At 71.4% G+C, this 57,671-nt stretch carries 51 protein-coding genes (1 of these 51 only partly in view); 30 read left to right on the top strand and 21 right to left on the bottom strand.

Annotation, left to right across the window (positions count from 1 at the left end):
* Positions 1–261: 261 nt before the first annotated feature.
* Both CXQ97_RS02210 and CXQ97_RS02215 read right to left on the bottom strand, forming a co-directional pair.
* Positions 262–1,248: an N-acetylglucosamine kinase gene (locus CXQ97_RS02210; protein WP_104179184.1), complete on the bottom strand. Its 987-nt coding sequence runs from the start codon at positions 1,246–1,248 to the stop codon at positions 262–264.
* A gap of 67 nt (positions 1,249–1,315) precedes the next feature.
* Positions 1,316–2,557, bottom strand: coding sequence for an MFS transporter (locus tag CXQ97_RS02215; protein ID WP_104179185.1), 1,242 nt, complete (start codon positions 2,555–2,557; stop codon positions 1,316–1,318).
* Between the two features lie 164 nt (positions 2,558–2,721).
* Between CXQ97_RS02215 and CXQ97_RS02220 the strand changes: the two genes are divergently transcribed.
* Both CXQ97_RS02220 and CXQ97_RS02225 read left to right on the top strand, forming a co-directional pair.
* A complete protein-coding gene (locus tag CXQ97_RS02220) occupies positions 2,722–3,204 on the top strand; it encodes an Lrp/AsnC family transcriptional regulator (RefSeq protein WP_181034945.1) in 483 nt (160 codons plus the stop codon).
* An 83-nt stretch (positions 3,205–3,287) separates the two neighbouring features.
* Positions 3,288–4,163 carry a metal-dependent hydrolase gene (locus tag CXQ97_RS02225; protein ID WP_104179187.1) on the top strand — a complete coding sequence of 292 codons (876 nt, stop codon included), beginning with the start codon at positions 3,288–3,290 and terminating at the stop codon, positions 4,161–4,163.
* Here CXQ97_RS02225 and CXQ97_RS02230 read toward each other — a convergent pair.
* From CXQ97_RS02230 to galU, 4 genes are all read right to left on the bottom strand, one after another.
* Positions 4,160–5,431 (bottom strand): phosphotransferase, encoded by a 1,272-nt coding sequence (locus CXQ97_RS02230; RefSeq protein WP_181034946.1) that lies wholly within the window; start codon positions 5,429–5,431, stop codon positions 4,160–4,162. The two genes, CXQ97_RS02225 and CXQ97_RS02230, sit on opposite strands and share 4 nt — an antisense overlap.
* A gap of 58 nt (positions 5,432–5,489) precedes the next feature.
* On the bottom strand, positions 5,490–6,368 hold the full coding sequence (locus tag CXQ97_RS19735; protein WP_181034947.1) for a hypothetical protein: 879 nt from the start codon (positions 6,366–6,368) through the stop codon (positions 5,490–5,492).
* Positions 6,369–6,626: 258 nt separating this feature from the next.
* Complete coding sequence (locus CXQ97_RS02235) at positions 6,627–7,256, bottom strand: GNAT family N-acetyltransferase (protein ID WP_104179189.1); 630 nt, start codon at positions 7,254–7,256, stop codon at positions 6,627–6,629.
* Positions 7,257–7,271: 15 nt separating this feature from the next.
* Positions 7,272–8,174, bottom strand: a complete 903-nt coding sequence (gene galU / locus CXQ97_RS02240) for a UTP--glucose-1-phosphate uridylyltransferase GalU (RefSeq protein WP_104179372.1) — start codon at positions 8,172–8,174, stop codon at positions 7,272–7,274.
* Positions 8,175–8,231: 57 nt separating this feature from the next.
* Between galU and CXQ97_RS02245 the strand changes: the two genes are divergently transcribed.
* The 3 genes from CXQ97_RS02245 to CXQ97_RS02255 all read left to right on the top strand — a co-directional run bounded on the left by CXQ97_RS02245 (position 8,232) and on the right by CXQ97_RS02255 (position 10,047).
* Positions 8,232–8,879: a 5-formyltetrahydrofolate cyclo-ligase gene (locus tag CXQ97_RS02245; RefSeq protein ID WP_104179190.1), complete on the top strand. Its 648-nt coding sequence runs from the start codon at positions 8,232–8,234 to the stop codon at positions 8,877–8,879.
* Positions 8,880–8,963: 84 nt separating this feature from the next.
* On the top strand, positions 8,964–9,272 hold the full coding sequence (locus CXQ97_RS02250) for an FmdB family zinc ribbon protein (protein WP_104179191.1): 309 nt from the start codon (positions 8,964–8,966) through the stop codon (positions 9,270–9,272).
* Between the two features lie 106 nt (positions 9,273–9,378).
* A complete protein-coding gene (locus CXQ97_RS02255) occupies positions 9,379–10,047 on the top strand; it encodes an RcpC/CpaB family pilus assembly protein (RefSeq protein WP_104179192.1) in 669 nt (222 codons plus the stop codon).
* A 38-nt stretch (positions 10,048–10,085) separates the two neighbouring features.
* Here the strand turns inward: CXQ97_RS02255 and CXQ97_RS02260 are convergent, their stop codons facing one another.
* From CXQ97_RS02260 to CXQ97_RS02275, 4 genes are all read right to left on the bottom strand, one after another.
* Positions 10,086–14,105 (bottom strand): DUF4011 domain-containing protein, encoded by a 4,020-nt coding sequence (locus CXQ97_RS02260; RefSeq protein WP_258062142.1) that lies wholly within the window; start codon positions 14,103–14,105, stop codon positions 10,086–10,088.
* A 144-nt stretch (positions 14,106–14,249) separates the two neighbouring features.
* Positions 14,250–15,836, bottom strand: coding sequence for a glutamine-hydrolyzing GMP synthase (guaA, locus tag CXQ97_RS02265; protein ID WP_104179193.1), 1,587 nt, complete (start codon positions 15,834–15,836; stop codon positions 14,250–14,252).
* An 81-nt stretch (positions 15,837–15,917) separates the two neighbouring features.
* Positions 15,918–16,403, bottom strand: coding sequence for a DUF3817 domain-containing protein (locus tag CXQ97_RS02270; RefSeq protein ID WP_104179194.1), 486 nt, complete (start codon positions 16,401–16,403; stop codon positions 15,918–15,920).
* Entirely contained in the window at positions 16,396–17,313 is a 918-nt protein-coding gene (locus CXQ97_RS02275) for an SURF1 family protein (protein WP_258062143.1), read from the bottom strand. The genes CXQ97_RS02270 and CXQ97_RS02275 overlap by 8 nt, the downstream gene beginning before the upstream one ends.
* Before the next feature lie 131 nt (positions 17,314–17,444).
* On the opposite strand from CXQ97_RS02275, the gene CXQ97_RS02280 reads away from it, so the two are divergent.
* Complete coding sequence (locus tag CXQ97_RS02280) at positions 17,445–19,166, top strand: ABC transporter ATP-binding protein (RefSeq protein ID WP_104179196.1); 1,722 nt, start codon at positions 17,445–17,447, stop codon at positions 19,164–19,166.
* The gene (locus CXQ97_RS02285; RefSeq protein ID WP_104179197.1) at positions 19,159–20,904 is read left to right on the top strand and encodes an ABC transporter ATP-binding protein; all 1,746 of its coding nucleotides are present in this window, start codon (positions 19,159–19,161) and stop codon (positions 20,902–20,904) included. The genes CXQ97_RS02280 and CXQ97_RS02285 overlap by 8 nt, the downstream gene beginning before the upstream one ends.
* Before the next feature lie 16 nt (positions 20,905–20,920).
* On the opposite strand, the gene CXQ97_RS02290 is transcribed toward CXQ97_RS02285, so the two are convergent.
* Positions 20,921–21,412 (bottom strand): PTS sugar transporter subunit IIA, encoded by a 492-nt coding sequence (locus CXQ97_RS02290; protein ID WP_104179198.1) that lies wholly within the window; start codon positions 21,410–21,412, stop codon positions 20,921–20,923.
* Between the two features lie 206 nt (positions 21,413–21,618).
* Positions 21,619–22,758 carry a GuaB3 family IMP dehydrogenase-related protein gene (locus tag CXQ97_RS02295; RefSeq protein WP_104179199.1) on the bottom strand — a complete coding sequence of 380 codons (1,140 nt, stop codon included), beginning with the start codon at positions 22,756–22,758 and terminating at the stop codon, positions 21,619–21,621.
* A 258-nt stretch (positions 22,759–23,016) separates the two neighbouring features.
* Here CXQ97_RS02295 and CXQ97_RS02300 point away from each other — a divergent pair, with 258 nt between their 5' ends.
* The 3 genes from CXQ97_RS02300 to CXQ97_RS02310 all read left to right on the top strand — a co-directional run bounded on the left by CXQ97_RS02300 (position 23,017) and on the right by CXQ97_RS02310 (position 24,158).
* Entirely contained in the window at positions 23,017–23,379 is a 363-nt protein-coding gene (locus tag CXQ97_RS02300) for a hypothetical protein (protein WP_104179200.1), read from the top strand.
* A 112-nt stretch (positions 23,380–23,491) separates the two neighbouring features.
* Complete coding sequence (locus tag CXQ97_RS02305; RefSeq protein WP_104179201.1) at positions 23,492–23,779, top strand: helix-turn-helix transcriptional regulator; 288 nt, start codon at positions 23,492–23,494, stop codon at positions 23,777–23,779.
* Positions 23,769–24,158, top strand: a complete 390-nt coding sequence (locus tag CXQ97_RS02310; RefSeq protein WP_104179202.1) for a VOC family protein — start codon at positions 23,769–23,771, stop codon at positions 24,156–24,158. Before CXQ97_RS02305 ends, CXQ97_RS02310 begins: the two co-directional genes overlap by 11 nt.
* A 266-nt stretch (positions 24,159–24,424) precedes the next feature.
* On the opposite strand, the gene CXQ97_RS02315 is transcribed toward CXQ97_RS02310, so the two are convergent.
* The 3 genes from CXQ97_RS02315 to CXQ97_RS02325 form a co-directional block, all read right to left on the bottom strand.
* Positions 24,425–26,254 (bottom strand): ABC transporter ATP-binding protein, encoded by a 1,830-nt coding sequence (locus tag CXQ97_RS02315; protein ID WP_104179203.1) that lies wholly within the window; start codon positions 26,252–26,254, stop codon positions 24,425–24,427.
* A gap of 60 nt (positions 26,255–26,314) precedes the next feature.
* Positions 26,315–27,841, bottom strand: a complete 1,527-nt coding sequence (gene guaB / locus CXQ97_RS02320; protein WP_104179204.1) for an IMP dehydrogenase — start codon at positions 27,839–27,841, stop codon at positions 26,315–26,317.
* 125 nt (positions 27,842–27,966) lie between these two features.
* The gene (locus tag CXQ97_RS02325; protein WP_104179205.1) at positions 27,967–30,033 is read right to left on the bottom strand and encodes an acyltransferase family protein; all 2,067 of its coding nucleotides are present in this window, start codon (positions 30,031–30,033) and stop codon (positions 27,967–27,969) included.
* A gap of 312 nt (positions 30,034–30,345) precedes the next feature.
* Here CXQ97_RS02325 and CXQ97_RS02330 point away from each other — a divergent pair, with 312 nt between their 5' ends.
* On the top strand, positions 30,346–31,980 hold the full coding sequence (locus CXQ97_RS02330; protein WP_104179206.1) for a ribonuclease J: 1,635 nt from the start codon (positions 30,346–30,348) through the stop codon (positions 31,978–31,980).
* 282 nt (positions 31,981–32,262) lie between these two features.
* Here CXQ97_RS02330 and groL read toward each other — a convergent pair whose 3' ends face one another.
* Both groL and groES read right to left on the bottom strand, forming a co-directional pair.
* The gene (groL, locus tag CXQ97_RS02335; protein WP_104179207.1) at positions 32,263–33,879 is read right to left on the bottom strand and encodes a chaperonin GroEL; all 1,617 of its coding nucleotides are present in this window, start codon (positions 33,877–33,879) and stop codon (positions 32,263–32,265) included.
* Positions 33,880–33,950: 71 nt separating this feature from the next.
* Positions 33,951–34,247, bottom strand: a complete 297-nt coding sequence (gene groES, locus CXQ97_RS02340) for a co-chaperone GroES (RefSeq protein WP_055768411.1) — start codon at positions 34,245–34,247, stop codon at positions 33,951–33,953.
* 331 nt (positions 34,248–34,578) lie between these two features.
* Between groES and CXQ97_RS02345 the strand changes: the two genes are divergently transcribed.
* The 9 genes from CXQ97_RS02345 to CXQ97_RS02385 all read left to right on the top strand — a co-directional run bounded on the left by CXQ97_RS02345 (position 34,579) and on the right by CXQ97_RS02385 (position 44,670).
* A complete protein-coding gene (locus CXQ97_RS02345; protein WP_104179208.1) occupies positions 34,579–35,523 on the top strand; it encodes a siderophore ABC transporter substrate-binding protein in 945 nt (314 codons plus the stop codon).
* A gap of 33 nt (positions 35,524–35,556) precedes the next feature.
* Complete coding sequence (locus CXQ97_RS02350) at positions 35,557–36,570, top strand: ABC transporter permease (protein ID WP_104179209.1); 1,014 nt, start codon at positions 35,557–35,559, stop codon at positions 36,568–36,570.
* Positions 36,560–37,573, top strand: coding sequence for an iron chelate uptake ABC transporter family permease subunit (locus CXQ97_RS02355; RefSeq protein ID WP_104179210.1), 1,014 nt, complete (start codon positions 36,560–36,562; stop codon positions 37,571–37,573). Before CXQ97_RS02350 ends, CXQ97_RS02355 begins: the two co-directional genes overlap by 11 nt.
* Positions 37,570–38,325 carry an ABC transporter ATP-binding protein gene (locus tag CXQ97_RS02360; protein ID WP_104179211.1) on the top strand — a complete coding sequence of 252 codons (756 nt, stop codon included), beginning with the start codon at positions 37,570–37,572 and terminating at the stop codon, positions 38,323–38,325. Before CXQ97_RS02355 ends, CXQ97_RS02360 begins: the two co-directional genes overlap by 4 nt.
* A gap of 9 nt (positions 38,326–38,334) precedes the next feature.
* Positions 38,335–39,549 (top strand): class I SAM-dependent methyltransferase, encoded by a 1,215-nt coding sequence (locus CXQ97_RS02365; protein ID WP_104179212.1) that lies wholly within the window; start codon positions 38,335–38,337, stop codon positions 39,547–39,549.
* 113 nt (positions 39,550–39,662) lie between these two features.
* Positions 39,663–40,385, top strand: a complete 723-nt coding sequence (locus tag CXQ97_RS02370; protein ID WP_104179213.1) for an HAD family hydrolase — start codon at positions 39,663–39,665, stop codon at positions 40,383–40,385.
* 132 nt (positions 40,386–40,517) lie between these two features.
* Positions 40,518–42,266: a sensor histidine kinase gene (locus CXQ97_RS02375; RefSeq protein ID WP_104179214.1), complete on the top strand. Its 1,749-nt coding sequence runs from the start codon at positions 40,518–40,520 to the stop codon at positions 42,264–42,266.
* Entirely contained in the window at positions 42,254–42,898 is a 645-nt protein-coding gene (locus tag CXQ97_RS02380) for a response regulator transcription factor (RefSeq protein ID WP_104179215.1), read from the top strand. Before CXQ97_RS02375 ends, CXQ97_RS02380 begins: the two co-directional genes overlap by 13 nt.
* Positions 42,899–43,038: 140 nt before the next feature.
* Complete coding sequence (locus CXQ97_RS02385) at positions 43,039–44,670, top strand: serine hydrolase (RefSeq protein WP_104179216.1); 1,632 nt, start codon at positions 43,039–43,041, stop codon at positions 44,668–44,670.
* 33 nt (positions 44,671–44,703) lie between these two features.
* Here CXQ97_RS02385 and CXQ97_RS02390 read toward each other — a convergent pair whose 3' ends face one another.
* Together CXQ97_RS02390 and CXQ97_RS02395 are read right to left on the bottom strand one after the other, a co-directional pair.
* Positions 44,704–44,997: a DUF503 domain-containing protein gene (locus CXQ97_RS02390; RefSeq protein ID WP_104179217.1), complete on the bottom strand. Its 294-nt coding sequence runs from the start codon at positions 44,995–44,997 to the stop codon at positions 44,704–44,706.
* Between the two features lie 41 nt (positions 44,998–45,038).
* A complete protein-coding gene (locus CXQ97_RS02395) occupies positions 45,039–46,055 on the bottom strand; it encodes a LacI family DNA-binding transcriptional regulator (RefSeq protein WP_104179218.1) in 1,017 nt (338 codons plus the stop codon).
* 418 nt (positions 46,056–46,473) lie between these two features.
* On the opposite strand from CXQ97_RS02395, the gene CXQ97_RS02400 reads away from it, so the two are divergent.
* From CXQ97_RS02400 to CXQ97_RS02410, 3 genes are all read left to right on the top strand, one after another.
* Complete coding sequence (locus CXQ97_RS02400; RefSeq protein ID WP_104179219.1) at positions 46,474–46,902, top strand: hypothetical protein; 429 nt, start codon at positions 46,474–46,476, stop codon at positions 46,900–46,902.
* 65 nt (positions 46,903–46,967) lie between these two features.
* On the top strand, positions 46,968–47,462 hold the full coding sequence (ybaK, locus tag CXQ97_RS02405) for a Cys-tRNA(Pro) deacylase (protein WP_104179220.1): 495 nt from the start codon (positions 46,968–46,970) through the stop codon (positions 47,460–47,462).
* Positions 47,463–47,482: 20 nt separating this feature from the next.
* A complete protein-coding gene (locus tag CXQ97_RS02410) occupies positions 47,483–47,905 on the top strand; it encodes a GNAT family N-acetyltransferase (RefSeq protein ID WP_104179221.1) in 423 nt (140 codons plus the stop codon).
* A 92-nt stretch (positions 47,906–47,997) separates the two neighbouring features.
* Here the strand turns inward: CXQ97_RS02410 and CXQ97_RS02415 are convergent, their stop codons facing one another.
* Together CXQ97_RS02415 and CXQ97_RS02420 are read right to left on the bottom strand one after the other, a co-directional pair.
* Complete coding sequence (locus tag CXQ97_RS02415; protein WP_104179222.1) at positions 47,998–48,834, bottom strand: PhzF family phenazine biosynthesis protein; 837 nt, start codon at positions 48,832–48,834, stop codon at positions 47,998–48,000.
* A gap of 34 nt (positions 48,835–48,868) precedes the next feature.
* Positions 48,869–50,323, bottom strand: a complete 1,455-nt coding sequence (locus CXQ97_RS02420) for an APC family permease (protein WP_104179223.1) — start codon at positions 50,321–50,323, stop codon at positions 48,869–48,871.
* Between the two features lie 177 nt (positions 50,324–50,500).
* Between CXQ97_RS02420 and CXQ97_RS02425 the strand changes: the two genes are divergently transcribed.
* The 7 genes from CXQ97_RS02425 to CXQ97_RS02455 all read left to right on the top strand — a co-directional run.
* A complete protein-coding gene (locus tag CXQ97_RS02425; RefSeq protein ID WP_104179224.1) occupies positions 50,501–50,947 on the top strand; it encodes a VOC family protein in 447 nt (148 codons plus the stop codon).
* A gap of 51 nt (positions 50,948–50,998) precedes the next feature.
* The gene (locus CXQ97_RS02430) at positions 50,999–51,643 is read left to right on the top strand and encodes a maleylpyruvate isomerase family mycothiol-dependent enzyme (protein ID WP_104179225.1); all 645 of its coding nucleotides are present in this window, start codon (positions 50,999–51,001) and stop codon (positions 51,641–51,643) included.
* A gap of 240 nt (positions 51,644–51,883) precedes the next feature.
* Positions 51,884–53,950: a beta-galactosidase gene (locus CXQ97_RS02435; RefSeq protein ID WP_104179226.1), complete on the top strand. Its 2,067-nt coding sequence runs from the start codon at positions 51,884–51,886 to the stop codon at positions 53,948–53,950.
* Entirely contained in the window at positions 53,928–54,866 is a 939-nt protein-coding gene (locus tag CXQ97_RS02440; RefSeq protein ID WP_104179227.1) for a carbohydrate ABC transporter permease, read from the top strand. Before CXQ97_RS02435 ends, CXQ97_RS02440 begins: the two co-directional genes overlap by 23 nt.
* Positions 54,867–54,961: 95 nt before the next feature.
* Positions 54,962–55,795, top strand: a complete 834-nt coding sequence (locus CXQ97_RS02445) for a carbohydrate ABC transporter permease (protein ID WP_104179228.1) — start codon at positions 54,962–54,964, stop codon at positions 55,793–55,795.
* A gap of 79 nt (positions 55,796–55,874) precedes the next feature.
* Entirely contained in the window at positions 55,875–57,209 is a 1,335-nt protein-coding gene (locus CXQ97_RS02450; RefSeq protein ID WP_104179229.1) for an ABC transporter substrate-binding protein, read from the top strand.
* Positions 57,210–57,416: 207 nt separating this feature from the next.
* Positions 57,417–57,671 carry the 5' end (the start) of an alpha-amylase family protein gene (locus CXQ97_RS02455; protein WP_104179230.1) on the top strand. It continues 1,656 nt past the right edge of the window, so the window shows 255 of its 1,911 coding nt (coding positions 1–255); its start codon is at positions 57,417–57,419; the stop codon falls past the right edge of the window.

Below are 57,671 nucleotides of genomic sequence, written 5' to 3' on the forward strand. Positions count from 1 at the left end.
TGGCAGCTGTGCCTTTCCTGGCAGGAGCTTCTCGGCCGGGCTGCGCCCGCGGGCCGCACGAATGCGGGTCCGGCTTGCCGTCTGTGGGTCGCTGTGCGGGGGCGCAGCGGTCAGTTCAAGCTGTCGGAGGTTCTGAGTCTAACCATGAGTTCGGAGCAGACAAGACCGCATATGGGTCCCGGCCGGGACCCGCTCGCATTTCCCGGTGCCCGGCGAGACTGCCGGCCCGACCCGCCGCGGATCCTCCGGGCCCGCGCGGACCTACCCTTCGGTGAGGAAGCGGACCCCCATGACGGGGTCCTCGTCGAGGAACACCACCCGCGTGATGTCCGCGGCGGCGAGGCGCTTCCGGAGGCGTTCCTGCAGGGCCGGCTGGTGCATCGCGAGTCCGCCCCCCAGGACCACGGGGCCCGGGACGCCGATCACGGAGGCGACGTCGAGGACGAGGCGCGTCAGGTCCGTGGCGGCGCGGTCGAGGATGTCCGCGGCGTCGTCGTTGCCGTCCCGCGCCGCGTCGAACACGGCTCTGGACTGCGCGGCCCAGTACGTCCGGCCGGCCCCGGAGTGGAAGAGGCCGATCAGTTCCGTGGGCGTGGTGACCCCGTTGAGCGCCAGCACTGCCGCGTCGAGGGCGTCGGGCTCCAGCCCGACGTCGTGCCGGTGCAGGGCGCGCCGCACCGCCTCGCGCGCCACCCAGTAGCCGCTGCCCTCGTCGCCGAGGAGGTAGCCCCAGCCTCCCGAGCGTGCCTGGCGGCCGTCCTCCGTGACGCCCCAGGCCACCGAGCCGGTGCCGGCGATGACGCCGATCCCCGCCCGCGCTCCCCCGGCGGCGAGGATGAGGCGCGTGTCGTGGACGACCTCGATCGACGCCCCGGGCGCGTGGGGCGAGATCAGGGTGCGCAGGCGGTCGGCATCGGCGTCGGTGTCCACCCCGCCGGATCCGGCGACGACGCGCCCGACGTGGGCGGCGGGCTCCGCGGACAGGAGGTCGCGGAAGAGGTCGCCGAGGCTTCGGGCCGCGGCCTCCCGGGTCACGTTCTGGACGTTGGCGCTCCCGGCCCTGGCCTCGGCGACGAGGGCGCCGTCGCGCCAGAGCACGCCGTGCGTCTTCGAACCGCCGATGTCGAGGCCGACCACGAGGGCCGCGGCCGGCCCGGGCGCGTCGTGTGGAGCTGCGCCGGCGTCGGCCGAGGGAACGGGCGGACGCGGAGGCTGACCGGAGGGCTGGGGCGACGGGATGTTCGGCATGCCTACAGGGTACAAACAGCGGCGGGTCGCACGGCACTGCGGCGGGAAGAACCCCCGGGGCACCGGGCTATCGTGCGGCGCGGAACCGCACGGCGAACGAGCCGGTCGCGAGGACGGCGCACACACCGGCGACCACGAGCGCGAACACCGTCACGGACGCGTTCAGGCCCCAGATGCCGGCGGCCGCGCCGAGGCCCAGCACGGGCACGGCGCTGCCGAGGTAGGTGATGACGTACACGGCACTCACCGTCTGCGCATGCAGCGCCGGTGCGACCTTCACGGACACGTCGTTGAACACCACCCGGAAGGCCATGCCCTGCCCGAACCCCGCCATGACGCACGCTGCGACGAGCAGCGGCAGGCTGCCCGTGGCCTCCGCCACGGGCAGGAGGCCGACACCCAGCGCCATGCCCGCGAGTCCCACCGGCACGACGAACCGTCCCCGCGGCGACAGCAGCTGGCTGACGGTGGAGGACCCGAGCACGAGGGCCGCGAGGAGGCCGATCACCGGCCGCGAGGTCGTGCCCGCGATCCCCGCGAACCACGTGGGGGCGAGGCTCAGCGTGAAACCGAAGACCGCGAAGCTCAGGAAGCCCACCGAGGACGCCGTCCAGAAGGACCGGCGCGCCTCCCGGGACACCGCAGGCCGGCGGGGGCGCAGGGCCGTCAGCGGGTTGTGCCCGTCCGCGGGCTTGATCGCGGGCCGTGCACGGAGCAGGACGAGCGGCACGAGGAGGCTCGCGAGCACCACGAGGTAGGCGAGGAAGGGAGTCCTCGTGGGGGCGGGCAGGAGGGAGAGGAGCCCGCCGATCACGGGCCCCGCCGCGACTCCCCCGGCGGAGGCCATCAGGGTGAAGCGGGACGCCCAGTCGGGACGCGAGGGCAGGAGGTCGCGGAGCGCTGCCGCGCTCGCACCGGTGGCCAGGGCCACGGCACCGCCCTGCAGGACGCGGCCGGCCGCGAGCACGGGCAGCGAGGTGGCGACGGCGAACAGCGCGGCCCCGAGCAGGCCGAGGACGACGGCGACCACGAGTGCCGCTCGCCGGCCGATGTGGTCGGACCAGTGCCCCGCCAGGACGAGCCCGCCGATCAGTGCGACCACGTACGACGCGAAGGCGACGGTGACGGCGAAGGGGGTGAGCCCGAGCTCCGCCTGGATGAGCGGGTAGAGGGGCGTGGCGAGGTTGGCGCCGACCAGGAGGGTGGAGATCACCGTCACGGCCAGTGCGAGGCGGACGGCGAGCGATGCGTCCCAGCTGCGGCGCTCGGCGGACGCCGGTCGCATCCGCAGCTCGTTGATGACGCTCATTCCGCTTCTCCTCGCTCGCACGCGCCCACAGTAGGCGCTTCCGGACAGGTGTGGGCCCGGACTTCTATAGGATGGGACCGATTGCACGCCCTGCTGCAGGACCGGCCCCGATTTTGAGCGGGATGCGCAAGACAGGGGCGGCCGACTGACGGGAAGTGAGCTTCGTGAGCAAGCTGGACAGACTCGACCTGCGCCTGCTGCTCGAGTTGGTGAGGGACCCGCGGGCGCAGGTGAGCGAGCTGGGCGAACTGCTCGGCGTGGCCCGCAACACGGCGCAGACCCGCATCCGCCGGCTGCTCCGTGCGGGGATCCTCCGCACCGGCGGGCGCGAGCTGGACCTCGAGGCCCTCGGTTACGACGTGGTCGCCTTCATCACCATCGAGGTGGCCCACCGCGAGCTCGACGGCGTGATCGCCGCACTGCGCACCGTGAACCAGGTTCTCGAGGTGCACGAGATCTCGGGACGTGGCGACGTCTGGTGCCGGGTGGCCGCCACCGACACCCACCACCTGCAGGCCGCGCTGCGCTCGGTCCTGAAGATCAAGGGGGTCATCCGCACCGAGACCGTGCTCGCGCTGCACGAACACATCCCCTACCGCGTCGAGCCACTGCTCGAACGGCTCGCACAGCGGCCGGCCGATCCCTGAACGATCACGGGCGACGCCGACCGGCACCCGAAGCGGCCGACCGGCCCCGACCTCACCGACTCCGCCCTACCGAGGAGAGCACCATGACCCTGCCCACCACCGACACCCGCGTGACCTATCCCCAGGGCGCCGTCGGGTCCGCGTCCCGCGTGCTGCACGTCGAGCCCCGCGAGGACGGGCGGCACGCCGTGCTGCTGGACACCACCGCCTTCCACCCCGTCGACCCCGCCTGGCCGGACCAGGGCGCCGACCGGGGTGACCTCCAGGTCGCCGGGCGCAGTCTTCCCGTGACGGACTGCGTGGTCGGCGCCACGGACGGCACCACGCTGTACCTCGGCGCGGAGTCGCCCGTCCGCAAGGGCACCGAGGGCTGGGCGTTCGTCGTCGTGCACCTCGTCGAGGGGGACGCGCCGTCGGAGGGCGACGACGTCGTCGTGCGGGTGGACGCAGCCCACCGTGCGGCAGTGTCGGCCGGACACACCGGGTGCCATCTCGCCTCCCTGGCCCTCAACCGCGCACTCGCGGCCCGCTGGAGGAAGGACGCGGCAGCGGACGCCCTCGGCGCCCCGAACTTCGATGCCCTGGCGATCGACACGACGGTGATCGGCGAGTTCGGCTCGGTCGACACGTACCGGCTGGGCAGGTCCCTGCGCAGGAAGGGCTTCGGCGGGGAGGACCTCGACACCGGCGCGACCGCCGACGCGGTGAACGCGACCCTCGCGGCGTGGACGGCGACCGGCGCGTCCATCGGCATCGCGGCGGACGGACCGGGCCTCACGGACCGGCGCCGATGGGTCTGCGACCTGCCGGGCGAACGCGCGGAGATCCCCTGCGGCGGCACGCATCCGGCCTCGCTGGCAGGTCTCGACGTGTCCGTGCGCCTGGAGGTGGCGGACGCGGACGGGACGCCGGTGATGGTCATGCGGACGCGCGCGGTGCCGCGGACGGCGGCCGCCTAGGCGCGCCCGGCCCTCCCCGCACCGAGGGATCGCGCCTCGTCGAGGAACCGCTCCGTGACCTCGAGGCGTGAGAGCCCCTCGGCGGGGCCGCCGTCCGCGGCCCGCCGCCGAGCACCGGCGATCAGCGTGAGGGTCACGGCCGCGGCCCTGCTCCTGAGCGCCGCGGGGTCGACGTGCTCGTCGAAGGCCGGCAGGAAGCGCCGCAGCGCCTGCGGGACGTGGGTGTACCCGGCATGCAGTCCCGGCAGGACGGCGATGTGCCCGATGAAGCAGGCAAGATCGTCCACGAGGCGTCCCGGTCCCAGCGCATCGACGTCCAGGAGCCCGGACACGCTGCCATCCGTGATCAGGAGATTGCCCTCGTAGAAGTCGCCGTGGGTGGGGACGAGCGGCCCGCCGTCGCTCGAACGGACGGCCTCGTCGATGCCCGCTGCGAGCGACCGGATGCGATCGGCTTCCGCGGGCAGCGCGGCCACCGCGCCCTCGGCGTAGTCGCGGACCCGTGCGGCCCACGGCGGACGGACGGGCAGGGAGAGGACGGCGGGGGGCAGGGACGTCAGGACCCGGACGAGGGCATGCGGGTCGACGCCGGACGCGCCGTCGCGCATGAGCAGTTCGGCGAGCGGCGTGCCCGGAGCGGGATGCATGGCGACGACGTCCTGTACCGGATCGGCCGCGAGGGCCGGGGCGGGCACCCCGGCGGCCCGCAGCATCCGGTGCCTGTCCGCCAGGGGCCCGGCGGCCCCCCGCCGCAGCACCTTGAGGTACCGGCGCTCCTGCCCGTTGTCCGCACGGACCACGGCGCGGCGCAGGGGGCGATAGCTGCGCAACTCGAGGACGGTCTCCGATGCGCCGCGACCGGGGCCGAAGGCGAGTGCGGCGGCGCGCTCCCGGTCGAGGGCCAGAGGGAGTCCCGGAAGGAGCGGATCGGCGGGATGCACCCAGACGGCGAGGGCATCGGTGCCCCGGCGGTGGAAGACGAGTACGTCGTCGCCCGGATGCGGGACGGAGCACGAGGTGATGCATGCGTGGGTGGGCGCCGGGACGGTGCGGCCGCGGCGGCCGGCGGAGCGGGCGGGCCGGACGTCGACGGCGTAGACGCCCGTGACGCCCGCCCCGGGCCGGTGGTGGAGGGAGCCGAGCTGCCAGGACTGCAGATCCCACCCGATCCTGGCGAGAGCGCGCCGCAGCAGGCTCGACGGTGCACCCGATTCGAGGAGCGCGAGGGTGGCCTGCTCGCGGACGATGCCCGCCTGCCGTGTCCTCATGGAACCCCGGGTGATCCCTGCGGGCGAGGAGCGTCGCCCGCTGCCAAGTCGGGTCCGGTCAGGCGCGCCGACGCTGCAGCACGTCGTCGAGGTTGATCCGTCCCGTCGCCGGGGCTGCCGCGTCCGACTCGCGCTCGGACTCCTCGGTGGCGGCGATCCGGGCAGCGGCCTCGGAAGCCTTGATGGGTGTCCTGGTGGTCGGCTTCGGGGCCTCCGGGAGGTCCAGGGGCGCGGGAGCCTGCCGTTCGGCCTTGGCCGCATCGACGTAGGTGGGCCGGGGGACGTCCACGGGCGCCCACTCCGGCGATCCGGTCGGGTCGGCCGCCGTGGCGTCGGCGGCCGCGTCGGCGGTCGCGTCGGCGGTGGCGTCAGCGGTCGCGTCGGCGGCGGCGTCACCGGCGTCGGCTTGCGGCCCGGCGGCTCGCGCGGACATGCCCCGGACGTCGAGGAGGGTGGACCCGTGGGCCATGGCGAGGGCGGCGGTACGCAGCTCCATGGGCGTGAGCCGGCGTGTGCCGGTCTCCTCGGCGTCGAACAGTGGAGTGGGGCGGCGGGGTGCGACGACCGGCACGGCGGCGGTGTCGGACCGGACGGGCGCATGGACGGGCGCCATGGCGTCGTGGAAGGCGCGCTCGACACGCGCACGCCGACGGCGGACGGCGAGCGTCCTGAGTGCCGCGACGGCGGCGGCGGCCACGGCCAGGCAGACCAGCGGGACGAGGAAGGAGACGACGTCGAGCAGTCCGAGCACGAGAGTCACCAGCATGGCCGCGAGTGCCGCGAGGCCCACGAGTGCGACACCGAGACGCCCCCGGTGCGGACCGAAGGCCGGGATGCCGGCCCGGTCGGAGCCGGTCCGGGTCGCGGGCGCGCCCGAGGTCGAGGGCAGGACGCGCGTGGGTCCCGGGAGGTGTGCGTCGTCCTGTGGCGCGGTCATGGTCATTCTGCTTCCTGCGGGACGGCCGGTCCCGGCTCGTGGCGATCGGTGCGAGCTGCCGGCAGGTGCCGGCAGGGTCCTCCTGAGGACGGAAGGGGCTACCCAGACGAGCCACAATCCGACGATTGCGGCGAGCACCAACGAGCTATCCAGGGAGAAGACCACACCTAGAACCGTAGGAGCAGTCCACCCCTCACCCCGGCATTGGCCGCGGTGTGTCGGACCCGAAGATGCCCATGTCGGCATCGGCCCCTCTCCTCAGCCCCTGGGAGCCCTTCCGCTCTCCAGCCAGGGCTCCAGCAGGCCGCGCGGGACCTCCTCGGCGGTCAGCGCGAAACTCCGGTGATCCGCCCACTGCCCCGCGATGTGCAGGTAGCGGGGGCGGAGCCCTTCGTCGCGGAACCGCAGTTTCTCGACCACCCGCAGGCTGGCCTGGTTCTCGGGGCGGATGTTGATCTCCATGCGGTGCAGTCCGAGCTCGCCGAAGCAGAAATCGGTGGCGAGGGCCACCGCCGTCGGAGCGATCCCCCGGCCGGCACGCTCGGCATCCACCCAGTACCCGAGGGTCGCCGTCATCGCCGACCCCCACGTGATACCCGAGACGGTCAGCTGGCCCACCAGCCGCGCGTCGCGGGAGCCCGCAGGCTGCTCCGTGATGAGGAAGGGGAGCGCCGATCCCGCCCTGGCCTGGGAGGTGAGCGAACGCACCATCTGGTGGTAGGTGGGCAGGAACCCCTCGGGGTCCGGGTTCGAGGCCTCCCAGGGCGCCAGCCAGCGGGCGTTGCGGTGCCGCAGTGCCGTCCAGGCTGCCTTGTCCCTGTGGCGGATGGGCCTCAGGACGAGGGGACCCGTCCTGAGGCTCACGGGCCAGCTGGTCGCCGACCACATGCCGAGCGCTCCGTGCTAGTCCGCGAGGTTCTTGCTGAAGTCCCTGATCCACTCGCGCAGGTCGGGGCCGAGGTCCTCCCGCTCCGAGGCCAGGGTCACCACGGCCTTCAGGTAGCTCAGCTTGTCGCCGGTGTCGTAGCGGCGGCCGCGGAAGACCACCCCGTACACGCCGGAGCCCTCGCCGTCGGCGGCTGCGAGGGTCTGCAGGGCGTCGGTCAGCTGGATCTCCCCACCGCGGCCCGGTGGGGTGGTCTCGAGGACGTCGAACACGCGCGGGTGCAGCACGTAGCGGCCGATCACGGCGAGGTTGGAGGGCGCATCCTCAATGGACGGCTTCTCGACGAGATGGTTGACGCGCACGTGGTTCTCGCCGTCGATCTCCGTGATGTCGGCGCAGCCGTAGGCACTGATCTGCTGGGGGTCGACCTCGATGAGGGCGATCACCGAGCCGCCCGTCTGTGACTGGACCTCGATCATCGTCTCGAGCAGCGGATCGCGTTCGTCGATCAGGTCGTCACCGAGGAGCACGGCGAACGGCTCGTCGCCGACGTGCAGCCTGGCACGGAGCACGGCGTGGCCGAGGCCCTTCGGGTCGCCCTGGCGGAGGTAGTGGATGTCGCCGAGCTCGGAGGGCCTGCGGACCGCGGCCAGCTTGTCGTGGTCGCCCTTCGCCTCGAGCGTCTGCTCGATGAACGGCACGCGGTCGAAGTGGTCCTCGAGGGCCCGCTTGTTGCGGCCCGTGATCATGAGGACGTCGGACAGGCCGGCGTCGACGGCCTCCTGCACGACGTACTGGATGGCGGGCTTGTCCACGACGGGAAGCATTTCCTTCGGCATCGCCTTCGTGGCGGGAAGGAAGCGGGTCCCCAGGCCGGCCGCGGGGATAACGGCCTTCGTCACACGTGATCGCAAAGTCATGAGCACCACACTACATAACGGGCGTGGTATCCCCGGGCGGCCCGCCACAATGGTGGGATGACCCTCGAGAAACGTGATAGAGCGAAGCCCCGCCTGCGGGCGTCGCTGCGCGCGGCGCGTTCGGCGCTCGAGCCTGCCGACCGGCGCGACCAGGCGCGGGCCATCGCCCGCTCCGTCGTCCGGTATGCGACCGCCCTCCCCGCGGACGCGGGAACCGGAGGGCGCCCGACGATCGCGGCGTACCTGGGCCGCGATCCCGAACCCGACACGGCGGAACTGCTGCAGGAACTGCACGTCCTCGGCTTCGGCGTCGTCGTGCCCGTGTGCGAGCCGGCCTACCGGCTGTCCTGGGTGGACTGGGTGCCGGGCGTCGCCCTGCGGAGATCGGTGCGCGCGCCCGTCGACGAGCCGATCGGCCCCCGCCGCCCCTTCGGGGAGCTGGCCGCTGTGGGCCTGATCCTCGTGCCCGCCCTCGCCGTCGACCGGTCCGGGCACCGCATCGGCCAGGGCGGCGGTTACTACGACCGCTTCCTCGCGACCCATCCGCCGGACGCCCCCGGAGCCGTGGCCCGGCTGGGCGTGGTCTACCGGTCCGAGCTCCTGCCCGCCGGCGTCATCCCCACCGGACCCTTCGACCAGCGGCTGGGCGGGGTGTTCACGGCGGACGGGATGCACCGCTCCGAAGCGGTCGGCGGGTCCGTGTAGACTGGCACTCGACCCCGGAGAGTGCCAAGATCAGCGATCGGAAGAGCCGCCCGGGGGCCACGAAGCCCGTCCAGGAGGATTTCCATGCCGATGTACGCCTATGCCTGCAAGGACTGCGCCCATGCCTTCGACATCCAGCAGTCGTTCTCGGACGACTCCCTGACCGTCTGCCCGGCCTGCGCGGGCTCACTGCGCAAGAAGTTCAACAGCGTGGGCGTGGTGTTCAAGGGCTCGGGCTTCTACCGCAACGACTCGCGGTCCACGACGACGAGCACGGACGCCACGTCCCCGTCGCCTGCCCCGGCCGCATCCTCGGGCGGTTCCTCAGCTGCTCCCGCGTCGTCCGCTCCGGCGGGCAGCGCGGCGTCCTCGTCCGGCGCCGCGGCGTCCTGATCCGGACACCCGCCTCCCCGACGGCGTTCCCGGCGCCGGCAGGGACGATGTCCACATAGTCCCCGGGGTGGGGCGCTGGTCGGCCTCCCCGGCCTACGGTCGAGCCATGAATCCGACCGGCCTCCTTCGGGGCGGCTCCTTCCGGTACCGCCTTCGCCGTCTGGTGTACCGCCGCAAGCGGCTCCTCGCGTGCCTGTTCCTCAGCGTGGCGGCGGGCGTCGCCGTCGAGGCGATGGTGGGGGACGACTACACGACGACGACCGTCGTCACCGCGACCCGTGACCTCGCGGTCGGGACGGTGCTGACGGAGGCGGACGTCGGTCTCGTCCGGCTGCCCGAGACGGCCGTGGCCGGCCGGGCCTTCGGGCGGCCGGACCAGCTCGTGGGCCAGCAGCTGGCCACTCCCCTGCTGCAGGGCGCACCCATCCCCGCCACCGCGCTCGTGGGCGACGGGCTGCTGACCGGCACCGCCCCCGGCACCGTCGCGGTCCCGCTCCGGCCGGCCGATCCCGGCATCGTGCAGCTCCTGGTTCCCGGCCAGCTCGTGGACGTCGTGCTGAGCACCGGCGACGGTTACGACGCGCCCGCGGAATCCACGCTCCTCGCCCGGTCGGTCGCCGTGCTGTGGACCGACTCCGGCGCACCCGGCACCTGGCCCGGCGCCGATGGCGACACCGGGCTCGTCGTCGTCGCCGCAGGCGAGGACGACGCAGCCGCCCTGGCCGGGTCCTCCAGCTCGGGCGACGTCCACCTCGTGCTCACGACGGGATCCTGATCCGCTGGGACGGCGCACCGCCCGCAGCATCCCGCAGGTCAGCCCCAGTGCGGGGGCCGCTGCTCCTCGAGCCACGCATCGTGGTCGTCCTCGGTGTCGCCCCAGGAGCGGGGGTCGTCCTCGCCCGCCGTCGTCGGCAGGGACGGCGCCTCGGCCGGTTCGCCGGGCTCGCGGCCGACGTTGGTCCCGCGGCCGGGGTGCTGGTCGTCCTTGCGCATCCTCGCGGCGTCCTTTCGCGTCCTGGGCTGGTCGGAGGTCTCCAGGGGCGGAAGGCCGAGCACGGCGGACGCTCGTTCCGCGCACCCGTCCGGGTCCGTGAAGACCTCGATGGTCCACAGCGGCAGGTAGCGCCAGCCCATGCGTTCGAGGACCTGCGGGCGCAGCCTGCTGCGTTCCCGCACGGACATCGACCCGTACCGGGCGGTCCCGTCGGACTCGATCGCCAGCGGGGCGGGGCGCTCGTCCTGCACCGTCGCCGCGCTGCCGTCGGCGCGGACGTCCGCCGGGCGCACCGCGACGATGTCGAGGACGCCGGCGTAGTGGTCCCACACCTCGGCGCCACGGTAGCGCAGGCGGTCCACGAGGTCCGCGACGAGGGGGTCCTCGTTGCTGCCCGCGGCGGCCGGGATCCGCCCGGCGTCGCCTCCCAGCTCGCGCTGCAGCAGCTCGAAGAAGTCCAGCGCGCCCGTGGTGAGCCGGTCCGGATCGAGGTCCGACGGTTCGAAGCAGGTCAGCACGTGCTGGAGCCGCCGTGCGCGCGTCATCGCCATGACGAAGTTGCGCCGGCCGTTCGGACCGGACAGCGGACCGAAGGAGTGCAGCGCGCGCCCGTGGGGCGTGCGGCCGTAGCCGAGCGAGAAGATGATGTCGTCGCGGACCAGCCCTCCTGCCCGTTCGACGGGCACGACGCGGAACGCCTCCCGGCCCGGCGTGAAGAAGTCGGCGGCCCAGGGGAACTCGGTCATCTGGAGGCGGATCGCCTCACCCACACGGGCAGCGTGCCGCGAGCTGGCGGTGACGACGGCGAGGGTGAGGTGCGGGCGACGCCGGATGTGCTCGAAGACCAGCTCGACGACGCGGTTCACCTCGACGGCGACGCTCTCGACGCCGTCGTGCTCCGAGCTCGGCATGCCGGTGCCGTTCGGCAGGTACTCGACCACGAGCCCTCGACCGCTGCCGGTGACCTCGGAGGCCTGCGGCAGGCGGGAGAGCTTGCCGTCGTAGAAGGACTCGCTCAGGTAGGTGTCGAGACCCCGGTCGACGCCTCGATAGATCTCCGTGAGCCCGCGTACGGGGAGCACCTCGCGCAGGGCGTCGAAGGCGCTGGGCAGGGGCTCGAGGGTGGAGGCGCGATCGGCCGACTGCACCTCGATGCTGAAGCGGGTCGGCCCCGCCAGCCGGTCGTCGCCGAAGACGACCACCTGCGAGGACCGCGCGATGCACGGCACGGCGCTCTGCAGCGACATCGATTCGCCGTCGAGGATCACCGCGGTGTCGAACGTGCACCCCTCGGGCACCGCACCCCTGATGGTCAGCGGGCTCACGGCCCAGACGGGCAGCAGCGCGGCCACGATCTCGCGGTGCAGGCCGGCGAAGCTCTCGAGGGTGAGGGTCCCGTCCTTGAGCTCCTGCCGGAGGCGGGCGGCATCCTCCGCGTGGGTGGCGACGGCGGAGCGCCAGCGTTCGCCGAGCGTCCAGCGGATACGGGCCGGCCCGGAGGCGATGTGCGCGTTGTCCGCGAGGCGGTACTCCGCCTCGAGCCTGCGCAGGCTGTCGCCGTCGGACATGGCGAGGTAGTCGTCGCCGCTGATCATCGCCTCGAGGGCGGACTGCCACCAGGCCAGTTCGAGCTCGTGGCCGACGCGGTCGGCGGGCACCTCGCGTGCGGCGAGGTCCTCGAGCAGCTCGGCGAGGCCCTGCTCGCGCATCTCGTCGAGCAGCAGCGTGCGCTCGGGCAGGGTGGCGAGCGTGTCCTTGTCCCCGGCGAGGTCCCGCAGGAGGGTCTCGAGGACGTCCAGGTCCAGGGAGGCGAGGTCCGGGCTGCTGGAGGTCGGCCGGAGGACCGCGGTCAGCTCGGCGAGCCGCACCTCGACGGTCCGGTAGGACGCGTGGATCTCGGCGAGGCCCGTGGGGACGGAGGGGTGCCGTTCGGTCAGGGCGTAGCGCGTCCACAGCGTGCGCTGCTGCTGGACCTCGCGCAGGGACGTGTGGAGGTCGGAGATGTGCACCCCGGGCCGGATGTACTCCTTGGCGACGCGCCGCAGCCGGGACCGCGTCATGGAGCTCATCTCGATGTCGCGTTCCTTCCGCCAGGACGACGGCGCTGTGGCGGAGATGAGGTCGGTGACGGGCCGGTCGAAGATGTCGGGCGTGAACTTGTCCAGGCTCTCACGGACCGCGACGAGGAGTTCGAGCTGCTCGCCCCACTCCCTGAAGGTCCCGCCGAGCGTGATGTGGGAGTGCTCGGCCACGCGCTGCACCTCGTCGCGGAGGTCCGGGATCTCGGTCGCGAGCTGCCCGGCGAGGCCGTGCGCGTGTTCGGTCTCCTTGCGGTTGAGGAGCTGCGCGCCGTACCAGGGGCTCTCCGTCGACGCCCTGCTGAAACTGCCGAGCTCGGCCGCCCGCTGGAGCCGCTCCGTGAGCTCCCCGCGGTCGGTGATGGAGTCCAGGACGCTCCGCTTCAGACGCACCGTGGTGGACGGCGCCGGGTCCAGGGCGGTGAGGCCGGCGAGGGACTGCATGGCCTGGTAGGGCGAGCAGCCCCATCGGCTGCGGATGTCATGCAGGCTGCGCACGTGCTCCATGAGCTGATGGCGGTGGCCGGTCAGGGTGGAGTGGAGCGTCTCGAGCCGGGGCTCGACGGACTTCTCGTTGCGGACCAGGGCGCGGATGACGGCTTCGCGGAGCTGCGCAGGCCCGGTCTGGCTGCCGACCTGGAGCACGAGCGAGCCCAGGCCGAGCCCGTCGAGGTCCTGCACGAACTCGTTGAGGGAGCCGCGGCGCTCGGCCGCGATCACGACGCGCCTGCCCTCGGCCGCGGCACGGGCCGCGACGTTCAGCGCGGTCTGGGTCTGCCCCGTCCCGGGAGGTGTGGCCACGACCACGCTGACGCCCGCGGATGCGAGGTCGAGGACCTCCTGCTGCGCCCTGTCCGCGTCGAGGATCAGGATCTCCGCAGCCGGGTCCCGCTCGTCGGCGGGCGGGAACTGCAGACCGTCGGCGACGCCGGCGAGGGCTGTCGACGCGTCGGCGTCCCCCCTGGCCGAGCCCAGCAGGGCGCCGAGGACGGGATGGTCGGGGCGCAGGGCGGGATCGCCCTTGACCCCTGCGAGGTCGGCGAAGGTGGAGACCAGGATCCGGTGTTCCACGGACATGCCCCGGACGCCCTCGCTCAGCGCCCTCATGCGCTCGAGGACGGGGTGCGGATCGAAGCGCGCGGTGCCATAGGCGAGACGGGCGATACCGGCGGGATCCACGCGGAGGCCCTGCTGGTTCCGCAGGTGCCGGACGAGCGCCGGGTTCATGCCGGCCTGCTCGGTGATCTGCAGCTCGTAGTCGTCCTGCGAGGCATGCACCGTCAGAGAGATCGCGGTGAGGAGCACGGGGGCGTTCAGCGTCTCGGAGCGGCCCGAGTCGTCCACGGACCGCCAGGACGCGGTCCCGGCGGCGAGGTAGCCGACGTCGATGCCCCGCTCGGTGCCGAGTTCGAAGATCTTCGCGCGGAGCGCACGGGCCGCTGCCTTGGCGGCACTGTACTGGACGGGGTCGCGGAGCAGGGTGGACAGGCGCGTGCGCCTGCCGGCGAGGAGCTGCGCCAGTCCGGAGGGGTGGGCGTGCGTCAGGTCGATGCTCGTGCCGGCGGAGGGCCGGAAGTGCAGGAGCGTGTCCCCGCTGGCCTGGGGGCCGAGGCCTTCGAGCCACGGCACGAGGAACTCCTGCGCGGACGCCGCACTCCCGGGCGTGGCCGGGCGCTGCTGGCCCGACCCGCCGCCCTGCTGGTCTCCCTGCGGCTGATCCGCGGGGGATCCCGCCGCATCCCGCTGGTCCTGCTCCGGCACGGCCGCCTTCTTCCCTGCATTGTCACGTGCTGATCTCGACCAGATGGGCATATCTTCCAAGCTATCCGAAAAGCGATCGGACCCCGCGGATAGCAACGCGGCCCGGGCGGACGGAAGTGGGTGCGACACCCCTTCCGGATCCGCCTACTCCCACTCGATGGTTCCCGGGGGCTTGCTCGTCACGTCGAGCACCACGCGGTTGACGCCGTCGACCTCGTTGGTGATCCGGTTGGAGATGCGCGCGAGGAGGTCGTACGGGAGGCGTGACCAGTCCGCGGTCATGGCGTCCTCGCTGGACACCGGGCGCAGCACGATCGGATGCCCGTAGGTCCGTCCGTCCCCCTGGACGCCGACGCTGCGGACATCGGCGAGCAGCACCACGGGCATCTGCCAGACGTCGTTGTCGAGGCCGGCCGCGGTGAGCTCGGCGCGGGCGATCGCGTCGGCCTTGCGGAGCAGAGCCAGGCGCTCCTCGGTCACGTCGCCGACGATCCTGATGCCCAGACCCGGGCCGGGGAACGGCTGCCGGCCGACGATCTCCGCGGGCAGGCCGAGCTGGGCGCCGACGGCGCGCACCTCGTCCTTGAAGAGGGTGCGGAGCGGTTCGACGAGTTCGAACTGGAGGTCCTCGGGCAGTCCGCCCACATTGTGGTGGCTCTTGATGTTCGCGGCGCCCTCCCCTCCGCCCGACTCGACGACGTCGGGGTAGAGGGTTCCCTGCACGAGGAACCGGATCGGCTCGCCCTCGGCCTCCGCCTCGCGCATGATGGCCCGTTCGGCCTCCTCGAAGGCCCGGATGAACTCGCGGCCGATGATCTTGCGCTTGCTCTCGGGGTCGGAGACGCCCGCGAGGGCCGCGAGGAAACGCTCCTGCTCGTTGGCGACGTAGAGCCTGACTCCGGTCGCGGCGACGAAGTCGCGCTCCACCTGCTCCGCCTCTCCCTCGCGCAGCAGTCCGTGGTCCACGAAGACACACGTGAGCTGGTCGCCGACCGCACGCTGCACGAGCGCGGCGGCGACGGCGGAGTCGACGCCTCCGGAGAGCCCGCAGATGACCCGCGCGTCGCCGATCTGATCGCGGATGCGGTCCACCTGCTCCTCGAGGATGTTGCGGGTGGTCCAGTTCGGGTCGAGGCGTGCGCCGCGGAAGAGGAAGTTCTCGATCACGGCCTGGCCGTGCTGGGAGTGCTTGACCTCCGGGTGCCACTGCACGCCGTAGAGGGCCTTGTCCTCGTTCGCGAAAGCGGCGACGGGTGCGCCGGCGGTGCTGGCGAGGACGTCGAAGCCCTCCGGGGCGGCCTGCACGCTGTCGCCGTGGCTCATCCACGCGTTCTGCTGCTCGGGGGTCCCGGCGAGGATGGAGCGTGAGGCACCGTCGGAACGCACGTCCGTCGACCCGTACTCCCGCAGGCCCGTCCTCGCGACGGTCCCGCCGAGCGCGTCGGCCATGGCCTGGAAGCCGTAGCAGATGCCGAGCACGGGCACGCCGGCCTCGAACAGGTCCCGGTCGATCCGGGGGGCGCCCTCTGCGTAGACGCTCGACGGCCCGCCCGAGAGGATGATCGCCGAAGGGTTCTTCGCGAGGATCTCCTGCGTGCTGAGCGTGTGCGGGACGATCTCGGAGTAGACGTCCGCCTCACGGACGCGGCGCGCGATCAGCTGGGCGTACTGCGCGCCGTAGTCAACGACGAGGACAGGACGGTGCTCGGAGCCGTTCTCGGGGGTAGTCACCCGTCAACAATAGTCCGCGTGTACCCGGCGTCGCACATCAGGTCCGGGCCGTGACGCCGCCGTTCCGCCCGGGCGCGGGCATCAGTACCGCGGTGCGGTCTCGGGGTGCGCGGCGAGGTCCTCCTCGGCCTGGCGGTGGATCCGCTTCTCCACGAAGAAGGACAGCAGGGGCACGACGCCGCCGAGCGCGATGAGGACGAAGCGGCCGAACGGCCAGCGCATCAGCTGCCACAGCCGGAAGTCGGCGATGAGGTACACGACGTAGAGCCACCCGTGCACGATCAGGACGGCCGTCGAGAGGTTCACCCCGCCGGCGGTCTCGGCGACGACCTCGGGCAGGAACTGGATGAACGCTCCCCCGCCGGCCACGATCTCGGAGCCGAACCCGTACTTGGCCACCATCTCCACGACGACGAGCAGCAGCATGACGCCGGTCGCATAGGCGAGCACCCGGTAGAACCCGAGCGCGGAGCGGATCTGCGCGTGCGTGCCGCCGAAGCGCCGTTTCGGCCTGCGTCCCTCCGGGCGGGCGGTTCCCGCGGCGGGGTCGAGTGCTGGCTCAGTCACGGTGGGCTCCGGTTTCCTTAGTGGATGTCATGCCGGTGGATGTCCTGTCGGCGGTCGTCCCGGCGGCGGGACGGGAGGGGACGACGGCGGAGTCGCCGTCGGGACCGGCCGCGGGGTGGGCGGCGGCGAGCCGCGCCTCCTCGGCGTCGGCCGCGTCCTCGAGGGTGCGTCGGTGGTCGTCGGCGACGAGGCGCCACCACAGGAAGAAGGCGAAGCCCGCGAAGACGACCCATTCGATGGCGTAGAAGATGTTCAGCCAGTTGATGGGCGTGTCCTGCGGCTGCGGGCCGACGACCACCCGCTCCATGCCTTCCGTGAAGGGTACGGCGGTGCCGTCGGCCGTCACCTCGGAGGCGACGATGAATGCGGCGTAGCTGGTCTCGTCCCAGATGTTGGAGAGTTCGGCCGTGGAGAGCGACGGCACCTGCCCGTCGGGGTTCCGCTGCACCACGGGCGCCTCGGGCGGGAGGAGGCGCCCGACGACGGCGGCGGTCCCCTGCTGCTCCGGCACGGCTGCCGCGTCCTCCGCCTCGGCCACCCAGCCGAGCACGACGGGGATGACGGCGTCCTCGGCCGCGACGGCGGGCGCGGCCGTGTCGACGGCGAGGGCCTGGACGACCCACAGGCCCTCGTCGCCGTCGAGCAGGCGGTTCTGCACCAGCATCCGGGTGCCGGGCAGGAACGCCCCGTCGACGGACACCATCTGGTCGGCAGCCGAGGCGTAGAGCGGCGTCAGCGGCGTCAGCACCCCGGTCAGCGGCCGGACGTTCTCCGTGGTGCTGGGTGCGGGCGGCGGCACCTCCCTGGAGGAGTCGAGCTGCCACCGGCTGAGGAGGACGAAGACCGCGGCGGCAGCCATCGCAAGGATCAGCAGGAGGATCCATCGAGGCTTGAGCGCGGTTTTCAACACCCCTCAACGGTACTTCGTGCCCGTGTAGAACAACGAATACGGCCGGGACCGGACGTGGCGACCCCGGCGGCCCGAAAAGTGATTGGCATATCCCTATCACTGGGGTCGGATGCGGTCTAGGATGGACCCTCGTGCGCTCCTTTCCCTACCCCCTGACCGGCCCGCCGGATCTGCGCTCCCCTGCGCGCTACCTGCTGTGGATCGGCGCGCAGCAGAAGGCGACCCTCGCGGCGGGGATCCTCCTGGGCACCGTCTGGATGGCGTCGCAGGCCGTCATGCCCTTCGTCCTCGGCAGGGCCCTCGACGACGGCGTCATCGGGGGCGACACGGGCGCGCTGCTCGGATGGGCAGGTGCTCTGCTGGGACTCATGGTGGTCCAGGCCGTCTCCGACACCGCGACGCACCGCGCGGGCGTCAGCAACTGGATGCAGGCCGCGTTCAGCTCCGTGCGCCTCGTGGGGCACAAGATCAGCCGGACCGGCGACGCCCTGCCCACTGCGCTGTCGACGGGCGAGGTCGTCTCCACCGCCGCCTCCGACGCCTTCCGGCTCGGCGAGGTGTACGAGGTGCTCACGCGGCTCGCCGGGGCGGCGGCCGCCTGGCTCGTGGTCACCGTCCTGATCTGGCAGACCTCCCCCGTGCTCGGCGTCGTCGTGCTCGTCGGCGTGCCCGTGTGCTGCGGGCTCCTCCTCTTCGTGGTGCGGCCCATGCAGGCGCGGCAGCGCGAGCAGCGCGAGGCGTCCGGCAGGATGACCGCGGTCGGTGCGGACACCGTGGCAGGACTGCGCGTGCTGCGCGGCATCGGCGGCGAGCACATCTTCGTGGACCGCTACCGCGACAGGTCGACGGCGACCCGCGACTCGGGCATCAGGGTGGCCCGCTCCCTCGCCGACCTCGAGGCCTCCCAGGTCTTCATCGCCGGGACCTTCAGCGTGGTCTTCACCTGGGTGGGGGCGACACTGGTCCTCGACGGCGACATCACGCCCGGGGAGCTCGTGGCCCTCTACGGATTCTCGATCTTCCTCATGACACCCATCCGCGCGGCCGCCGACTCCGTGGCCCGCTTCATCCGCGCCCACGTCGGCGCCCGGAAGATCATCGCGGTGCTGTCGGTGGACGCGAACGTCGCCGAGAGCGCCACGCCGGTGACCGCACCGCCGCCGGGAGCCGTCCTCGTCGACGAGCGGTCGGGGGTCGTCGTCGAACCGGGGCTGATCACCGCCGTCGTGTCGCGGGAGCCCGCGGAGTCGACCGACGCCGTGACGCGCCTCGGCCGGTTCGAGGACGCCGTCCTCGAGGAGGCGACGGTGCGGTGGGGTGCCGTCGACCTCCGGCACGTGCCGCTGGCGGACATCCGGGCACGCATCGTGGTCAGCGAGGCCGCGCCGCAGCTCTTCAGCGGGTCCCTCCGCGCACAGCTCGACCCGCAGGGCCGGCACGACGACGCCGCCGTCCTCGCGGCCCTCGAGGACGCGAGTGCCCTGGACATCCTCGACGGGCTCGAGGGCGGCCTGGACCATGAGGTCACCGAGCGCGGCCGGGGCTTCTCGGGCGGCCAGCGCCAGCGCCTGGTCCTCGCGCGGGCCTACCTCACCGACGCGGAGAACCTCGTCCTCGTGGAGCCGACGAGCGCCGTCGATGCCCACACCGAGCAGCGCATCGCCTCCCGCCTGGGCGGCGCACGACGGCGGGACGGCAGGACCACCGTCATCGTCACCGCGAGCCCGCTGCTGCTGCGGGTCGTGGACCGCGTGGTCCTCCTCGAGGACGGCCGCGTCAGCGCACAGGGCAGCCACAAGGACCTCATGGCCGGCAGCAGCACCTACAGGAACGTGGTGATCCGCAGTGAGTAGCACGGCCACGCTTCCCGTCGCCGGCCCGAAGTCCGTCCGCGACGAGGCCTCGCGCCTCATCCGCCACCACCGGCGGAGCCTCGGCGCGGTGATCGCCCTGTACGTCGGGTCGGCGGTCGCGGGCCTCGCCGGACCGCTGCTGCTCGGCCTCCTCATCGACGCCCTGGCTGCCGGGACGACGCCGTCCTTCGTGGCGTCCGTCTCCCTCGGGATGCTCGGGTTCCTCGTGGTGCAGTCGGTGCTGCGCCGGTACGCGGTGCGGTCCGGCATGGTGTTCGGCGAGCGCGTGTTCGCGGAGCTGCGCGAGGACTTCATGGAGGACGTCACCGCGCTCCCGCTCTCCACGGTGGAGAAGGCGGGCACGGGCGACCTCGTCGCCAGGACGACGAACGACATCGACGCGGTGTCCCACACCGTGCGCTTCGGCGTGCCGCAGGTCGTCGTCTCGGTGGTGACCATCCTCCTGACCCTCGGCGCCGCCGTCGTCACCTCGCCCGTGCTGTCGCTCGGGCTCCTCGTGGGTCTGCCGCTGCTCTGGCCCGTGACCCGCTGGTACCTGCAGCGGAGCGCCGGCGGCTACATGCGCGAGCGCGAGACCTACGCCGTGGTGAACGGGACGATCACCGAGACCATCGAGGGTGCCCGGACCGTCGACGCCTTGAGTCTCGGCGCGCTGCGTCGCCAGGACCTCGACGACGCACTCGGCAGGAGCTTCCGGGCGGAGCGGTACACGCTCTGGCTGCGTTCGGTCCTCTTCCCTGCCGCGGACATCGCCTTCTGGCTGCCCGCCGCCGCCGTCCTGCTGTGGGGCGGCTGGCTCGCGGGCCAGGGCGTCGTCACGCCGGGCGCCGTGGCCGCCGTGGCGCTGTTCGCCGTCCGCCTGATCGACCCGGTGGACCTGCTCATCATGTGGACCGACGAGATCCAGGTGGGAGCCGCGTCCCTCGCCCGCATCATCGGCATCAAGGACGTCGAGCCCGACCGTGAGGCGACGGCGGCGCAACCCGCCAACGAGGACATCGTGGTGTCCGCGGCGACCTACGCGTACCGGCCGGGCCACAATGTGCTGCACGGCATCGACCTCACGCTGGTGCGGGGCGAGCGACTCGCCGTCGTCGGCCCGTCCGGCGCGGGCAAGTCCACGCTGGGACGGCTGATCGCGGGCATCCACCCGCCGACGTCCGGCTCCGTGACGGTGGGCGGTGTCCCCCTGGTCGACCGGCCGCTCGACGACCTGCGCCGCGAGGTGGCACTCGTGACGCAGGAGCACCACGTCTTCGTGGGCTCCGTCTCCGACAACGTGCGGCTCGGCCGGGCGGACGCGGGCGACGGCGAGATCGAGGAGGCCCTGCGCAGCGTCGGCGCGCTCGACTGGGTGAAGCAGCTCCCGGAGGGGATGGAGACGGAGGTGGGATCCGGGGCGCACGAGCTCACGCCCGCCCAGGCCCAGGAGTTGGCGCTGGCCCGGCTGATCCTCGCCGATCCGCACACCCTGGTGCTGGACGAGGCGACGTCGCTGATCGACCCGCAGGCCGCGCGCGACCTCGAGCGCTCCCTCAACGCCGTCCTCGAGGGGCGCACCGTCATCGCCATCGCCCACCGGCTCCACACGGCGCACGACGCTGACCGTGTGGCCGTCGTGGAGGAGGGGCGCATCGCGGAGCTGGGATCCCACGACGAACTGCTGGCGCTGGACGGCGCGTACGCCTCGCTGTGGCACTCCTGGCGGAGCGAGTAGCGCCGGACGGCAGGGCCTAGTGGTCGAAGAACACCAGCGAGGAGTTGATCAGCTCGGCGATCACCTCGGCGTCGTGCGCCCTGCGCAGCGACTCGCGGAAGTTCTCCTTGAACAGACTGCGGGCGATCGTGGCGAGCACCTCGAGGTGCTCCGAGAAGGACTGCGCGGGGGTGGCCATGAGGAGCACGAGCGTGGCCGGGCCGTCGACGGCGCCGAAGTCCAGGCTGTGGCCGAAGCGCGTGACTCCGACGGCGATCGAGGTCTGGTTCACGTACTCGCTGCGTGCGTGCGGCAGTCCGACCCCGCCCGGCAGGCCCGTAGCCATCTGGTGCTCGCGCGAGTTGACCTGGTCGAGGAATGCCTGCAGGTCGGAGATGCGCCCCGCTGCATGCAGGCGCCCCGCCAGCTGGGCTGCCGCGTCCTCCTTCGAGACCGCTTCCATCTCGAGGATCACGAGGTCGGGGGTGGTGAGTACGGCGTCGTGCAGCTCGAGGGACAAGTCGCTCACAGTGTGCCTTTCGATGTTCCCGCCGGCCGTGGCCGCCGGGTGACCGGCCGCCGTCGACGGCCTCCCCCGGCCCTCCTAGCTTAGCGGGACCACCTGCCGCGCACCTTCGGCGCCCGGTCCCGCCGAGGACGTCGCCTGCTGCCCGAGGGTGTGCCTCCCGCTCCGGCGGGGCCTGCTCCCTGCGGTGCGGACCCCGTCGGGAAGGGTCAGTCGGTCGAGGCGTAGGGCGAGAGGACCACTTCCACCCGCTGGAACTCCTTGAGGTCGGAGTACCCGGTGGTGGCCATGGCCCGTCGGAGGGCGCCGATCAGGTTGGACGAACCGTCGGTGTGGTGGGAGGGGCCCCAGAGCACTTCCTGCAGGGGGCCGACGGTGCCGATGTTGACCCTGTCGCCGCGCGGGAGTTCGTGGTGGTGCGCCTCCTGGCCCCAGTGCCAGCCCTTCCCGGGCGCCTCCTCGGCGCGGGCGAGCGCCGAGCCGAGCATGACGGCGTCGGCTCCCATGGCGATGGCCTTCACGATGTCGCCGCTGGCGCCCATGCCGCCGTCGGCGATGACGTGCACGTAGCGGCCGCCGGATTCGTCCATGTAGTCGCGGCGGGCACCGGCGACGTCGGCGATGGCGGAGGCGAGGGGCGAGTGGATGCCGAGCGCCCGGCGGGTCGTCGTCGTCGCACCGCCGCCGAACCCGACCAGCACACCGGCTGCGCCCGTCCGCATGAGGTGGAGGGCGGGCGTGTACCCTGCGGCGCCGCCGACGATGACGGGGACGTCGAGTTCGTAGATGAACTTCTTCAGGTCCAGGGGCTGCTCGTTCTTGGACACGTGTTCCGCGGACACCGTGGTGCCGCGGATGACGAAGATGTCGACGCCGGCCGCGAGGACCGTCTTGTAGAACTGCTGGGTGCGCTGCGGCGTCAGGGACCCGGCGACCGTGACGCCGGCCTCGCGGATCTCGTCCAGGCGGCTCGTGATGAGCTCGGCGCGGATGGGGGCGCTGTACAGCTCCTGCAGCCGGCGGGTGGCGGCCGGGCTGAAGTTCTCGGTGCTGAGGCCGGCGATCTCGTCCAGGACGGCCTGCGGGTCCTCGTAGCGGGTCCACAGCCCCTCGAGGTTGAGGACGCCGAGACCGCCGAGCCGGCCCATGGCGATGGCGGTGGCCGGCGACATGGCCGAGTCCATGGGTGCGGCGACTACCGGCATCTCGAACCGGTAGGCGTCGATCTGCCAGTTCACCGAGACGTCGAGCGGGTCCCTGGTGCGCCGGGAGGGCACCACCGCAACGTCGTCCAGCGAATATGCCCTGCGTCCGCGCTTGGCCCGGCCGATCTCGATCTCGTAAGTCACTGCTCTAGGTTAGCCCAGCACCGTCGGCGTCCCGGCGTCGTCGTGCGGATCGCCGCCGCCGGGACGGGCGGCCGTCCGGCGTCCGACCGACGGCCGACCGGCGCAGACCCGCGGCAGCGTCCCACACCCGGTGCGCCTCCGCCCCGGCTCCGGGCACCCGGCGCGGCGGCCCCGATCGACGACGAGCATGGTCGAGGATGAAGACCCGCGCACCCTATCCTGAACACCGGACGAGGGACATCGAGGAAGGACGACGGGATGCCGTTCCGCAGCAAGCAGACCCTGGAGACCTGGGTCGACGAATTCCGGACCACCCGGGAAGGCGGCGCGCTCGTCTCCGTCGTGGTGCAGGACGGAGCTGACGGCGCCGACACCGGGCTGGTCATCGTGCCGCTCAGGAGCGGCAGCACGGAGATCTTCATGCAACCCGTCGCCGTCGGTGACCCGCGGTGGTCCGTCTCGTTCGGTGCCCGCAGCGAGGACTTCGAGCTGAGCGCCGCCGAACTGCACGGACTCGCCGCCGAGCTCCTCATCGCGGCATCCCTGTGCCAGTTCCTGCAGGAGAAGTCGGTCGGTCACGAGGAGAGGTCCGCCCAGCAGGATCACGCAGCCGATGGCTGACGCGTCGCACACCGGGTGAGCCCGTCCGGGGCGTGCCGCAGGAGTCCGGAACCCCCCGGAAAGCCGCCGACGAGCCTTTACAGGTAACCTCTTACTTGCCTATCGTGGGGCTGTGACGGACATCTACCGGGCGCTGGCCGACGAGACGCGGAGGGCGCTCCTCGACGAACTCCTGGGCAGGGACCGGCAGACCCTGTTCGAGCTGTGCACGAAACTCGCGATGAACCACGACCTCACACCGTCGCGGCAGGCGGTGTCCCAGCATCTCGACATCCTCGAGGCAGCCGGGCTGGTGCACTCCGAGCGGAGCAGCCGCTACCGCTTCCACACCATCGACACCTCGCCACTGGCCGAGATCACCGACCGTTGGCCCACAGGAAGGCCTGACCATGAAGCTTGAAGCAGTGAGCATCTTCGTCGACGACCAGCAGCGCGCTGTCGACTTCTACACCGGCCGTCTGGGCTTCGCCGTCTCGGCGGACATACCCATGGGCGAGCATCGCTGGCTGACCGTGATCGACCCCGACCGGCCCGAGGCCCCCCAGATCTCGCTGGAACCGAAGGGCCATCCTGCTGTCGCCCCGTTCACCGAGGCACTGATCGCGGACGGGATCCCGTTCTGCGTGCTCGGGGTCGACGACGTCCGCGCCGAGTACGACCGCCTGTCCGCGCTCGGCGTGACGTTCACGCAACCTCCCACCGAGATGGGGCCCGTCATCGTCGCGGTCCTCGACGACACCGTGGGCAACCTCCTGCAGCTCGCCCAGTCCGTCGGCTGACACCGCCCCGCCCGGCGGCCGCAGGGGAGCCGGCGGACGGCATGCGGCGGGGTCCGGACGGACCCCGCCGAGCGCGCCCCGCGGCAGATCGAAAGGACGACGCCGCGGCTGCCGGAGGGGTGGATCCGCGATCTGTTGATCCCCGGGCACCCCCGACCTCCCCAACCTGTCCCACCCCGTCCGAGTGCCTCCTGGCTGCGCGCTCCGTCCGCCGACCCGGACGCGGACGCTGACGCAGCCCTGCAGGCGCCCCCGGGAACGCCCCCTCAGCCCTCGGGCAGCTGGCTCTCGAACATCCTGTAGTAGCGGCCCCGCAGCGCCACCAGTTCGCGGTGCGTCCCCGATTCGACGACGCGGCCGTCCTCCACCATGTACACGAGGTCGGCCTTCTCGATGGTGGCCAGCCGGTGGCTGATCGCGATGATGGTCCGCGAGCGGTCGGCGAAGAGCCGCGTGAAGATCCTGTGCTCGGCGAGGGCGTCGATCGCCGACGTCGGCTCGTCCATCACGATGAAGGGCGCGTCCCGGTAGAAGTTCCGGGCCATCGCGAGCCGCTGCCACTGTCCGCCGGACAGTCCGCTGCCCTTCCGTCCGCGGGGGTCCTCCATCCAGTTGCTCACGTAGTTGTCGTACCCGTTGGGCATCCTGCCGATGAAATCCGCGGCATCGGCGTCCTCCGCTGCCCGCCGGACCCGCTCGTCGTCGCGCGGCCGGTGGACGTCGCCGAAGTAGATGTTGTTGGCCGCGGTGGCGAATTCGTACCGCAGGAAGTCCTGCGACATGACGGCGAGGTGCTGGTGCCAGTCGTCGATCCCGATCCCGCGCAGGTCCCGTCCGTCGAGCAGCACCTCTCCCCTGCTCGGCTGGTAGAGGCCCGCGAGGACCCGCACCAGCGTCGACTTCCCGGCGCCGTTCTCACCGACCACGGCCACGTGCGTCCCCCGCTCGAAGGACATCGAGATGCCCTTGAGGACCTCGGCCTCGCCGCCGGCGTACGTGAAGTGGATGTCGCGGAGTTCGACGACGGCGGGTGCCGCGTCCAGCCGGCCGGGGGCTCCGGTGGACAGCGGGAAATCCATGAACTGCTCGTAGTCCTTGAGGTTGGCGAGGTCCTCGTCGATGGAGCTGAGGGAGGAGACGAGGTTGTTGGCCGTGCCGAGCGCCCGGCTCACGATCTGCTGGACGTAGAGGAACTGGCCGACGGGCTGGGCCCGGGCGATGATCTGCCCCACGATCCAGACGAGGGCCAGCAGTTCCGCCCCGTACTGCAGGGCGTCGGCGAGGAGCTGCTTGGGGATGTACCGCTTCTGGAAGTCGAGGCGCCGCTTCTCGTCGGCGTCCCGCAGCGTGGACCGCAGGTCCATGAGGTACCGGACGATCCCGTAGAGCCGCATCTCGGCGATGTTCTGCGGCTTCATCAGGTTCGTCTCGATCATGCGCCGCTGCCGCCGGGAGTCCACCTGCGTGTTCCAGTGCGCCATCTGCTCGCGGGAGAGACGGAACTGCAGGTAGACGCTGGGGACGATGGCGACGAGCACGATCAGCGCGACCCACCAGCTGACCAGCAGCAGGGCCCCGATCGCGAGGACCACGGAGACCAGCTGCGTGAAGATCGCGGCGATGCGGTCGAGGACCCTGGCGTAGGAGTCGGAGAAGCGGCGGGCCCTGTCGTAGAGGTCCACCGTCTCCTTGTCGTCGTAGCGCCAGAACTCGAGCGCCAGGAACCTGTCGTACATGCGGTCCCCCACGATGGCACCGACACGGAAGCTCAGGACCTGCTGGATGTAGCGGTCCACGCTGGTGAAGGCGCCCCACAGGAGCCCGAGGACGGCCGTGACGATCACGTAGACGACGGCGGACCGGCCCGCGTCCGGCTCGCCCGCGTACGCAGCGGCGAGCGCCGTCGTCGTCAGGGAGGCGAAGTAGGTGGTGACGAGCGGCAGGACCGCGGAGATCAGCGATCCGGCGACCTTCATGGCGACGGCGCCCGGCGACGCCTTCGCGCTCACCACCAGCACCTGCCCGACGGCGCGGGCGTACGGGCCGAGGCGGAGCTTGCGGCGAGCGACGACCTCGGGCTGCGGGAGTCCGCTCATGCCGTGCCCCCTCCCGGGCGGTGGACGGTCACCGGACGGAGCGCTGCGGGCCGGGCCGGGCTACTTGGAGCCGTAGTTGGGTGCCTCGACCGTCATCTGGATGTCGTGCGGGTGGGATTCCTTGAGGCCGGCCGCCGTGATGCGCACGAACTTGCCCTTGGCCTTCAGCTCGGGGATGGTGCGCGCCCCGGTGTAGAACATGGTCTGCCGCAGCCCCCCGACGAGCTGGTAGGCCACGGAGGCGAGGGGGCCTCTGTAGGCGACGCGCCCCTCGATGCCCTCGGGGATGAGCTTGTCGTCGCCCGAGACGTCCGCCTGGAAGTAGCGGTCCTTGGAGTAGGAGGTGTTCTTGCCGCGGGTCTGCATGGCACCGAGCGAGCCCATGCCGCGGTAGGTCTTGAACTGCTTGCCGTTGACGAAGATCAGCTCCCCCGGCGCCTCGGCGGATCCTGCCAGGAGCGAGCCGAGCATCACGGTGTCCGCACCGGCGACGATGGCCTTGCCGATGTCGCCGGAGTACTGGAGGCCGCCGTCGGCGATGACGGGGACGCCCGCGGGGATCGCGGCCTTCGCGGATTCGTAGATGGCGGTGACCTGGGGGACGCCCACGCCCGCGACGACGCGCGTGGTGCAGATGGATCCCGGACCCACGCCCACCTTGATGCCGTCGGCGCCGGCGTCGATCAGGGCCTGCGCGCCCTCGCGGGTGGCCGCCTGGCCTCCGATGATGTCCACGTGGCGCAGGGACTTCTCCGCCTTGAGGCGCGCGATCATCTCGAGCACGCCGGCACTGTGGCCGTTGGCGGTGTCGACGAAGAGGGCGTCGACGCCGGCCTCGACGAGGGTCATGGCACGCTCCCAGCCGTCGCCGAAGAAGCCGATGGCCGCGCCGACGCGCAGGCGGCCGTCGTCGTCCTTGGTGGAGAGCGGGTACTGCTCTGCCTTGGTGAAGTCCTTGACGGTGATGAGGCCCCGGAGGACGCCCTCGTCGTCGACGAGCGGGAGCTTCTCGATCTTGTTCGCCGCGAGGAGGTTGATGGCGTCGTCGCCGCTGATACCCACCTTGCCCGTGACGAGGGGCATCTTCGTCATGACGTCGCGGACCAGCATGCGCGGGAAGTCGCGTTCGAGCACGAAGCGCGTGTCGCGGTTGGTGACGATGCCGAGGAGGTGCCCGGCCTCGTCCACGACCGGCAGGCCGGAGACCCGGTAGTGGCCGCAGAGCTCGTCGAGCTCCTGCAGCGTGGCGTCGGGGCCGACGGTCAGCGGGTTGGTGATCATGCCGGATTCGCTGCGCTTCACGCGGTCCACCTGGTCCGCCTGGTCCTGCACGGACAGGTTGCGGTGGATGACGCCGAGCCCGCCCTGACGGGCCATCGCTACGGCCATGCGGGCCTCGGTCACGGTGTCCATGGCCGAGGAGAGCAGCGGCGTCCTCACGGTGATGCGCTTGGAGATGCGCGACGACGTGTCCGCCTCCGAGGGGATCACGTCGGTGTGGCCGGGGAGCAGGAGGACGTCGTCGTACGTCAGGCCGATGAATCCGAAGGGGTCGTGGGTCTCGTTCTGGCCTGACTGCTGGCTCACTGCTGCGCCTCTTTCACTGTCGCCCGATGGCGGTGGGGGTAGGGGCCTTCGGCGGGTACCACCCGCGGGCTCTGCCAGTCTAGAACCATCGGGGCGGGGCCCCTATTCCGGTGACAGTGCTCACGTCACCAGCCGAGCACTGCCGTGAGCCGCTCGGAGAAGACCGGGACCGTCGTCTCGACGTAGGACTTGGACAGGTGGTCGCGGTCCATGAAGACGCGCACGTTCCCGACGATGCCGGAGCAGGTGGCCTCCGCGCAGACGAGGTCGGTGAGGTCCAGGTGCGCGAGTCCCGGCACGCGGGCGGCGACGGCGGCGAGGGGTGACGCCGGCGCCAGCACCTCCTCGACGGGCACGTCGCACACCGACGGATCAGCCGCGTTGCGCGCGGTGCACTCGGCCATGTCCTCCTCGAAGCGCGGGGTGTCCCGCAGGCCCACGACGGGGATGCCCGCGTCGAGCAGGGGTGCGATGCCGGCCTCGAATCCCGCGGGGACCTCCTCCGCCGGTGAGCTCCATGCGGTGCGGGAGCCGACGGTCAGGACGGCGTCGGGGGACAGCCCGAGGGCGTAGTCCGTGACGGCCTCGTTGAACGCCTGGCAGTCCGGGTCCACGGTCCCGGGCGCGTCGACGAACCTGCAGTTCGGCCTGTGCACCGACACGGCGAGCCAGTCGTTCGCGGTGGCGACGGAGCCGAGGGCCGTCATCCACATCTGAGAATGAGAGTCGCCGAGCACGAGGACGGTCCGCTTCGCCGTCGCCTCCTCCCCCGTCTGCACGCAGGAGGACAGACGCGGGTCGGCGGGCATCAGGGTCGCGGAGCAGGGGCCGTCGACGGCCGCCCACTCCTCGCCGAGGCTGCTCGCCAGCGGCTTGACCATGGCGTCGTCGGCGCCGCGGAACTCGAACCCGGGATCGAGGGCGGCCGCGCCCGGATTGTCCGCGCGCGTCTGCCGCTCCACCGCCGCCTCCTGCGCCTGCACCCGGTACTCCCAGCCCGAGAGGGGCACCGCCACGAGGGAGAGGGCCACCGCCGCGACGAGGCCCGTGCGGCGGCGCTCCGCCGACGGCCACCGCCAGGACCGCACCGGCTCCTCGACGAGGCGGGCGGTCAGGAGCGCGAGCGCGAGGGAGGCCGCGACGACGACGGCGCCGTCGGGCAGGCCCGCCGACGGCTTGTCGGCGACGATGAGCCAGATGACGAGGACGGGCCAGTGCCAGAGGTACAGCGCGTAGGAGGCGTCCCCGAGGCGCAGGAGGGGCGCGGACGAGAGCCAGCGGTCCACGCCGACGGGACTGTCCGTCCGGCCGGCGACGAGGACGGCGGCCGCGGCGAGGGTCGGCCACAGGGCGACGAAGCCGGGGAACTGCTGCTGCACCTGCAGGAGCGCGCCGCAGGCGAGCATCATCCCCACGCCGGCCCAGCCCAGGACCACGCGCACCCGGACCGGCAGCACGAGGTACGGCAGCAGGAGCGCCACGAGCGAGCCGAGCGCGAACTCCCACAGCCTGGCGCGGGTGTCGAAGTAGGCGGCAGCCTGGTCGGCGCCCGTCTGCCAGACGGAGAACGCGAGCGACGCGGCGAAGACGGCGCCGAACAGCGCGAGCAGGACGGGCCGCACGCGCAGGCGGGTGATGGAGACGACGACGCCGGCCAGCCCGAACAGCAGCGGCCAGAGCACGAACACCTGCCCCTGGATGGACAGCGACCAGAAGTGCTGCAGCGGACTCGCCGCGCTGGAGTCGAGGGCGTAGTAGTCGACGGCCTTGCCCGCGAGCTCCCAGTTCTGCCGGTAGGTCAGCGACGCCCAGGTCTGGTCGAACACGGACCGCCAGCGCGAACCCGGCACGAAGGCCGCGGTCGCCGCGAGGACCGCGACGAGCACGACGGCGGCGGCGGGCAGCAGCCGCCGGAGCAGGCCCAGCCAGTAGGTCGCGAGGTCCAGCGGCTGCGCAGTCTCGAGCCGCCGGGTGAACGTGAGCGTGAGGAGGAACGCGGAGACGAGCAGGAACACGTCCACGCCGCCGGAGATGCGGTCGAACCACACGTGGTAGACGACCACCATGCCCACGGCGAGCGCCCGCAGGCCCTGCACCTCGGGCCGGAAGCGGCGCCCGCCGGCGCTCACCGCCGCGCTCACGGCCCTTCCCGCTCCGGTCGCGGGAGGGGCGGAGTGCAGGTCGGTGGCCATGCTGGTCCTCCTCGGGGAACGGGTCGTGCCGGGCGCAAACCTCCAGTTTAGCGCCCCGGAATCGACCGGACGATGCCCGGACGACGACGCGGGAGAGGCAACGATCCGCCGGGTCACCCGCGGACCACGTACTCTTGGAGGAGCATGTTCCCGGGGACACCGGGGACCACGGACCGGGATCGCCGGATCCGCCGGCCTCGACGACAGACCGTCGGACGGCCATGACCCGCCCCCGCATGAACGAGAGAAACCTGATCTGTGAATAAGAGACCTGCCGTACTGAAAGCACCACGCGAACTGGCCGCCGGAGCCATGCGCATCGTCGCGCTCGGAGGCATCGGTGAGATCGGCAGAAACATGACCGTCTTCGAGTTCGACGGCAAGCTGCTGATCGTGGACTGCGGCGTCCTGTTCCCCGAGGAACACCAGCCGGGCATCAACGTCATCCTCCCCGACTTCTCCTACATCCGCGACCGCCTCGACGACGTCGTCGCCGTCGTCCTCACGCACGGCCACGAGGACCACATCGGCGGTGTCCCGTACCTCCTCAAGGAACGCGCGGACATCCCCCTGGTGGGCTCGCGCCTGACGCTCGCCTTCATCGAGGCCAAGCTCAAGGAACACCGCATCACCCCGAAGACCATCCAGGTCAAGGAGGGCGACCGCCGGACCATGGGCGGCTTCGACCTCGAGTTCGTCGCCGTGAACCACTCGATCCCCGACAGCCTCGCCGTCGCCATCCGCACCGCGGCCGGCATGGTCCTGCACACGGGCGACTTCAAGATGGACCAGTTCCCCCTGGACCGCCGCATCACCGACCTCGCGGCCTTCGCCCGCCTCGGCGCGGAGGGCGTGGACCTGTTCCTGACCGACTCCACGAACGCCGACGTCCCGGGCTTCACCACGTCGGAGAAGGACCTCGCGCCGGCCATCGACGCCGTGTTCCGCACGGCGCCGCGCCGCATCATCGTGTCCAGCTTCGCGAGCCACATCCACCGCATCCAGCAGATCATCGACACCGCGCACCAGCACCGCCGCAAGGTGGCGTTCGTGGGCCGTTCGATGGTGCGCAACATGACCATCGCGGCGGACCTCGGCTACCTCAACATCCCGCAGGGCCTGCTCGTGGACTTCAAGAAGCTCGAGCGCAGCGACGACCACAAGGTGGTCCTCATCTGCACGGGGTCGCAGGGCGAGCCGATGGCCGCGCTGTCCCGCATGGCCAACAAGGACCACGCCATCCGTATCGCCGAGGGTGACACCGTGCTGCTCGCCAGCTCCCTCATCCCGGGCAACGAGAACGCCATCTACGGCATCATCAACGCGCTCACCGAGATCGGCGCCAACGTGGTCCACAAGGGCAACGCCAAGGTGCACGTCTCCGGTCACGCCAGTGCCGGCGAGCTCGCGTACTGCTACAACATCGTCAAGCCGCGCAACGTGATGCCGGTGCACGGCGAGTGGCGCCACCTGCGTGCCAACTCGGAGATCGCCGTCGCGACCGGCGTCGATCCCCGCAACGTCGTCATCGCGCAGGACGGCGTGACGGTGGACCTCGTCCGCGGTCGCGCGACCCTCTCGGGCAAGGTCGAGGCCGGCCTGGTCTTCGTCGACGGCGACAGCGTCGGCGGGATCACGGAGGAGGACCTCGTGGAACGCCGCCGCCTCGCCGAGGAGGGCGTCGTCACCGTCCTCGCGATCATCGACCCGGACAACGGGGACATGGTCGAGGCGCCGGAGTTCTTCACCAAGGGCTTCTCCTGCTCGGACGAGGACCTCGACAAGGCGGGCGCCGCCGTCGAGAAGGCACTCCGCGATGCGGCCGCCAACCGCCAGGGCGGGCGCCGCCAGGACCCCGAGGACATCATCGAGCGGTCCACGGCCAACTGGATGCGCCGCTTCTACAACCGCCAGCCGGTGGTCACGGCGATCGTCGTCGACGCCTGATCCGACCGTCGGACGGAGAAGCCCCGGTGCCTTTCGGCGCCGGGGCTTTCTCGTGCGCGACGGTCGAGGGGGCGTCGGCGTACGGTGCACGCCCATCCGCCGGCCCGTGACCCGTTCGATCCCACTGTGTGCGGGTCCTGGGTGGGAATGTTCGAACATTCCCTCTCGTCGAGGGTGGACGGTGGGATCGACCGGCAGGTCCAGGCCCCGGACACAGCAGCACCCCGGCTCCGAGGAGCCGGGGTGCTGCTGGATCAGGCGCGGGGCGGGAGCCCCGGGGTCCTAGTGCGAGTGGCCGTGGCCGCTCTCGTTCTCGGACTCCTCGGGCTTCTCGACCACGAGGGTCTCCGTGGTCAGCACGAGCGCCGCGATGGAGGCGGCGTTGCGCAGCGCCGACCGCGTCACCTTCACGGGGTCGATGATCCCGGCGTCGACGAGGTTCTCGTACTCGCCGGTCGCGGCGTTGAAGCCGTGGCCGTCCTCGAGGTCGGAGACCTTCGCGACGACGACGTAGCCCTCGTGTCCGGCGTTCTCGGCGATCCAGCGCAGCGGCTGGGCGAGCGCGCGGCGCACGAGGCCGACGGCGGTGGCCGCGTCGCCCTCGAGGGCCAGGACGTCCGGGTCGGTGTCGAGCGCCTTGCCGGCGTGGACCAGCGCGGAGCCGCCGCCGGCCACGATGCCCTCTTCGAGTGCGGCACGCGTGGAGGACACGGCGTCCTCGATGCGGTGCTTCTTCTCCTTGAGCTCCACCTCGGTGGCAGCTCCCACCTTGATGACGCCGATACCGCCGGCGAGCTTCGCGAGGCGCTCCTGGAGCTTCTCGCGGTCCCAGTCGGAATCGGTGCGCTCGACCTCGGCGCGGATCTGCGCCACGCGGTCGGCGACGTCGGACTCGCTGCCGGTGCCGTCGACGATCGTGGTGGCGTCCTTGGTCACGGTGATGCGGCGGGCGGACCCGAGCACCTCGAGGCCCACCTGGTCCAGCTTGAGGCCGAGATCCGGCGAGACGACCTGCGCACCGGTGAGGGTGGCGATGTCCTGCATCATGGCCTTGCGGCGGTCACCGAAGCCCGGGGCCTTGACGGCGACGACGTTCAGGGTGCCGCGGATCTTGTTGACCACGAGGGTGGAGAGCGCCTCGCCCTCGATGTCCTCGGCGATGATGAACAGCGGCTTGCCGGCCTGGAGCGCCTTCTCGAGCAGCGGGAGGAACTCCTGCAGCGAGGAGATCTTGCCCGAGTTGATGAGGATGAGCGCGTCCTCGAGGACGGCTTCCTGACGCTCGGCGTCGGTCACGAAGTACGGCGAGAGGTAGCCCTTGTCGAACTGCATGCCCTCGGTGAGGACGAGTTCGGTCTGGGTGCTGGAGGACTCCTCGATGGTGATGACACCATCCTTGCCGACCTTCTCGAACGCCTCGGCGAGGAGGTCCCCGACCTCGGTGCTCTGCGCGGAGATGGAGGCCACGTTGGCGGTCTGCTGGCCGACGACCTCGCGGGCGTTCTCGAGCAGGCGCTTGGCGACGGCCTCGACCGCGACCTCGATGCCGTGCTTGAGCTGCCCGGGAGCCGCACCGGCGGCCACGTTGCGGAGGCCTTCCTTGACGAGCGCCTGTGCCAGGACCGTGGCGGTGGTGGTTCCGTCACCGGCGACGTCGTTCGTCTTGGTGGCGACCTCCTTGGCCAGCTGGGCGCCGAGGTTCTCGTACGGGTCGTCGAGCTCGATCTCGCGGGCGATCGTGACGCCGTCGTTCGTGATGGTGGGGGCACCCCACTTCTTGTCGAGCACCACATTGCGTCCGCGGGGGCCCAGCGTCACCTTGACGGTGTTCGCGAGCTTGTCCACGCCGGCCTCGAGGGCACGGCGGGCGGCGTCGTTGAATTCCAACTGCTTTGCCACTGTTGGTTCCTTTCAGGAGTGGCGAGGAAAAGCCCCGACCGTTGCGGGCCGGGGCTTCTCTTCAGGGGGTACTACTTGACGACGACTGCGAGGACGTCGCGGGCGGAGAGCACCAGGTACTCCTGGCCGCCGTGCTTCACTTCGGTTCCGCCGTACTTCGAGTAGATGACGATGTCGCCCTCGGCGACATCGACGGGCACGCGGTTGCCGTTGTCGTCGACACGACCCGGTCCGACTGCCACGACCTCGCCCTCCTGGGGCTTCTCCTTGGCAGTGTCCGGGATGACGAGGCCTGAAGCAGTGGTCTGCTCTGCTTCGAGGGGGCGGACCACAATGCGATCCTCAAGGGGCTTGATAGAGACCGACACTCGGGCTCTCCTTTGCGTTCGATACCAATGGAATGGGGACCGTCGGGCTGGGCGTGAACCGTCGTCGCGGTGCCGGCGAACGCTTCCCTCGGGATTAGCACCCACAGTGAGCGAGTGCCAACTCCGACTGTATGCAAGCGCTGGCACTCGGTCAAGGCGAGTGCCAGCCGGAGCGGTGAACGGTCCTCCTGCGGCCGCATCCTGACGCAATAGGTCATGCTTCAGTTGCGTAATTACCGGGAGGCCCTCTACATTCGAAGGAGTAAGGCTCTCCTTACCTCCGCTTCTTCCGCTTCCGGCCGCCCGGCCCTTCCCCCACGGAGCTCATCCCATGGCACACGTGCGCCTCGCCGTTCTTTCCGCAGCTGCTGCGGCCACCCTCGCGCTGACGGCGTGCGGTGGTTCCTCCCAAGCTGCCGACGAGTCCGCCGTCGCCTCGACCGTCTCCATCGCGCACGCACAGGGGACCACGGAGGTACCGGTGGATCCCGAGACCGTCTTCACCTTCGACCTCGGCGCCCTCGACACGCTGGACGCGCTCGGCGTGGAGGTCGCCGGTGTCCCGCAGGGGACGTTGCCCGCGCAGCTGTCGGCCTACGAGGGCGGCGACACCACGAACATCGGGTCGATGAAGGAGCCCGACTTCGAGGCGATCGCCGCCGCCGCCCCGGACCTGATCATCATCTCGGGCCGCGTCGCCGACTCCTACGGAGAGCTCTCGGAGATCGCGCCGACCATCGACCTGAGCGTGGACGCGGCCGGTCCGATGGCGAGCTTCACCGGGCACACCGAGTCCCTCGGCAGGATCTTCGGCGCCGAGGACGAGGTCGCCGATCGCCTGGCGGCACTCGACACCCGGATCACCGAGACGAAGGACGCCGCGGCGTCCGCGGGCGACGGCCTGGTCCTCATGACCAGCGCCGGCGAGGTCACCGCGTACGGTACCGGATCCCGGTTCGGCCTGATCCACGACGTGCTGGGCGTCGAGCCCGCCGCCGAGGTGAAGAGCGAGGGCACGCACGGCGAGGCGGTCTCCTTCGAGTACATCGCCGAGGTCGACCCCGCGCACCTCTTCGTCATCGACCGCGACGCCGCCGTCGGGGAGGCCGGCGCTGCCGGCTCCGCCGTCCTGGACAACGAGCTCGTGAACGGCACGGAGGCCGCGAAGAACGACGACGTCACCTACCTCGACTCCGCGAGCTGGTACCTGATCGGGTACGGCCTGAACAACCTCGATGCCATGGTCTCGGCCGTCCACGAGGCCGTCGCGGCCTGATCCGCTCTGCCGCTCCCGCGGCGGGCGCCCCCCATGGCAGCACTCACCCTCCGGCCGCAGCGGCCGGCACAGCAGCACGGCCCGCCCCGACGCCCGGCCCTCTGGGCCGCCGGTGGAGCCGTGCTGCTGCTCGCCCTCGTCAGCCTGTTCGTGGGGGTCTCGGCGGTCTCCCCCGCCGATCTGCTCCGGGGTGATGCCGGAGTCTGGCAGACGTTCCTCGTGAGCCGGGTCCCGCGCACGCTGGCGGTCGTCCTGGCCGGCGTGGCGCTCAGCGTCTCAGGGTTCATCCTGCAGCTGATGGCGCGCAACCGCTTCGTCGAGCCGTCCACCGTCGGCACCGTGGAGTCCGCCACCGCCGGCATCCTCGTCGCGACACTGCTCCTGCCCGCCGCGCCGATCGTCGCGAAGATGGGGATCGCCGCCCTCTTCGCCGTCGCCGGGACCGCACTCTTCCTGGCCGTCCTACGGCGGATCCCGCTGCGGAACACGCTGATCGTGCCGCTCGTGGGCATCATGCTCGGCGGTGTCATCGCGGCGGGGACGACGTTCTTCGCCTACCGCTTCGACCTGCTGCAGACGCTCAACACGTGGATGATTGGCGACTTCTCCGGCCTCGTCCGCGGCCGCTACGAGCTGCTGTGGATCGTCGCCGTCCTCGCCGTCGTCGGGTACGTGTGCGCCGACCGGTTCACCGTGGCCGGCATGGGCGAGGAGTTCACCACGAACCTCGGCCTGGACTACCGGCGCACCATGAACCTCGGGCTCGTGCTGGTGAGCCTCATCAGCGCCGTCGTGGTGGTGGTGGTGGGAGCCGTCCCCTTCCTCGGCCTGATCGTGCCCAACCTCGTGTCCCTGCTCATCGGGGACAACGTGCGCCGCGCGGTCCCCTGGATCGCGGTGTTCGGCGCCGGGTTCCTCCTCGCCTGCGACATCCTGGGCAGGGTCGTCCGCTTCCCCTACGAGGTGCCGGTCGGCGTGATCGTCTCCGTGGTCGGCAGCGCCCTGTTCATCACCCTGCTCGTTCGGAGGACCGCCGGTGCGCGCTAGGACCAATCCCCTTCCCGCCGCCGTCGTGCAGTCGGACCGGAGACCCGCCCGGACGCTTCCACCCGGAGCATGGCTCGCCGTGCTCGGCACCGCGGCCGCCGCGCTGATCGCGGCGTTCCTGCTCGTCGACGTCCAGGGCGACCTCGCGTACGTGCTGCCGCGGCGGCTGAACCGCGTCGGGGCCATGGTGCTGGTCGCCGTCGCCGTCGGGGTGTCCACGGTGCTGTTCCAGACCGTGACCGGCAACCGGATCCTGACGCCGTCCATTCTGGGACTGGACGCCCTCTACATCCTCATCCAGACAGTCCTGGCGTTCGCCCTCGGAGCATCGACCCTCCTCACGCTGGGGGCGCCGATCCGCTTCGCCGTCGAGGTCACCCTCATGGTCGCCTTCTCCTGGCTGCTGTACCGCTGGCTGTTCACGGGCGGCGGGCGGAGCCTGCACCTCCTGCTGCTGGTCGGCATCGTCTTCGGTGTCTTCTTCCGCGGCGTCTCCTCGCTGCTCCAGCGCCTGATGGACCCGAGCGAGTTCATCATCCTGCAGGACCTGTTCTTCGCGAGCTTCAACCGGGTGGACCCGACGCTGCTGCTGATCTCCGCCGTCACCGTCACCGCGCTGTGCGTCCCCGCCTGGCGCCTCCGGCACCGCCTCGACGTCCTGGCGCTCGGCCGGGACACCGCCGTCGGGCTCGGCGTCGACCACCGGCGCACCGTGACGCTGGTCCTCGTGGTCTGTTCGGTGCTCGTCGCCGTCTCCACCGCCCTCGTGGGACCCGCGACGTTCTTCGGCCTCCTCGTCTCGACCCTCGCCTACCAGCTGTGCACCTCCTTCCGGCACGCCGTCGTGCTGCCCGTCGCCGTCCTGCTCGGCGTGATAGCCCTCGTGGGCGGGCAGCTCGTCCTCGAGCAGGTCTTCGCGTTCGACACCGCGCTCAGCATCGTCATCGAGTTCACCGGCGGCCTCGTCTTCCTCGCACTCCTCCTGAAAGGCCGTATCCGGTGATCACCGTCAGCCATGCCACGAAGCGCTACGGGACCACCACGGTGGTGGACGACGTCAGCTGCACCATCCCGGGCGGCGTCACCTCGATCATCGGCCCGAACGGCGCCGGGAAATCGACCCTGCTGTCCATGATGAGCAGGCTCCTGCCGCTGGACGGCGGCCGCGTGGAGGTGGACGGGCTCGACGTCGGCACGACGCCGGGGGCGCGGCTCGCCCGGACACTGTCGATCCTGCGGCAGGAGAACCAGCTGACGGTCCGGCTCTCCGTGCGCGACCTCGTCGGATTCGGCCGGTTCCCGCACAACAACGGCCGCCCCACCGCGGCGGACCGCGAGCACATCGAGCAGGCCCTCGCCTACCTGGACCTGACCGGCCTGGCCGACCGGTTCGTCGATGAGCTCTCCGGCGGGCAGCGCCAGCGCGCCTTCATCGCCATGGTGCTGGCCCAGGACACCGACCACATCCTGCTCGACGAGCCGCTCAACAACCTGGACATGAAGCACTCCGTGGACATGATGCGCCTGCTCCGCCGGCTCGCCGACGACCTCGGGAAGACCGTGGTCCTCGTGATCCACGACATCAACTTCGCCTCCTGCTACTCGGACACCATCCTCGCGATGCGTGACGGTGCCCTGATCCACCAGGGCACCCCGGAGGACGTCATGACGCCGGCCGTCCTCCACCGGGTGTACGACGTGGAGATCCAGGTGGAGCAGATCCGCGGCAACAGGATCGGCGTGTACTTCGCCTAGGCTGGCTGCATGGCTTCGGAGAACATCGCGGACATCCTGACCCCCGAGGGCTGGGAGCTGCTGAACTCGCTCGGGCCCTACACCGGGTCCGACAGCCTGCGGCTCACGGAGCAGCTGCGGAAGGCGGGCCACTCCCCCGAGGCGGTCGCCGCGGCGCTCACGCAGTCGCGGCTCCGCGCGAAGGCGTCCGCGAAGTTCGGGCCGTTCGCGGGTCACATGGTCTTCACCGCCGCCGGTCTCGAGCAGGCCACGCGCCTGACGGTCGCCGCCCGGCACGCGCAGCGTTTCGTCGACGCCGGACTCGTGCGGGTCGCCGACCTCGGCTGCGGCCTCGGTGCGGACAGCATGGCCCTGGCGACCCTCGACCGCGAGGTCACCGCCGTCGAGCTCGACGAGACCACGGCCGCCGCCGCGACCATGAACCTGCTGCCGTTCCCCAATGCCCGCGTCGTCAACGCCGACGCCTCCTCCGTGGACACCGCGGAGTACGACGGCGTGTGGCTGGATCCGGCGCGCCGCACCACGACGACGTCGGGCACGTCCCGCATCTTCGACCCCGAGGCGTTCTCGCCCCCGCTGTCCTTCGTCCGGGAACTGGCGGACGGCGGCAAGCCCGTCGGCGTGAAGATGGGGCCGGGCATGCCGCACGACTCCATCCCGGCCACCTGCGAGGCGCAGTGGGTCTCCGTCGACGGCGACGTCACCGAGGTGGCCCTCTGGTTCAACGCCCTGCGGCGGGAGGGCGTCCGCCGTGCGGCGCTCGTCATCGGCCCGCTGGGGGCCGCGGAGCTGGTGTCGGCCGCGGACTTCGGCGACGGACCGACGGCGGCGGTGGGCGAACCGAACGGTTACCTCTACGAGCCCGACGGCGCCGTCATCCGGGCCGAGCTCGTGGCGGACCTCGCCGCCCGGCTCGGCGGGCACCTGCTGGACCCGATGATCGCCTATATCTGCGCTCCCTCGTTCACGGACACCCCGTTCGCCCGTGCCTACCGGGTGCTCGAGGTGCGCCCCTACAACGTGAAGGCGCTGAAGGCCTGGGTGCGCCGGGAGGGCATCGGCGTCCTCGACATCAAGAAGCGCGGCCTCTCGGTGACACCCGAGGAGGTGCGCAGGCAGCTGCTGACCGGATCGGGCAAGGGGCGGAAGAAGGCCACCCTCGTGCTGACCCGGATCGGCGACGAGCGCGTGGCGGTCGTCGTCGAGCCCGTCACCCTCCCCTGACCGCGGCCGGGCCACACTTCCCCGCTCGCCGCAACCCGCCGCGCACGGTGCCACCGGGCCCGCGCCGTTCCTAGACTCGATGGAGTAATCAGGACACGCGGAAGGCGGACGGCATGGCGGAGAACACGACGGCAACGGAGGGCGGGAAGCCCGGAGTGCTGTTCGACGTCGACGGGACCCTCGTCGACTCCAACTACCAGCACACCATGGCCTGGTGGCAGGCGTTCCGGCGGTTCGGCCACGACGTGCCTGCGGCGGAGATCCACCGCGCGATCGGGATGGGCGGGGACAAGCTCGTGGCCCACCTCCTCGGCGACGACCGCGACCCCGACCAGGACACCGAACTCGATGCCACCCACAGCGCCGTCTTCTCGACCTACTGGCCGGGCCTCCGCGCCTTCGAGGGCGCCGGCGACCTCGTGCGCCGCTGCGCCGATGCCGGCCTGACCGTCGTGCTCGCCTCCTCCGCCTCGCAGCAGGAGGTGGGCGTCTCCCGCGGCATCATCGACGCCGACGATTCCATCAGCGCCGCGACCAGCTCGTCGGACGCCGAGAACAGCAAGCCGTCCCCCGACATCCTCCAGGCCGCGCTCGAGGCCGGCGGCCTCGAAGCGGCGGACACCGTGTTCGTCGGCGATTCGGTCTGGGACGTCATCGCGGCGGCCGAACTGAAGATCCCGACGATCGGCCTCGCGTCGGGCGGCACCAGCGAGGCCGAACTGCGGGACGCCGGCGCGGTCGAGGTGTACAAGGACATCCGCGCACTGCTCGACGCGTTCGACGACGGCCCGCTGCAGGCCCTGGCGAAGCCGTCCTCCTCCGCCGCCAAGCCCTGAGGGGTCGCTCCCCGGTCCGGGACGACGGCGCGGCCGGCGACGCGTTCGTCCCCTCGCCGCGACGGTGACGCCGCCGGAAGTCGGGAGGGCCCGCCCCTCCTCCTGACGCCCTCCGGGCCCTACGCTGGGCACATGGTGACCCCGAGCGGGACCCGATCGTCCCGGTCGCTGGGCCGGGCACTCGTCCTGCTCGCCGTCGCCGTCCTGTTCCTCGGCGCGTTCCAGCTGGCCCTCGTCCTGCCCACCGCCGGCGCGGACCGGTGGGTGCACCTGCTGTTCGTCGGCGTCTTCTGGGTGTACGCCGCGGCGGGCCTGATGGCCTGGTGGAGGCGACCGAGCAACCGGATGGGTGCCCTCATCCTGGTCGGCGGGTTCGCCCTGTTCACCGGGAGCCTCGCGAACACGGGGGTCCCCGTGCTCACCGCCCTCGGCACGATTACCGCGACGGCCGTCCTCGCGGTGGCGTTCCACCTGCTGCACGCGTTCCCGTCCGGGCGCCTCCGCAGCCGTGCCTCGCGGCTGACGGTGGTCGCCGGCTACCTGGTCGCCCTGGTGCTCCAGGCGCCGCTCTACCTGTTCGACCCCGCGGCACCCGCGCCGCTGGCCGTGGCCGACCGGCCCGACCTGCTGGGGCTCGGCGTCGTGGTGCAGCGGAGCGCGGGCCTCGCCGTGGCGGTCGCGACGACCGTCGTCCTGGCCCGACGCCTCCTCCGTGCGGACGCGGCACACCGCCGGGTGCTCGGCCCGCTGTTCGCGTACGGGATCGTCGCCGTGCTCCTCATCCCCGCCGGCTCCACCCTGTTCGAGGCGGTCCTCGGCATGCCGGCGACGGTGCGCGCGGGCGTGCAGGCGGCGCTGCTCGGCGGCATCCCGGTCGCCTTCGCCCTCGGCGTGCTGCGCGGCGGCTTCGCGCGCACGGGCGAACTCGAGGAACTGGGGGCCTGGCTCGGCGCCACGGACGGGGCCAGGCCCGCCCCGGCCCCGGCGCTCCGCCGCGCCCTCGGCGACGAGTCCCTGGACATCGTGTTCTGGATGCCCGAGAGCCGCACCTGGGCGGATTCCTCCGGGGCGCCGGCCCACCTGCCGGCCCCCGGCGGTGAACGGTCCGGCGTCGACGTCGAGGTCGGTGGTCGCCGGGTGGGGGCGATCGTGTACGACGCGTCCCTCATCGGTGACCCGGAGCTGGTGCGCTCCGCGGGCCGGGTGGTCGCGATCGCCGTGGAACGCGAACGGCTCACCGCCGAACTGCTGGCGAGCCAGGCCGCGCTGCTCACCTCGCGCGCCCGCCTGGTCGCCGCCGCCGATCGGGAACGGCGGCGCATCGCGCAGGACCTGCACGACGGGCTCCAGGTCCAGCTCGTCCTCCTCGCGCTCGAGGCCCAGCAGGTGGCGAACGGATCCGGGTCGACGATCACCCGCGAGCAGGTGACATCGCTCCGGAAAGGCATCGACGACGCCGCGGGGGACCTCCGCCGCCTCGTGCACGACGTCATGCCCTCGACGCTGATCGAACACGGTCTCTCCGCGGCCACGGAGGACCTCGTCGACCGCATGCCGGTCCCCACCCGCCTGCATCTCGGCATCACCGACGGCGCACTGCCCGAGGCGATCGAGAGCACCGCCTACTTCGTCGTCGCCGAGGGGCTGGCGAACGCCCTCAAGCACTCCAGGGCCGCCGCGTTCACGGTGCGCATCGAACGCAGGGGCGACCGGCTGCTCGTCCAGGTGGACGACGACGGCGTCGGCGGGGCGTCCTTCCACGCCGGGCGCGGGCTGCGCGGACTGGCGGACCGGGTCGAGGTCGTCAACGGGCGCCTGGAGATGCAGAGCCATGCGGGCCGGGGAACACGACTGAGGGCGGAGCTGCCGTGCGTGTTGTGATCGGAGAGGACGAGGCGCTGCTCCGGCAGGGGCTGACGCTCGTCCTCGAGCAGGAGGGGTTCGACGTCGTCGCCGCGGTCCCGGATGCCGGGCAGCTCCTCGACGCCGTGGCCCGGCACCGTCCGGACCTCGTCGTGACCGACATCCGCATGCCGCCGACACACACCGACGAGGGCCTCGTCGCCGCCCTCCGGATCCGGTCGGAGCACCCGGACTCGGCGGTCGTGGTGCTCTCCCAGTACGTGCAGCGGCGGTACGCCCTCGAGCTGCTCACCAACCGGCCGGGGGTCGGCTACCTGCTGAAGCAGCGGATCGCCGACGTCGAGGCCTTCTGTGCCGATCTCCGGCGCGTCGCCGCCGGTGGTACCGCCCTCGATCCGGAGGTCGTCGACGTCCTGGTGAAGCGTGCCCGGCTCGCCCGGGACGACCTGGCACGGCTGACCCGGCGCCAGCGGGAGGTGCTGTCACTCATGGCGGAGGGGCGCAGCAACGCGGGGATCGCGTCGAGGCTCGTGGTGACGGAGAAGGCCGTGGTCCAGCACTCCTCGCGCATCTACGAGGCGCTCGGCCTGCCGGTCGCGGTGGACGACCACCGCCGGGTGCTCGCCGTGATCCGCTACCTGGCCCGGTAGGCACACGGACGGACACGGAGGCACCCGGCCGCTTCGTCCGGCCGCCCGGGGCGGCCCGAAGACGGGACATAGGCCCATCGCCGTCCGTCCGGGCCGCGCACTACCCTGAGTGTCCCAGCCGGCCCCGGTCAGGAGTCCCCATGCGCCGTCATCCCCCGCTCCGCGCCGCCGCCGCGGCCGTGTTCGTGACCGTCCTGGCCGGGTGCACCCTCCCGGCGGAGGGCGTCCCCGTCTCCGGCACCACGCCGAACCACGACATCCCGGTCACCACCGGTTCCGTCCCCGGCCAGGACGTGGTCGCGTTGCCGGCGGGCGGCATCGACGACGCGGTGGACGGACTGCCCGGCATCGTGCGGTCCGTGATGGAACGGACCGGCATCCCCGGGGCGGCGGTCGCGGTGGTCCACGACGGCGAGACCGTCTTCGCCGAGGGCTACGGCGTGCGGAAGCTCGGGGAGGAGGGGGCCGTCGACCCCGACACCGTCTTCCAGATCGCCTCGCTGTCCAAACCCGTCGGAGCGACGGTGGTCGCCCGGGAGGTGTCGCAGGGGCTCGTCGAGTGGACCACGCCGGTCGCCGACCTGCTGCCCGGGTTCGGGCTCGAGGACCCGTGGGTCTCCTCCCATGCGACCGTCGGCGATTTCTATGCGCACCGCACGGGGCTGCCGCCTGCCGCGGGTGATCTGCTCGAGGACATCGGGTACGGCCGCGACTACGTGATCGACCACCTCCGGCACCAGCCGCTGGACCCCTTCCGCGCGAGCTACGGCTACGCGAACTTCGGTACCACCGTCGGCGCGGAGGCCGTGGCCACAGCGGCGGGAAACGAGTGGGAGACCCTCTCGGAGGAGCAGCTCTACCGGCCTCTCGGGATGGACAGCACGAGTTCGCGGCACGCCGACTTCCTCGGCCGGGAGAACCGGGCGACGCTGCACGCGAAGGTGGCGGAGGGGACGTTCGAGCCGCTCCACGAGCGCGACGCCGACGCCCAGTCCCCGGCGGGCGGTGTGTCCTCGACGGTCGGCGACCTGGCCGAATGGATGAAGCTGATCCTCGGGTCCGGCACGTACGACGGCCGGGAACTGGTGGCGGAGGAGGACCTGCTGCCGGCCATCAGCGCTCAGAGCATCGCGTCCCGTCCGACGGCACCGGACCAGCGCGCCGGGCAGTACGGCTTCGGTTTCGGCGTCGGGGTACAGCCGGGCGGCCGCGTGGGCCTGAGCCATTCGGGGGCCTTCTCCCTCGGAGCCGCGACGACCGTCGTGATGCTGCCCTCCGCCGGCGTCGGCATCGTGGTGCTGACGAACGCCTCCCCGGTCGGCGCCCCGGAGGCCGTGGCCGCCGCCTTCCTCGACGAGGCGCAGTTCGGCCACGCCACCCGTGACTGGGTGGAGACCTACGGGAACGCGACGGCAGGCTTCAGCGACCCGGTCGGCGATCTCGCGGGCCGGACCGCTCCTGCGGACCCTGTGCCGGCGAGACCGTTGTCGGCCTACACCGGGGAGTATGCGAGCGAGTACTACGGGACGGCGACAGTGACCGAGGAGGACGGGGCGCTCGTCCTGGCCGTCGGACCGGACGGTGTGTCCACTGCCGTCCTCGAGCACTGGGACGCGGACACCTTCGCCTACGCCCCGCGCGGTGAGAACGCGCCCGACGGCTCGCTCTCGTCCGTCGTCTTCACCGGAGGCGGCGACACTGCCGTGTCGATGACGGTCGACTTCTTCCAGACCGCCTCGAAGGATCTCGGGACCTGGCGGAGGGCCGGCTGATGCGCCGTCGCCCCTGCGGGCGCTCCCGGGCCGCTAGTCCTCGCTGCTGAGGAGGCGCCGCCGGGCGCTGAGGAGCTCGACCTCGGGCCTTGCTGCGACGTACCGCTCCACCCGGTCCAGCACGTCCACCACATGACCGCGGTCCCCTCCGACCACGCCGGCCCCCACGACGGCCCGGCGGTGCAGATCCTGGTGGCCGACCTCGGCCACGGACAGCTCGAACTTCCGGCGGAGGTCCGACACCAGGGGCCGCACCACCGACCGCTTGCCCTTCAGCGAGTGCACGTCGCCGAGCAGCACGTCGAACTCGATGAACCCGATCCACATGGCCGTCCTCCTCGTCGTCCGGCGCCCGTCCCCGGGCAGGTCTAGGCCGAGTCGCGCCAGACGACGGTGGTGTCCAGCACCTGCACCGGGCTCGGCAGCCCGCGGATCTGCGCCAGGACCAGCTCGGCCGCGGTGCTGCCCAGCAGGTCGGCGGGCTGCTTGACGGTGGAGAGCTGCGGCCTGGTCCTCAGGGCCCAGCTGCTGTCGTCGAAGCCGACGATCCCGACGTCGTCGGGCACCTTCCGCCCCGACTCCTGCAAAGCGGTCATGGCGCCCGCCGCCACGGCGTCGGAGGCGGCGAAGACACCGTCGATCTCCGGGCAGCGGCGCAGCAGCTCCTGCATGCCCTCGAGCCCGGCAGCATAGGTGTAGAGGGGGTACTCGACGACCAGCGACGCGTCGAAGCGCCCGCCCAGGGCGTCCCGGAACCCCGTGAACCGGTCGTGGCCGGAGTCGCGGTCCATGGCACTGGCGATCATGCCGATGCGCCGGCGGCCGGTCCCGATGAGGCGCTGGGTGATGGCACGGGCCGCGGCGACGTTGTCGATGGCCACGTAGGGCAGGTCGGGGGTGCCGGGCGGGTGACCCACGAAGGCCGCGGGAACACCGATGTCGCGCACCGCGGACGCGATGGGGTCGGAGGCCCGGGCCGAGACGATCACCGCACCGTCGACGAGCCCGCCCCGGAGGTAGTCGGCCACCCTGCGGCTGTCGCGGTCCGAGTCGATGATCAGGGAGACCAGCTGGTAGTCGGCCTTCGACAGGACGGCGTTGGCACCGAGGAGGATCGAGCCGATGTTCGGGTCCTCGAAGAGCAGCGAGTGGGGCTCGTGGATGATCAGGGCGATCGCGCGCGACTCCTGCGTGACCAGGTTCCGGGCGGCCGAGTTGCGCACGTACCCGACGCGCGCGATGGCCTCCTCGACGGCCACGCGGGCCTCGTCCGACACGTAGCGTTCCCCGTTGACGACCCGCGACACCGTCCCCCGCGAGAGCCCGGCGGCGGATGCGACGTCGTTGATGGTCGCCCGGCGGTTCCGGGTGCGCGTCGGGGGCATATCTGTACTGTAGCGGAGCCCCTGCGGGCCATCCGTGCCGGGAAGGAGTAGGGTGAAGGAAGTTGTCTAGAAGAAGGCGGCTGCCTTCGGTTCTTCTCTTCGCTGCCCCGCCTCCCGTGCCGGGCATGCAACAGCAGAGCACCATCCCCGAAAGGGGCGTGCATCATGAGCAACCCGGAAACTCCTCTTCCACAGCCGCCCGCAGGTCGTCCAGCAGCCCCTGCCCGCCGGAGAACTCCGCGCTCCGGCTCCCGCCCGCCGTCCTGACGGCCCCGCTCCCTCGTCGGCGCTCCCGCGCCCCCACGCAGCGATGCCCACCAGCGCATCCGCTCCGCACCGACCGCCCCGAGCGAGTCACCCCCGGCCGGTCCCACCTCTCCCCGGCCCCGCGTCCCAGACACTGCGAAGGATCACCACCATGACCCAGCACCTACGGAATTTCATCCAGGAATGCATCACCGTCACCGCCGACGGCTCCCTCGCAGCGACCGACGAGGTCGAGGGCCTGTACCAGCACTGGTCCTCGCTGCGCGCCGCCGACACCTCTGACACCTCTGATACCTCGGACGACGCCGCCGAGTACGAGGCCGAAGGATCCGCCGGGAGCCCCGTGCTCGCGGCCCTCCGCGGCTACGGTGTGGAGACGGTGCGGCGCGACGGCGTCGAGTACCTCGAGGGCCTCGTCCTGACGGGTCCGGTCGTGGCAGACTTCATCCTGTCCTGCGACTTCGCCGGGGCGTGGGGTCGGCCGGATCCCCTGGAGCCCGACCTCCTCGAGGACGTCGCCTCCGCCGAAGGACCCGGCTTCCCCCGGCAACGGCTCGTCGTCGCGGCCTATTCGTCGTAGGAACAGGGTTCTGCCCGGGGGCCGGTCCATCGCCCGAACCGGTCCGGGACCGTGAAGGAGGTGCCGTGGGCAGGAGATCCGCGATCCCCCGCAGCACTCCCGCCCTGGCCGCACTCTCCGCGGCCGGTATACCCTTCACGGCCCGCCCCTACCAGCACGAGCAGGGCGTCCCATCCTACGGGCTCGAAGCCGCCACCGCGCTGGGCGTCCCGCCCGCGCAGGTCTTCAAGACCCTGATGGCCAGTGTCGACGGTTCCCTCGTGGCCGCCGTCGTGCCGGTCACCGGTTCGCTGGACCTGAAGGCGCTGGCCGCCGCCCTCGGGAAGCGGAAAGCGGTGATGGCCGACCCGGCGGTCGCCCAGCGCCGCACGGGCTACGTGCTCGGCGGGATCTCACCCCTCGGCCAGCGCCACCCCTCGCCCGTCGTCGTCGACGAATCGGCCCTGGAACACCCGGCCGTGTTCGTGTCGGGCGGGCAGCGCGGGCTGGACATCGAGGTGGCCCCCGCCGACCTGATCGCTGCGACCCGTGCGCTCACCGCCCCCATCGCCGGCCCGTAGCCGCGGGTAGGGTGGACGGCGTGGAACCGACCGCCGGAGACGTCCCGACCCCCACCGAGCTGCTCGCCCTGTACGGGGCCGTCGGCTGGACGGCCTACACCCGCGACCCCGACCGGCTGGGACGCAGCATCGCCGGGTCGCACCTCGTCGTTACCGTGCGGGACGACGACGGCGGTCTGCTGGGCCTCGCACGCACGGTCTCGGACGGCGAAACCATCTGCTACATCCAGGACATCCTGGTGCACCCCGACGCCCGGCGCCGCGGCATCGGCCGCTCCCTCGTGCGGGACATCCAGCAGCGCTACGGCCACTGCATGTTCGTGGCGCTGAGCACCGACGCCGAGGGGACGCAGGATGCGTCGCAGTCGCACCCGTTCTACCGCTCCCTGGGGTTCGCGCCCCACGGCAGCCTGGGGCTCGCCGCCTTCGGCTACCGGCCCTGAGGCTCCCCTGCAGGACCGGCCGCAGGGCTCCGCCTCGGACTACCGGCGTTCCGCGCGTCCCCCGACCGGGTCCACGAGCAGGACCCCGGCCCCTACCCGCTGATCCGGACGGCCCCGCCCGAGACGGTCAGGCCGCCCGCCGGAGGTACTCCCACCGTGATGAGCGACGGCCGTCCGACGTCGACGCCCTGGTGCACCGTGAGCGTGGCCGGCGGCGCGACCTCACCCCGTGCGCGCAGGTACGCCCCGAGGGACGCCGCCGCGGACCCGGTGGCAGGATCCTCGCGGACCCCGCCGGGCGGGAACGGGTTCCGTGCCTCGAACACGTGGTCGCCCAGCCGGTGGACGACCGCGACCGTGGCGCCCCACCCCTCCGCGGCCATGAGGCCCTTCAGGCCCTCGTAGTCGTAGTCGAGGCCCCTGAGGACCGCGGTGTCGCGGACGGGCACGATCGGGTGGATGTTGCCGGCGAAGGACAGCATGACGGGCAGGTCCGCCGACAGGTCCTCCTCGGCGAGGCGGAGGCGCTGCAGGAGCCGCGCGCGGACCGCGGCGTCGATCGCGTCGACCCACGGCTCCACGGTCACGAGGGACGCGACGAGGCGTCCGGCCTCCGTCCCGGTCGCCAGTTCGAGCGGACCCACCGGCGTGGAGAGGACCAGGGTCCCGGGCCCCTCACGTTCGGCGAGCGCCACCCCGGTGGCGATCGTCGCGTGACCGCAGAACGGGATCTCGGCCTCGGGTGCGAAGTACCGGATGGTCGCGGCACCGGGGCCCTGGCGCGAGACGAACGCGCTCTCCGCGTAGCCGAGGTCGGCCGCGATGGCCTGCATCTGCCCGGGCGTCAGGTCGTCCGCGTCGAGCACCACCCCGGCGGGGTTGCCGCCGTCGGCCCGGTCCGTGAACGCCGCGTAGCGGAGGATCTCCATGCCGGTCTGCCGGCATCCCGTCGCTGGTCCGCCGTCAGCCGCCGATCGCGGTCGGGTCGCCCGCCCGGGTGTTGGTCCTGCGGTTGATCAGCCACGTGACGAGCCACAGGACGACACCGATCACCATGAGGCCGCCGGCGATCTGGTACTGGACGACGTCGCGCCCCACCCAGGGACCGGCGAGGAACGCGCACAGGAGCGCGGCCACGATGGGCAGCTGGCCGGGAGAGGTGAAGAACACCTTCCGGTTGACGTCCCGCTTGCGGCGCAGCACCACGCACGCGACGTTGACCACGGTGAACACGCACAGGAGCAGGAAGGCCGTGGTACCCGAGAGGTTCGCCACGATGTTGCTGTCGGGATCGCTGGTCACGTACAGGATCAGGCCGAGGGCGAGGGCGGTGGAGAAGGCGATGCCGGCCCACGGGGTGCAGCGGACCGGGAGGACCTTCGCCAGCGGGCGCGGCAGGACGTCCTGCCGCGCCATGCCGTAGATCAGGCGGCTCGCCATCAGCATGTTGATCAGCGCCGTGTTGGCGACGGCGAAGACGGCGAGGAACGGGAAGATCCTGTCGACCGGGAAGTCGGGCGATCCCTTGTGGACCACTTCGAGGAGCGCCGCACCCTCGGCTTCCCGGATGCCCTCGAGTTCGGTGGGGCTCAGGACCGTCACCACCGAGACGGCGACGAGCATGTAGACGATGACGGCGATGCCGAGGCCGGTCAGCATGGTCCGCGGGAAGATGCGCTCGGGGTTCTGCGTCTCCTCGACCATGTTGACGGAGTCCTCGAAGCCCACCATGGCGAAGAACGCGATCGAGGTCGCCGCGGTGACCGCGAGGAAGAGGCCCTTGTCCTGGTAGTCGGTGAACACGAAGACCTCGCCCACATTGCCGGTGCCCTGCGCCATCGCGAGGAACCCGACGCCGATCACGATGCACAGTGCGGCCACCTCCACGAGCGTCAGCACCACGTTGAACTTGACGCTCTCGCCGACCCCCCGGAGGTTGATCACGGCCAGCAGCAGCATGAACCCGAGGGCGACGGCGGTGATGACGCCCTGGCCCGGCATGGCCATCCAGCCGTTGATCTCCAGCCCGCCGAAGAAGTTCTGCGCCAGCACGTTGGCCGAGGTCGCGGCGCTCGTGATCCCCGAGCAGACGACGGCGAAGGCCACCAGGAAGGTGACGAAGTGGATGCCGAACGCCTTGTGGGTGTAGAGGGCGGCTCCGGCCGCCTGCGGATACTGCGTCACGAGTTCGAGGTACGAGAACGCGGTCAGGGTGGCGACGACGAAGGCCAGCAGGAACGGGAGCCAGACCAGCCCGCCGACCGTCCCCGCCATCGTCCCCGTGACGGCGTACACACCGGCGCCGAGGATGTCCCCGACGATGAACAGGAGGAGCAGCTTGGGCCCGAGGACCCGTTTGAGCTCCGGTTCGCCGGTCGAGGTCGATGCATCTGACGCATGCTCTGCAGAAGTACTCATGGTCGGCCTCCCTGGGGATTTTCCCCCTTACTGTTGCCCTGTTCAGGCCGCTTAGCAAGGGGTGGACAGGAATGCGTCGAGCGCCGATGATTTCCCGGACGGCTCCGCGTCTAACGGGTACAAGGGCCTCCAGGGCCCGCCGGATCCACACCACCGCCCAGGAACAGGAGAACGGCCATGGCCACGAACGTCTTCATCAACCTCCCCGTCAGCGACCTCGCGAGGTCGAAGGAGTTCTACACCAGCTTCGGCTGGACGCTCGACCCGAACTTCTCGAACGACGACGCCGGGGCCGTCGCCATCAGTGACACCATCTTCCTGATGATCCTCACCCATCAGCACTGGGCGCAGTTCACGGACAAGCCCATCGCCGACGCACACGCCACCTCGGCCGTCATCAACGCGATCGGGGTCGATGCTCCCGAGGAGGTCGACACCCTCGTGGGGCAGGCCGTCGCTGCCGGTGCCACGGAGGGCAAGGCGCAGGAGCTCGGCTTCATGCGGTCGCGGTCGTTCTCCGACCCGGACGGACACGCCTGGGAAGTGATGTGGATGGACCCCATCGCCCAGATCGGTGACTGGGAGGCCGTCGAGGCGAAGTACGGCAACCAGCAGCCGGTCTGACCGAGCGCTGCCGGTGATCACCGGGCTCCGGACCACGACGGAGGGACACGCATGACCGACCCCGCGACCGATCCGCTGTGGCAGGTCATCCACGCGGAGCGCGCGGCCCTCGCCCGTGACCTCGCCACCCTCACGCCCGAGCAGTGGCGGAATCCCACCCTGTGCGGCGACTGGGACGTCGAGGAGGTCACGGCGCACCTCTCCGCCGCCGCGTCCGTCGGCCGCGGCCGGTGGATGGGGAGCATGCTGCTCGCCGGCTTCCGACCCCCCGTGCACAACCGGCGCCGGTTGGCGGAGCACCTCGGTGCGTCGCCGGTCGGCACGCTCGGCCGTTTCCGCGACGTCGTCCAGCTGTCCGTCGCACCGTCCTCCGACCTCCCCGCCTACCTCGGGGAGGTCGTGGTGCATGCCCAGGACATCCGCCGCCCGCTCGGCATCGCCACCCGTCCGGGCATCGACGCACTGCTGCCGGTCGCCGGCTTCTTCGTGGCGAGGAATTTCACCGTGCCGAGCCGCCGCAATGCCGCGGGCCTCCGGCTCACCGCGACCGACGCCCTCTTCACCGCGGGCGAGGGGCCCGAGGTCCGGGGATCCCTGCTCGCCCTGGTCATGTGCCTCGCCGGACGGGCCGCCTACCTCGACGAGCTCGACGGACCGGGCCTCCCGCTGCTCCGCGCCCGGATCACCCCCACCTGATCCGGGCGGCCCGGACCGCGTGCGAGCGGCACAGCCACCCTCGGACCGGCCCCGCCGAGTGGTGCACCGGCCCGGGCCTGCCGACTGCGTTGACACCGATTGTGACCGCAGTTACTCTGGGAGCGTTCACACAATCTCGATGGAGAGTTCGGCCGCCCGCCTCTGGGAACGTTCACAGAGCGGGGCTGCGGTCCTTCTCCGGCATCACCGAGAGTCGGCACCGCAGCATGAGGAGCAGGTTTGGCACGCACAACCACCGTCGCAGGATTGTCCGGCAACGGTCAGCTCGTCTACGGATGTGACTACAACCCCGAGCAATGGGATGCGTCCGTCTGGCACGAGGACGTCCGCCTCATGAAGGAGGCCGGCGTCAACCTCGTGGCGGTCAACATCTTCGGCTGGGCGGAGATCGAGCCCGAGGAGGGGGTCTTCCGGTTCGAGGACCTCGACGCCGTCCTGGACCTCCTCGCCGAGAACGGCATCGGCGTGAACCTCGGCACCGGCACCTCGTCCACTCCCGCGTGGCTCACCACCAAGCACCCCGAGATGCTCCCCCGCACCGCCGACGGCACCGCCCGCTGGCCCGGCGGCCGCCAGGCGTTCTGCCCCAGCTCCCCCGCCTACCGCGAGCACGCCCTCGCCCTCGTCGAGCGGATCTCCGCCCGATACGGCAGCCACCCGGCCCTCCGCCTGTGGCATGTGTCCAACGAACTCGGCTGCCACAACTCGCTGTGCTACTGCGACGTCTCCGCCGAGGCGTTCCGCGGCTGGCTCCGCACCCGCTACGGCACCCTCGACGCCCTCAACGCCGCCTGGGGCACCGCCTTCTGGAGCCAGCGCTACTCCGCCTGGGAACAGGTGCTGCCCCCGAGGCTCACGCTCTCCGCCCTGAATCCCACGCAGGAGCTCGACTTCAACCGCTTCAGCTCCGACGAGCTGCTCGCGCACTACTCCGCGGAGGAGGCGGTCCTCCGCCGTAACAGCGCTGCACCGGTGACCACCAACTTCATGGTCGCCGCGCACATCCGGAACCAGGACTACTGGTCCTGGGCCCCCGAGATGGACGTCATCGCGAACGACCACTACCTCGACCACCGCCTTGCTGCGCCGAACGCCGAACTGGCCTTCGCCGCCGACACCACCCGCGGACTCGCCCAGGGTCTGCCGTGGCTGCTGATGGAGCATTCCACGGCCGCCGTGAACTGGCAGCCCCGCAACATCGCCAAGGGCCCCGGCGAGATGCTCCGCAACTCCCTGACCCACCTCGCGCGCGGCGCGGACGGCCTGTGCTTCTTCCAGTGGCGCGCCTCACTGCAGGGCAGCGAGAAGTTCCACTCCGCGATGCTCCCGCACGCCGGCACCGACTCGCAGATCTGGCGCGACGTCGTCGGGCTCGGCTCCGCACTCGGGAAGCTCCGCGAGATCGCGGGCACGACCGTGCACGCCGACGTCGCACTCGTCTTCAGCTGGGAGGCCTGGTGGGCACACGACCAGGAATCGCACCCGTCGGGCGACGTCCGCTACATCGAGCAGGTCCATGCCGCCTACGGGGCGCTGTGGGACGCGGGGATCACGGTCGACATCGTGGCTCCCGGCGCCGACCTCTCCGGCTACAGGCTCGTGGTGGTGCCGAACCTCTACCTGGTCCGCGACGAGCACGCCGCGGTCGTCCGGGACTTCGTCGAGCACGGCGGGTCCGCGTTCGTCACGTTCTTCAGCGGGATCGTCGACGAGAACGAGAGGGTGCGGCCGGGCGGCTACCCCGGAGCCTTCCGCGACCTCCTCGGCATCCGCTCGGAGGAGTTCTTCCCCCTCGACCCCGCGCACCCCCTCACCCTCGACAACGGTTCCCTCGCCTCGCTCTGGTCCGAGGCCCTGCGCCTCACCTCGGCCGAGGCCGTCCTGAGCTACGCGACCGGCCACCACGTGGGGACACCCGCCGTGACCCGCAACCGCGTCGGTGCGGGCGAGGCCTGGTACGCCGGGACCGTCCTCGACGGCGGTGTCCTCCGGGACCTGCTGCTCCGTGCCGCCGTCACCGCCGGCGTGCAGGTACCCGAGACACAGTCCGGCCTCGAGGTCGTCACCCGCCGCGGCAACGGCCACGAGTACGTCTTCCTGATCAACCACTCCGCCGAGGACCGCAAGCACCGGGTCAGCGGTCTGGAACTGCTGACGTCCGAGGCCCCGGCCGACGTCGTCGTCGTTCCCGCGGGCGCGGTCCGCGTCGTCCGCACCACTCCAGGAATCCCCGACACCGACGGCTCGGACCAGGGCCGAAAGGATGCAGGCAATGTCAGTCACTAGCACCCCGGCCGAGGTCCCCAAGGCGGCCCCGGTCGTGAGGAAGAACCGATCGTCGGGAGCGCAGCGCCGCGCCGTGACGGTGTTCATCGCCCCGTTCGCGATCCTCTTCCTCGCCTTCTACGCCATCCCGATCGTCTACGCCGTCGTGCAGTCGCTGCTGACCGTGGAGCGCGAGGGCACGTTCGGGAAGCCCCGCCAGGTCTTCGGCGGGTTCGTCCAGTACGAGCAGGTCTTCCAGAACACGGCCTTCTGGGAATCCGTGGGGCGCGTGCTGCTCTTCGGTGCCGTCCAGGTACCGGTCATGCTCGGCCTCGCCCTCCTGTTCGCCCTGCTGCTCGACTCGCCGCTGCTGCGGGGCAAGAAGTTCTTCCGGCTCGCATTCTTCGCCCCCTACGCCGTCCCCGGCGTCATCGCCGCCATCATGTGGGGCTTCCTGTACTCGCCGTCGCTCTCGCCGTTCGGCGCGGTGACCTCGAACGTCGACTTCCTGGGCGGCAACCTGGTGCTCTGGGCGATCGCGAACATCGTGACCTGGGTGTACGTCGGCTACAACATGCTGATCATCTACTCGTCGCTGCTCGCGATCCCCACGGAGATCTACGAGGCCGCCCGGCTGGACGGCGCCAGCAACATCCAGATCGCGTGGCGCATCAAGATCCCCCTGGTGATCCCGGCCATCATCCTCACGGCCGTCTTCTCGATCATCGGCACGCTCCAGCTCCTGGCCGAACCCCAGACCCTCCGCAGCTTCAGCTCGGCGATCAACAGCACGTTCACGCCGAACCTCGCGGTCTACACCACGGCGTCGGTGCCGAACTACAACCTCGCCGCGGCGTTCTCGGTGGTCCTCGCGCTCGCCACGTTCATCCTCTCCTTCGTCTTCCTGAAGTCCACCCAGCGGAAGGTCACCCAGTGACGGCAACCCCAGCCACCGCCTCCAGGCGCCGGCGTGGCGCGAGTCCTACGGCGGACAGCGCCGGCCCCCGTTCCCGCGGCCCCCGCCAGAGCATCATGTCCCGCAGCGCGGCGATGCTCATCATGGGTGTCTTCACCCTGTACTTCCTGACCCCCATCTGGTGGCTGCTCACCACCTCCACCAAGACGGGCGGCGAGATCACCTCCACCGCTCCCCTGTGGTTCACGGCGAATTCCGCGGGGACGTTCCTCACGAACCTGGGGCGCCTGTTCACCTACGGCGACGGGCTGTTCGGCCGATGGCTGCTGAACTCCGCGCTGTACGCGGGGGTGGGCGCCCTGATCGGCACGGTCATCGCGGCGATGTGCGGGTATGCCCTCGCGAAGTACGAGTTCAGGGGCCGTGAGGCGATCTTCAACATCGTGCTCAGCGGCGTGCTGGTACCGGCCACGGCGCTGGCCCTCCCGCTGTTCCTCATCTTCAGCCGCGTCGAGCTGACCAACACCATGTGGGCCGTGTTCCTGCCGAGCCTCGTCAGCCCGTTCGGCGTGTACCTGGCCCGCATCTATGCGGCGGCCAGCGTGCCCGGCGAGCTGCTCGAAGCGGCCCGCCTCGACGGGTCGGGTGAGATCCGCACCTTCTTCACCGTGTCCACGCGCCTCATGGCACCGGCGCTCGTGACGATCTTCCTCTTCCAGTTCGTCGCGATCTGGAACAACTTCTTCCTGCCCCTGATCATGCTCCGCGACCAGGTGCTCTTCCCCGTGACCCTGGGTCTGTACGCCTGGAACAGCCAGATCAGCCAGATCCCCGAACTGCGCTCCCTCGTGATCGTCGGTGCGCTCGTGTCGATCCTGCCGCTGATCATCGCCTTCCTGGCACTCCAGCGTTTCTGGAGCAGCGGCCTCGGCGCAGGCGGCGTCAAATAGCAGCCCCCAGTCCCCTGACCAGCACCACGGGTGCACGGGCGACCGCCCCTGTACCGCACTACCACCGATAGGAAAGACAATGCGCGCGCATTACGGAAAAGTCACCGCGGCCTTTGCCATGATCTCTGCGCTGGCTCTCTCCGGCTGTTCAGCCGGCGGAGACAGCACCGAGGCAGGAGCGGAAGCGGCTCCCTGCGAGGCCTCCGAGGGCCCCGTCACCCTGAACTTCACCACCTGGGTCCCCGGCATGGACAAGGTCGTCGAGCTGTGGAACGCCGAGAACCCCGAGATCCAGGTCGAGGTGCAGACCGGGCCCAACGGCAACTCCGGTACCTACCAGAACTTCTTCAACCAGATCCAGGCCGGCAACGCACCGGACCTCGGCCAGGTCGAGTACGACGCACTGCCGAACTTCCGTGTGCAGGACGGCCTCGAGAACATCGCCGGCTGCGAGGGCGTCGCCGACGCCCAGGACCAGTTCGTCGACTGGACCTGGGGGCAGGTGACCTTCGGTGAAGAGGGTTCCGTCTACGCGGTCCCGCAGGACAGCGGCCCCATGGCCATGTACTACCGCGCCGACCTCTTCGAGCAGGCCGGCATCGAGGTCCCCACCACGTGGGAGGAGTATGCGGCGGCAGCGGAGCAGATCAAGGCGCAGGGCTCCTTCATCACCAACTTCCCGAAGTCGGACGTCAACTGGTTCGCCGGCATGGTCTGGCAGAACGGTGGCCAGTGGTTCGCGAACGACGGCGAGAGCTGGGACGTCAACCTGACGAGCCCCGAGTCCGAGGAGGTCGCCACCTACTGGCAGGACCTCCTGTCGAAGGACCTCGTCTCCACCCTGCCGTCCTTCTCCGACGAGTGGAACGCCTCGTTCAACGAGGGCCAGCAGTGGACCTGGGTGTCCGCCGTCTGGGGCGCCACGACCCTCTCGACCGGTGCCCCCGACACCGCCGGCAAGTGGGCCGTCGCCCCGATGCCGCAGTGGGAGGACGGCGGGAACGCCGCAGGCAACTGGGGCGGCTCGTCCACCGCGGTGCTGAAGGGCTCGGACCACCCGGCCGAGGCCGCCAAGTTCGCGCTCTGGCTCAATACCGACCCCGAGGCCCTCGCGCTCGCCAACGAGCTCGGCGGCATCTACCCGGCCGCGAAGTCCGCGACCGAGCTCGAAGCCTTCGCCGGCGGCGTCGACTACTACGGCGGACAGAAGATCTACGACGTCTTCGCCGATGCATCAGCGAACGTGAACCCCGACTTCACCTGGGGCCCCACCATGACGCAGACCTACACGGACGTCTCCGACGGATTCGGTGCTGCCATCGGCGGCTCCGGCACCCTGATGGACGCCCTCGAGAACGGGCAGCAGAAGACCATCGACTCCCTGAAGTCGCAGTCCATCCCGGTCTCCGAGTAACCCCCGGCGGCTCCGCCGCAGGCCTCCTGGAGCGCCGCGTCCCGCACGGGGCGCGGCGCTCCGTGCGTCCCGGCCGCCGTCGTTCACGGTTCTCAGCGCCAGGGTGGCGGTTGTCCGGCGCGTCGGGCCCCGACACGCGGTTCCGCACCTCTAACCCGGAACGACGACGGGCGTCGCGGCCGGAGGGGGCTGCAATAGGCTTGCCGGATGAGTTCTCCTCCCACCCCGCCCGTGGACCGTGTCCGGGCGGAACTCCGGTCCGCGCGCCGGGAGAGCACCCCCGACGCCGACTGGGCGTCGTTCGAGGCGCGCTTCGACGCCGAGTTCCCCCGGCTGCAGTCGCTCTTCTCCAGCATCTACGGGCCGGGGTCCGACGGCGAGCTGCTGCAGGTGGTCCTCGACGCCGCGGCCTCGTGGCAGGACCGGCCCGCGGACCTGAAGGCCGTCGACGCCTCCCGTGCC

It is taken from the genome of Arthrobacter sp. B0490 (assembly GCF_002929355.1).
Classification (GTDB): Bacteria; Actinomycetota; Actinomycetes; order Actinomycetales; family Micrococcaceae; genus Arthrobacter_D.

Bases quoted from the DNA above. Each gene is read 5' to 3' on its own strand.
- CXQ97_RS02210 (WP_104179184.1), bottom strand. From the start codon at position 1,248: ATGCCGAACATCCCGTCGCCCCAGCCCTCCGGTCAGCCTCCGCGTCCG.
- CXQ97_RS02215 (WP_104179185.1), bottom strand. From the start codon at position 2,557: ATGAGCGTCATCAACGAGCTGCGGATGCGACCGGCGTCCGCCGAGCGC.
- CXQ97_RS02225 (WP_104179187.1), top strand. From the start codon at position 3,288: ATGACCCTGCCCACCACCGACACCCGCGTGACCTATCCCCAGGGCGCC.
- CXQ97_RS02230 (WP_181034946.1), bottom strand. From the start codon at position 5,431: ATGAGGACACGGCAGGCGGGCATCGTCCGCGAGCAGGCCACCCTCGCG.
- CXQ97_RS19735 (WP_181034947.1), bottom strand. From the start codon at position 6,368: ATGACCGCGCCACAGGACGACGCACACCTCCCGGGACCCACGCGCGTC.
- CXQ97_RS02235 (WP_104179189.1), bottom strand. From the start codon at position 7,256: ATGTGGTCGGCGACCAGCTGGCCCGTGAGCCTCAGGACGGGTCCCCTC.
- galU (WP_104179372.1), bottom strand. From the start codon at position 8,174: ATGACTTTGCGATCACGTGTGACGAAGGCCGTTATCCCCGCGGCCGGC.
- CXQ97_RS02245 (WP_104179190.1), top strand. From the start codon at position 8,232: ATGACCCTCGAGAAACGTGATAGAGCGAAGCCCCGCCTGCGGGCGTCG.
- CXQ97_RS02250 (WP_104179191.1), top strand. From the start codon at position 8,964: ATGCCGATGTACGCCTATGCCTGCAAGGACTGCGCCCATGCCTTCGAC.
- CXQ97_RS02255 (WP_104179192.1), top strand. From the start codon at position 9,379: ATGAATCCGACCGGCCTCCTTCGGGGCGGCTCCTTCCGGTACCGCCTT.
- CXQ97_RS02300 (WP_104179200.1), top strand. From the start codon at position 23,017: ATGCCGTTCCGCAGCAAGCAGACCCTGGAGACCTGGGTCGACGAATTC.
- CXQ97_RS02310 (WP_104179202.1), top strand. From the start codon at position 23,769: ATGAAGCTTGAAGCAGTGAGCATCTTCGTCGACGACCAGCAGCGCGCT.
- CXQ97_RS02315 (WP_104179203.1), bottom strand. From the start codon at position 26,254: ATGAGCGGACTCCCGCAGCCCGAGGTCGTCGCTCGCCGCAAGCTCCGC.
- CXQ97_RS02325 (WP_104179205.1), bottom strand. From the start codon at position 30,033: ATGGCCACCGACCTGCACTCCGCCCCTCCCGCGACCGGAGCGGGAAGG.
- CXQ97_RS02330 (WP_104179206.1), top strand. From the start codon at position 30,346: ATGCGCATCGTCGCGCTCGGAGGCATCGGTGAGATCGGCAGAAACATG.
- CXQ97_RS02345 (WP_104179208.1), top strand. From the start codon at position 34,579: ATGGCACACGTGCGCCTCGCCGTTCTTTCCGCAGCTGCTGCGGCCACC.
- CXQ97_RS02350 (WP_104179209.1), top strand. From the start codon at position 35,557: ATGGCAGCACTCACCCTCCGGCCGCAGCGGCCGGCACAGCAGCACGGC.
- CXQ97_RS02365 (WP_104179212.1), top strand. From the start codon at position 38,335: ATGGCTTCGGAGAACATCGCGGACATCCTGACCCCCGAGGGCTGGGAG.
- CXQ97_RS02370 (WP_104179213.1), top strand. From the start codon at position 39,663: ATGGCGGAGAACACGACGGCAACGGAGGGCGGGAAGCCCGGAGTGCTG.
- CXQ97_RS02375 (WP_104179214.1), top strand. From the start codon at position 40,518: ATGGTGACCCCGAGCGGGACCCGATCGTCCCGGTCGCTGGGCCGGGCA.
- CXQ97_RS02385 (WP_104179216.1), top strand. From the start codon at position 43,039: ATGCGCCGTCATCCCCCGCTCCGCGCCGCCGCCGCGGCCGTGTTCGTG.
- CXQ97_RS02390 (WP_104179217.1), bottom strand. From the start codon at position 44,997: ATGTGGATCGGGTTCATCGAGTTCGACGTGCTGCTCGGCGACGTGCAC.
- CXQ97_RS02395 (WP_104179218.1), bottom strand. From the start codon at position 46,055: ATGCCCCCGACGCGCACCCGGAACCGCCGGGCGACCATCAACGACGTC.
- CXQ97_RS02400 (WP_104179219.1), top strand. From the start codon at position 46,474: ATGACCCAGCACCTACGGAATTTCATCCAGGAATGCATCACCGTCACC.
- CXQ97_RS02415 (WP_104179222.1), bottom strand. From the start codon at position 48,834: ATGGAGATCCTCCGCTACGCGGCGTTCACGGACCGGGCCGACGGCGGC.
- CXQ97_RS02420 (WP_104179223.1), bottom strand. From the start codon at position 50,323: ATGAGTACTTCTGCAGAGCATGCGTCAGATGCATCGACCTCGACCGGC.
- CXQ97_RS02425 (WP_104179224.1), top strand. From the start codon at position 50,501: ATGGCCACGAACGTCTTCATCAACCTCCCCGTCAGCGACCTCGCGAGG.
- CXQ97_RS02430 (WP_104179225.1), top strand. From the start codon at position 50,999: ATGACCGACCCCGCGACCGATCCGCTGTGGCAGGTCATCCACGCGGAG.
- CXQ97_RS02440 (WP_104179227.1), top strand. From the start codon at position 53,928: ATGCAGGCAATGTCAGTCACTAGCACCCCGGCCGAGGTCCCCAAGGCG.
- CXQ97_RS02445 (WP_104179228.1), top strand. From the start codon at position 54,962: ATGTCCCGCAGCGCGGCGATGCTCATCATGGGTGTCTTCACCCTGTAC.
- CXQ97_RS02450 (WP_104179229.1), top strand. From the start codon at position 55,875: ATGCGCGCGCATTACGGAAAAGTCACCGCGGCCTTTGCCATGATCTCT.